The organism is Desulfitispora alkaliphila (genome assembly GCF_050433185.1).
GTDB lineage: Bacteria > Bacillota > Desulfitisporia > Desulfitisporales > Desulfitisporaceae > Desulfitispora > Desulfitispora alkaliphila.
Map to the genome: position 1 here is coordinate 1 of NZ_JBNPXS010000017.1, position 57,671 is coordinate 57,671.

At 38.5% G+C, this 57,671-nt stretch carries 53 protein-coding genes, 1 pseudogene, 1 riboswitch and 1 other annotated feature (1 of these 56 running past the window's edge); of the genes and pseudogenes, 51 read left to right on the forward strand and 3 right to left on the reverse strand.

Annotated elements, in window-relative coordinates:
- Positions 1-83: 83 nt before the first annotated feature.
- The 5 genes from GGQ84_RS07670 (at position 84) to GGQ84_RS07690 (ending at position 5,026) form a co-directional block, all read left to right on the forward strand.
- Positions 84-650: a hypothetical protein gene (locus GGQ84_RS07670; RefSeq protein ID WP_429161368.1), complete on the forward strand. Its 567-nt coding sequence runs from the start codon at positions 84-86 to the stop codon at positions 648-650.
- Between the two features lie 215 nt (positions 651-865).
- On the forward strand, positions 866-1,309 hold the full coding sequence (locus GGQ84_RS07675) for a hypothetical protein (protein WP_429161370.1): 444 nt from the start codon (positions 866-868) through the stop codon (positions 1,307-1,309).
- A gap of 124 nt (positions 1,310-1,433) precedes the next feature.
- Positions 1,434-1,628 carry a hypothetical protein gene (locus GGQ84_RS07680; protein ID WP_429161371.1) on the forward strand — a complete coding sequence of 65 codons (195 nt, stop codon included), beginning with the start codon at positions 1,434-1,436 and terminating at the stop codon, positions 1,626-1,628.
- Between the two features lie 524 nt (positions 1,629-2,152).
- Positions 2,153-3,184, forward strand: a complete 1,032-nt coding sequence (locus tag GGQ84_RS07685; RefSeq protein ID WP_429161374.1) for a sensor domain-containing diguanylate cyclase — start codon at positions 2,153-2,155, stop codon at positions 3,182-3,184.
- Between the two features lie 195 nt (positions 3,185-3,379).
- Positions 3,380-5,026, forward strand: coding sequence for an EAL domain-containing protein (locus GGQ84_RS07690; RefSeq protein ID WP_429161377.1), 1,647 nt, complete (start codon positions 3,380-3,382; stop codon positions 5,024-5,026).
- A gap of 184 nt (positions 5,027-5,210) precedes the next feature.
- On the opposite strand, the pseudogene GGQ84_RS07695 reads toward GGQ84_RS07690, so the two are convergent.
- Positions 5,211-5,529, reverse strand: a pseudogene (locus GGQ84_RS07695) (IS4 family transposase); the annotation flags it as partial.
- A gap of 501 nt (positions 5,530-6,030) precedes the next feature.
- On the opposite strand from GGQ84_RS07695, the gene GGQ84_RS07700 reads away from it, so the two are divergent.
- From GGQ84_RS07700 to holA, 4 genes are all read left to right on the forward strand, one after another.
- Positions 6,031-7,539, forward strand: a complete 1,509-nt coding sequence (locus GGQ84_RS07700) for an aldehyde dehydrogenase family protein (RefSeq protein WP_429161380.1) — start codon at positions 6,031-6,033, stop codon at positions 7,537-7,539.
- Positions 7,540-7,793: 254 nt separating this feature from the next.
- Entirely contained in the window at positions 7,794-10,184 is a 2,391-nt protein-coding gene (locus GGQ84_RS07705) for a DNA internalization-related competence protein ComEC/Rec2 (protein ID WP_429161383.1), read from the forward strand.
- A gap of 37 nt (positions 10,185-10,221) precedes the next feature.
- A complete protein-coding gene (locus GGQ84_RS07710) occupies positions 10,222-10,830 on the forward strand; it encodes a hypothetical protein (RefSeq protein WP_429161386.1) in 609 nt (202 codons plus the stop codon).
- Between the two features lie 14 nt (positions 10,831-10,844).
- Positions 10,845-11,855, forward strand: a complete 1,011-nt coding sequence (holA, locus tag GGQ84_RS07715) for a DNA polymerase III subunit delta (protein WP_429161389.1) — start codon at positions 10,845-10,847, stop codon at positions 11,853-11,855.
- A 43-nt stretch (positions 11,856-11,898) separates the two neighbouring features.
- Here the strand turns inward: holA and rpsT are convergent, their stop codons facing one another.
- Positions 11,899-12,162 carry a 30S ribosomal protein S20 gene (gene rpsT, locus GGQ84_RS07720; protein WP_429161392.1) on the reverse strand — a complete coding sequence of 88 codons (264 nt, stop codon included), beginning with the start codon at positions 12,160-12,162 and terminating at the stop codon, positions 11,899-11,901.
- Between the two features lie 178 nt (positions 12,163-12,340).
- Between rpsT and GGQ84_RS07725 the strand changes: the two genes are divergently transcribed.
- Positions 12,341-12,670 carry a phage holin family protein gene (locus GGQ84_RS07725; protein WP_429161395.1) on the forward strand — a complete coding sequence of 110 codons (330 nt, stop codon included), beginning with the start codon at positions 12,341-12,343 and terminating at the stop codon, positions 12,668-12,670.
- Positions 12,671-12,730: 60 nt separating this feature from the next.
- A complete protein-coding gene (spoIIP, locus tag GGQ84_RS07730; protein WP_429161398.1) occupies positions 12,731-13,822 on the forward strand; it encodes a stage II sporulation protein P in 1,092 nt (363 codons plus the stop codon).
- 42 nt (positions 13,823-13,864) lie between these two features.
- On the opposite strand, the gene GGQ84_RS07735 is transcribed toward spoIIP, so the two are convergent.
- Positions 13,865-14,179, reverse strand: coding sequence for an SCP2 sterol-binding domain-containing protein (locus GGQ84_RS07735; protein WP_429161401.1), 315 nt, complete (start codon positions 14,177-14,179; stop codon positions 13,865-13,867).
- A 187-nt stretch (positions 14,180-14,366) separates the two neighbouring features.
- On the opposite strand from GGQ84_RS07735, the gene murJ reads away from it, so the two are divergent.
- The 40 genes from murJ to dnaG form a co-directional block, all read left to right on the forward strand.
- On the forward strand, positions 14,367-15,935 hold the full coding sequence (gene murJ / locus GGQ84_RS07740) for a murein biosynthesis integral membrane protein MurJ (RefSeq protein WP_429161404.1): 1,569 nt from the start codon (positions 14,367-14,369) through the stop codon (positions 15,933-15,935).
- An 80-nt stretch (positions 15,936-16,015) separates the two neighbouring features.
- The gene (gene lepA, locus GGQ84_RS07745; RefSeq protein ID WP_429161407.1) at positions 16,016-17,824 is read left to right on the forward strand and encodes a translation elongation factor 4; all 1,809 of its coding nucleotides are present in this window, start codon (positions 16,016-16,018) and stop codon (positions 17,822-17,824) included.
- 12 nt (positions 17,825-17,836) lie between these two features.
- Complete coding sequence (hemW, locus tag GGQ84_RS07750; protein WP_429161409.1) at positions 17,837-18,979, forward strand: radical SAM family heme chaperone HemW; 1,143 nt, start codon at positions 17,837-17,839, stop codon at positions 18,977-18,979.
- A 119-nt stretch (positions 18,980-19,098) separates the two neighbouring features.
- Positions 19,099-20,130 carry a heat-inducible transcriptional repressor HrcA gene (gene hrcA / locus GGQ84_RS07755; protein WP_429161411.1) on the forward strand — a complete coding sequence of 344 codons (1,032 nt, stop codon included), beginning with the start codon at positions 19,099-19,101 and terminating at the stop codon, positions 20,128-20,130.
- A gap of 21 nt (positions 20,131-20,151) precedes the next feature.
- Complete coding sequence (locus GGQ84_RS07760; RefSeq protein ID WP_429161413.1) at positions 20,152-21,720, forward strand: TCP-1/cpn60 chaperonin family protein; 1,569 nt, start codon at positions 20,152-20,154, stop codon at positions 21,718-21,720.
- A gap of 15 nt (positions 21,721-21,735) precedes the next feature.
- Entirely contained in the window at positions 21,736-22,260 is a 525-nt protein-coding gene (gene grpE, locus GGQ84_RS07765) for a nucleotide exchange factor GrpE (protein WP_429161415.1), read from the forward strand.
- A gap of 35 nt (positions 22,261-22,295) precedes the next feature.
- Positions 22,296-24,125 (forward strand): molecular chaperone DnaK, encoded by a 1,830-nt coding sequence (gene dnaK, locus GGQ84_RS07770; protein ID WP_429161417.1) that lies wholly within the window; start codon positions 22,296-22,298, stop codon positions 24,123-24,125.
- A 65-nt stretch (positions 24,126-24,190) separates the two neighbouring features.
- Positions 24,191-25,327, forward strand: coding sequence for a molecular chaperone DnaJ (gene dnaJ / locus GGQ84_RS07775; RefSeq protein WP_429161419.1), 1,137 nt, complete (start codon positions 24,191-24,193; stop codon positions 25,325-25,327).
- Between the two features lie 34 nt (positions 25,328-25,361).
- Positions 25,362-26,300 (forward strand): 50S ribosomal protein L11 methyltransferase, encoded by a 939-nt coding sequence (gene prmA / locus GGQ84_RS07780; RefSeq protein WP_429161421.1) that lies wholly within the window; start codon positions 25,362-25,364, stop codon positions 26,298-26,300.
- A gap of 3 nt (positions 26,301-26,303) precedes the next feature.
- Positions 26,304-27,059: a 16S rRNA (uracil(1498)-N(3))-methyltransferase gene (locus GGQ84_RS07785; protein WP_429161423.1), complete on the forward strand. Its 756-nt coding sequence runs from the start codon at positions 26,304-26,306 to the stop codon at positions 27,057-27,059.
- Positions 27,056-28,387: a tRNA (N(6)-L-threonylcarbamoyladenosine(37)-C(2))-methylthiotransferase MtaB gene (mtaB, locus tag GGQ84_RS07790; RefSeq protein ID WP_429161425.1), complete on the forward strand. Its 1,332-nt coding sequence runs from the start codon at positions 27,056-27,058 to the stop codon at positions 28,385-28,387. The genes GGQ84_RS07785 and mtaB overlap by 4 nt, the downstream gene beginning before the upstream one ends.
- Positions 28,388-28,399: 12 nt before the next feature.
- The gene (locus tag GGQ84_RS07795) at positions 28,400-28,744 is read left to right on the forward strand and encodes a histidine triad nucleotide-binding protein (RefSeq protein WP_429161427.1); all 345 of its coding nucleotides are present in this window, start codon (positions 28,400-28,402) and stop codon (positions 28,742-28,744) included.
- Positions 28,745-28,829: 85 nt separating this feature from the next.
- On the forward strand, positions 28,830-29,006 hold the full coding sequence (rpsU, locus tag GGQ84_RS07800; protein WP_429161429.1) for a 30S ribosomal protein S21: 177 nt from the start codon (positions 28,830-28,832) through the stop codon (positions 29,004-29,006).
- 15 nt (positions 29,007-29,021) lie between these two features.
- Positions 29,022-29,471, forward strand: coding sequence for a GatB/YqeY domain-containing protein (locus GGQ84_RS07805; protein WP_429161431.1), 450 nt, complete (start codon positions 29,022-29,024; stop codon positions 29,469-29,471).
- 83 nt (positions 29,472-29,554) lie between these two features.
- Positions 29,555-30,874 carry an NfeD family protein gene (locus tag GGQ84_RS07810; RefSeq protein ID WP_429161433.1) on the forward strand — a complete coding sequence of 440 codons (1,320 nt, stop codon included), beginning with the start codon at positions 29,555-29,557 and terminating at the stop codon, positions 30,872-30,874.
- Positions 30,875-30,909: 35 nt separating this feature from the next.
- Positions 30,910-31,911, forward strand: coding sequence for a flotillin-like protein FloA (floA, locus tag GGQ84_RS07815; protein ID WP_429161435.1), 1,002 nt, complete (start codon positions 30,910-30,912; stop codon positions 31,909-31,911).
- Between the two features lie 10 nt (positions 31,912-31,921).
- Positions 31,922-32,470 carry a hypothetical protein gene (locus GGQ84_RS07820; protein WP_429161438.1) on the forward strand — a complete coding sequence of 183 codons (549 nt, stop codon included), beginning with the start codon at positions 31,922-31,924 and terminating at the stop codon, positions 32,468-32,470.
- Between the two features lie 109 nt (positions 32,471-32,579).
- Positions 32,580-32,864: a sporulation protein YqfC gene (gene yqfC, locus GGQ84_RS07825; RefSeq protein WP_429161440.1), complete on the forward strand. Its 285-nt coding sequence runs from the start codon at positions 32,580-32,582 to the stop codon at positions 32,862-32,864.
- Positions 32,865-32,870: 6 nt separating this feature from the next.
- Positions 32,871-34,115, forward strand: coding sequence for a sporulation protein YqfD (gene yqfD / locus GGQ84_RS07830; protein ID WP_429161476.1), 1,245 nt, complete (start codon positions 32,871-32,873; stop codon positions 34,113-34,115).
- Between the two features lie 106 nt (positions 34,116-34,221).
- The gene (locus tag GGQ84_RS07835) at positions 34,222-35,190 is read left to right on the forward strand and encodes a PhoH family protein (RefSeq protein WP_429161441.1); all 969 of its coding nucleotides are present in this window, start codon (positions 34,222-34,224) and stop codon (positions 35,188-35,190) included.
- A 14-nt stretch (positions 35,191-35,204) separates the two neighbouring features.
- Positions 35,205-37,337, forward strand: coding sequence for an HD family phosphohydrolase (locus GGQ84_RS07840; RefSeq protein ID WP_429161443.1), 2,133 nt, complete (start codon positions 35,205-35,207; stop codon positions 37,335-37,337).
- Complete coding sequence (gene ybeY / locus GGQ84_RS07845) at positions 37,309-37,818, forward strand: rRNA maturation RNase YbeY (protein ID WP_429161445.1); 510 nt, start codon at positions 37,309-37,311, stop codon at positions 37,816-37,818. The genes GGQ84_RS07840 and ybeY overlap by 29 nt, the downstream gene beginning before the upstream one ends.
- Positions 37,819-37,823: 5 nt before the next feature.
- Positions 37,824-38,195, forward strand: coding sequence for a diacylglycerol kinase family protein (locus tag GGQ84_RS07850; protein ID WP_429161447.1), 372 nt, complete (start codon positions 37,824-37,826; stop codon positions 38,193-38,195).
- 23 nt (positions 38,196-38,218) lie between these two features.
- Positions 38,219-38,839: a DUF502 domain-containing protein gene (locus GGQ84_RS07855; RefSeq protein ID WP_429161449.1), complete on the forward strand. Its 621-nt coding sequence runs from the start codon at positions 38,219-38,221 to the stop codon at positions 38,837-38,839.
- Complete coding sequence (locus GGQ84_RS07860) at positions 38,836-39,894, forward strand: DUF3048 domain-containing protein (RefSeq protein ID WP_429161450.1); 1,059 nt, start codon at positions 38,836-38,838, stop codon at positions 39,892-39,894. Before GGQ84_RS07855 ends, GGQ84_RS07860 begins: the two co-directional genes overlap by 4 nt.
- A gap of 26 nt (positions 39,895-39,920) precedes the next feature.
- A complete protein-coding gene (gene era, locus GGQ84_RS07865) occupies positions 39,921-40,829 on the forward strand; it encodes a GTPase Era (protein WP_429161452.1) in 909 nt (302 codons plus the stop codon).
- A gap of 102 nt (positions 40,830-40,931) precedes the next feature.
- On the forward strand, positions 40,932-41,072 hold the full coding sequence (locus tag GGQ84_RS07870) for a YqzL family protein (RefSeq protein ID WP_429161454.1): 141 nt from the start codon (positions 40,932-40,934) through the stop codon (positions 41,070-41,072).
- A gap of 11 nt (positions 41,073-41,083) precedes the next feature.
- A complete protein-coding gene (gene recO, locus GGQ84_RS07875; protein ID WP_429161456.1) occupies positions 41,084-41,836 on the forward strand; it encodes a DNA repair protein RecO in 753 nt (250 codons plus the stop codon).
- A gap of 49 nt (positions 41,837-41,885) precedes the next feature.
- Positions 41,886-42,299, forward strand: coding sequence for a DUF4342 domain-containing protein (locus GGQ84_RS07880; protein WP_429161458.1), 414 nt, complete (start codon positions 41,886-41,888; stop codon positions 42,297-42,299).
- A 21-nt stretch (positions 42,300-42,320) separates the two neighbouring features.
- Positions 42,321-42,543: a binding site (T-box leader), on the forward strand.
- 61 nt (positions 42,544-42,604) lie between these two features.
- Complete coding sequence (glyQ, locus tag GGQ84_RS07885) at positions 42,605-43,525, forward strand: glycine--tRNA ligase subunit alpha (protein WP_429161478.1); 921 nt, start codon at positions 42,605-42,607, stop codon at positions 43,523-43,525.
- Positions 43,518-45,599: a glycine--tRNA ligase subunit beta gene (gene glyS, locus GGQ84_RS07890; RefSeq protein ID WP_429161460.1), complete on the forward strand. Its 2,082-nt coding sequence runs from the start codon at positions 43,518-43,520 to the stop codon at positions 45,597-45,599. Before glyQ ends, glyS begins: the two co-directional genes overlap by 8 nt.
- A 112-nt stretch (positions 45,600-45,711) precedes the next feature.
- The gene (ccpN, locus tag GGQ84_RS07895) at positions 45,712-46,341 is read left to right on the forward strand and encodes a transcriptional regulator CcpN (protein ID WP_429161480.1); all 630 of its coding nucleotides are present in this window, start codon (positions 45,712-45,714) and stop codon (positions 46,339-46,341) included.
- 60 nt (positions 46,342-46,401) lie between these two features.
- Complete coding sequence (locus GGQ84_RS07900) at positions 46,402-47,187, forward strand: pyruvate, water dikinase regulatory protein (RefSeq protein WP_429161462.1); 786 nt, start codon at positions 46,402-46,404, stop codon at positions 47,185-47,187.
- On the forward strand, positions 47,177-49,828 hold the full coding sequence (ppdK, locus tag GGQ84_RS07905) for a pyruvate, phosphate dikinase (protein ID WP_429161464.1): 2,652 nt from the start codon (positions 47,177-47,179) through the stop codon (positions 49,826-49,828). Before GGQ84_RS07900 ends, ppdK begins: the two co-directional genes overlap by 11 nt.
- Before the next feature lie 179 nt (positions 49,829-50,007).
- A riboswitch (ZMP/ZTP riboswitch) is annotated at positions 50,008-50,087 on the forward strand.
- Between the two features lie 71 nt (positions 50,088-50,158).
- Entirely contained in the window at positions 50,159-52,381 is a 2,223-nt protein-coding gene (gene pflB / locus GGQ84_RS07910; RefSeq protein ID WP_429161466.1) for a formate C-acetyltransferase, read from the forward strand.
- Between the two features lie 23 nt (positions 52,382-52,404).
- On the forward strand, positions 52,405-53,106 hold the full coding sequence (gene pflA, locus GGQ84_RS07915) for a pyruvate formate-lyase-activating protein (protein WP_429161482.1): 702 nt from the start codon (positions 52,405-52,407) through the stop codon (positions 53,104-53,106).
- Positions 53,107-53,233: 127 nt separating this feature from the next.
- Positions 53,234-54,235: a deoxyguanosinetriphosphate triphosphohydrolase gene (locus GGQ84_RS07920; protein ID WP_429161468.1), complete on the forward strand. Its 1,002-nt coding sequence runs from the start codon at positions 53,234-53,236 to the stop codon at positions 54,233-54,235.
- Between the two features lie 25 nt (positions 54,236-54,260).
- Positions 54,261-55,616 (forward strand): magnesium transporter, encoded by a 1,356-nt coding sequence (mgtE, locus tag GGQ84_RS07925; RefSeq protein ID WP_429161470.1) that lies wholly within the window; start codon positions 54,261-54,263, stop codon positions 55,614-55,616.
- Positions 55,617-55,813: 197 nt separating this feature from the next.
- Entirely contained in the window at positions 55,814-56,287 is a 474-nt protein-coding gene (locus GGQ84_RS07930) for a YaiI/YqxD family protein (protein WP_429161471.1), read from the forward strand.
- A gap of 36 nt (positions 56,288-56,323) precedes the next feature.
- Positions 56,324-57,671: the 5' portion of a DNA primase gene (gene dnaG, locus GGQ84_RS07935; RefSeq protein WP_429161473.1), read on the forward strand. It continues 470 nt past the right edge of the window; the window shows 1,348 of its 1,818 coding nt (coding positions 1-1,348); it begins with the start codon at positions 56,324-56,326; its stop codon lies beyond the right edge, outside the window.

The window sequence follows — 57,671 nt, forward strand, 5'->3', positions numbered from 1 at the left end:
TTTCTTAAAGCCGAAACTTTAAATTAATATTTTTTTGCATCAAAGTGGGGTACTTTTCAAGTATTATGTGGGGTAATTTTTACTTGACAAAAACATGCAGTGCTCATAATCAAGAAGACACCATTAAGTTAGTTAGCTTAGATGAGAGAGAAGGGATGCTTCTATCCTCAACTGGTGCTTACTGGTATTTTGTTTACGATATATATATGGACGCTAAATATCCAAAAATTGAAAGTTGGGTAGAGTGTTATGAATATGGTGAACTGGTAAAAGTCAGTGATTCAGTAGTTATCCATGAAGGGAGCCCAGTTTCAGCTAAAAAAGGCAACTTGGTATTCACCTTAAATAGAGCGTTTGTGGATGAGGGTGAGCAAATCTATATGTCTAACTTTTCTCATGATGGGGGGAGTAACAGAAGTTGGACATATATTCAAAGGCCTACTGGTGGAGGTTCTTTTCAAATTGGTTTAAATGAAAAGGAAAGAATTATAGCAGATGAGCCTATTATGATAGCAGTAGTTGCAGGAGGAGGTAACAGTATAGTTAATTATGACGAAAAAGTCTTTGAGGGAGACCATGAGGAATTTTATAAAGTGCTAAAGAACGATTATGTCCAAATATTTTATTTAAGGTTTAATAAGGAACTATAATATTCAATCACCTAGAAATAGAAGCAGAAAGGAAAAAGGTGACTTATTAATGTTGGTTAAATTTCACAAACGGAGATTTAATTTGCCATTAATTAACCCTTTAGTAAAAATAAATCCGAATTTAACAAAGCAGGAAAGAGTTTTGCAGGAAAATAGGCAACAACAATAATATTTTCGAGAGACTTCAGGTGTAAAAATATAGGTAGATGATTTAAATGACTAGAAGAAAAATTGCAGTTTTTATGGCGGTAATAATATTGATAATTTCAGTAATAGTATTATCGAATCCCCCATTAAATATTATCAATATAAAGTCTAGGTCTTTTTCGCAATATAATACTGAGAGTACCATATTTCTAATAGGACTTGAGAATAAAGGTAGGTTTCCTATTCGTATTACTAATGTTTATGTAAACGATAGAGAAGTACCTAGGGAAGCCGAGATAGCAATTAGCATGGAGGGGAATCTAAGTGGATATAAGTTTGCAGAAGAACGAGAAGATAATCCATTAATTAAATATAAGCCATTTACAGAACAATTAATATATCCTCAATTAAGTTTTGAGGAAATAAATAAACTACGAAAACAAGATGACACCGAAATAATAAGGTACTTACACTCTAACTATCACATGTGGAGTTTGAAGTATGTTCCCTAAGACTACGGTTTGGGGGACTTTTTTATTCAACTCAGTTAATTTTCCAGTAAATGTAGGAATTTCAATATATGTGTCGAAGAACTTAAATCATAGTCGAATCTGTTCAAAAGGAGGCGTACATAAAGTGACCGATTTAATTCATAGAAAAGGTTTTATCATTGATGGAAACTCCGTCAAATGCTTAATAATCTTAAAGAATGGCACAAATGCCACTGGGACTGCCAATTCAACCTCAACAGAAGCAGAGGAAATAGCATATAGTCAGGCCATGGTAAAGTTGAGAAGCTATATTAAATGTCCATCTCAAATAGAGAATTAACGTAGCGCAGTAGAGGATAAATGTGACATAGCTTTTTCAACAAATGAAAAATGTTATAATTAACAGATAGAAAAAAATACTAATTGTATTGGCTTGGAGGGAGTTAAAAGAAAAAGTAATGGTGCAATTAAGTAAAAATCATCTATAAAATGCACATTAAAATTCTTTTAGCACTGACTCTGAGTACATTATCTTTTTCTGTTCTTTCATAGGACATTTTACTTTTATGGAAGTATTGCCTAACAACTGGCTCATATTTTCAACGGTGATGGATGCCACTAAACAGAATATGCAGGATAAAGAACTTAAGCGTATCGGCGACATTTATGAAAAAAATGGCGGAATATGCCTTGGGTATACTTTCTTCAGGTTGGTGTCAGCTTCTCTGTAGCGCTTCCCGTCGGCTCTGCCAAATCGATAATATGCATGAAAAATGGGATGGCAGCGGCTACCCCAAGGGATTAATGGGAGAGAACATACTATTAACTTGTATTAAGATGTCTTAACAAAAAGGTGGGAGGCTATTGTATTTTGAACGGATAGATAATATATCCAAACAAGAACTAGCAGCAGAATTAAAGCTGGTTATTGCGGAATATAAAGCACTAATAGAAAGTGCCAGGACTATATTAATACAGCAAGAATTTAAGGATGCGGCAAAAGAAATTTTTTCTTTGTGTAAGAAGGTTACAGGTGCTACCTCGGGTTATGTTGCGCTTTTAAGTCCAGATGGATCAGAAAACGAAGTACTGTTCCTGGATTCGGGAGGTCTCAAGTGTACGGTGGATGAAAACCTACCGATGCCTATTAGAGGATTAAGGGAAACAGCTTATCGTTCTCATAAAGGGGTATATGATAATAGCTTTGCAGACAGCCATTGGATGGAGTTTTTACCTGAAGGACATATGCGGCTAGACAATGTAATGTTTGCTCCCCTAATCATTGATCAGCAGACGGAGGGTTTAATTGGACTAGCTAATAAAAAGGGAGGATTCATCCAGAGAGATGTAGATTTTGTTTCAAATCTTGGCGAGATAGCCGCCATAGCACTTAGAAACAGCAGGAACTTAGAATCAGTTCAGTATTTAAGTTTTCACGATCAGCTTACTGGCCTTTACAACAGGCACTATTTTGTAAATGAAATAAAGCGCCTTGAAGGTTCTCGCGAATACCCGATTACCATAGTATCAGCGGATATGGATGGACTAAAAAAGATTAACGATACCTTTGGTCACGGGGCTGGTGATCTATATTTGCAAAACTGTGCTTTAGTGCTTAAAGAGGCACTTCGCGGTTCTGATATTCTGGCTAGAGTCGGTGGCGATGAATTTGTGCTGGTGCTGCCCCGTACTGATCAAGTAGCCGGTGAGGGAATTCTTGAGAGAATTAACCTGAACATTGAAAACTATAATAAAACTCATAAAAAGTTGCCGTTGAGGATTTCTGTGGGTTTGGCTGTCAGTGAAAATAGCACTAAATCTTTAGAGGAAACATATCATGAAGCAGACAGGGTTATGTATAATAATAAATTTCAGCGTAAAAAAAGCAGGATCTAGACCAATAAAGTACATTATCAGGGTAGTTTCTGGAATCCTTGTGACCGAGGTATAAATGCATTGCACGGCTTCTGCTATCATAACAGCAAGGGATTAGCATTAAAATACTGGACCGTTTCTCAATTGATATTATTCTTTTAATGGGCCACCTTTACCATTTCTGAGGATGAATGAGGGAAAGGAGAAAAAACTTTTATGAGATCAATAATCAAAGGAGCAAATGAAAACAAACAGGCTAGTTTACTCAAAATCGTATTTATTATTATTCTTATTGTGGCTGCTGTGTATTTTGTATATTTAACAGGTGGTACAAAAAAGGTCTACGTACACATACTGTATGTCCCTATAATACTATCCGCCCTATTCTGGGGTTCTTTTGGTGGCTTGATTGTAGGCATGGTCTCAGGTTTATTTGTTGGTCCGTTAATGCCACTTGATGTTTCCAGTGGCATTATGCAAGAGCCTGTAAACTGGATTTCCCGCATGCTTGCCTTCTCACTGATTGGTCTTTTTACAGGGTGCATGCTCGACTGGATAAATCAATTAAATAAGGAAGCACAAGACAGGAACTTATCAAGCCCTTTCTATCAACTACCAAATACAACGAAGCTAACTTTTGATATTGAAGACAGCATCAAATCAAAGGAACATTTTAAAATTATGTCGATTAAGTTAACAAATCTGGATGACATTGAAAAGTACGTTGATAATGAATTGGTATTAGATCTAGTCAAGAATTTAGCAAAACAGCTAGAGCATCGCTGTGGTCGAAAATCCGTTTATTCTTATGGGAAAGATGAGTTGATTGTATTAGTATTTGAAGATTGTGAAGAAAACTACGAAGAAAAAATTAAACAAATTTTGGATCATTATTTTGCATTTCCGGTTTCAATTAATGGATATGAGATTAGAGTATCGCTTAAAGTAGGAATTTATGAATATCGAGGTGAAGATAGTTCGCCAACTGAAATATACAATAAAGCTCGGATTGCTTATGAACAAGGAGAGGATAAAGAATTAGGCATTTATTATTACAATGTCAGTTTAGAAAACAGAAGAAGAGAGATGCATCATATCACTGGAGCATTGCTTGAATCTATACGAAGAAATGAATTGTTTTTAATGTACCAGCCAAAAATTGATATTATAAACAATAAGATTTCGGGTGTAGAAGCATTAGTAAGATGGAACAGAAACAGCGATCATTTTATAGGACCTAATATTTTTATCCCTATTGCAGAAGATATTGGGTTTATAAAAGAGATTTCAAAGTTTGTTTTTGACAACGCAACAACACAGATGGAAGTGTGGAAAAGCAAAGGCATTAACATAACATGTGCTGTTAACGTATCCGCAAAGGAATTACTGGATAATGATTTCATTTATTGGGGCAAGGATACAATTAACAGCAAAAATGTCAATAGATCTGACATGGAGATTGAAATAACAGAAAGAGCCATAGCTTACAATGATAAACACTTGATAGAAACAATGAACTATTTGAAAGAAAAAGGATATCAAGTTTCCATTGATGACTTTGGAACGGGTTATAACTCACTTATGAGTATTGGTGAAATACCATTTGATATAATAAAAATTGACAAATATTTTATTGACACAATTGATCGAATCGAAATTAGAGAACTGGTTAAACAATTAATAGGCTACTCACACACCTTTGAAAAAACTGTTATAGCTGAGGGTGTTGAGACTGAGGAACAATTAAACATACTTAAAGAACTGAATTGTGATAATGTTCAAGGATATTATTTTAGCAAACCGTTATTACCAGACGACTTTGAAGAATTTTACTTACAATTCAATCAAGACAGAAATCATTAAAATATATACCAATCGAATACAGTGATGTTGAAATTGAAGTAAAAAGTACCGATAAACCTAGTAAAATAACAGTAGTGGTAAGCATACCATATAAAGCTATAAGAGGTAGGGACTAAATAAAAATTGGCTATATATAAAATTCAATAGAGCTGATTCCCCACTTCCCATAGTTATTACAGGATTAAAATACCATGAGATTCTGTAAGGCAGTCTTTAAATCTATATCTTTGACTTCATCACAGAATAAATAAAATATGCCACCGAAAGTGCGGCTATCACAGTTGTTTCTCCGCTCCCATTCCAGGACTAAGTACCTGGTAAATACTATGGTTGTATGACTAATTTCAAGTAGGATTTAGCAAATTTAAAAAAGTTTCAATACTCCAGCGCATACCATAAATGCGGACTATCTCTCTATCGTCCAAGGCAATGTCTGTGCTTAAGATAGCTAGCCATTCACGCCGGTTATTACGGTTCTGTACGAACACTATCTTTAGTTTTATGGGTGTTTTACAGCTAGTGGTAACTATTATTGGCCAATAAATTCGTAAAATTTAAGCTACCTATTTGAACAGCTTCCAAATGTGGATATAGAAAATCCAGAGGTATTGGACGCTCTTTTGCCGTGGGCAAAATCCTTGCCTGAGGAGATCAGGCATAAAACATAAGAGAATGAGTAAGATATACCGTTTATCCTACGAGGATAGGCGGTATATTTATATTATCAAACTCTGCTGTATTTGAATACGTGTGCTGAAATTGACGCTTACGTTTCTATTAGTTATGATTGCATCAATGCTTTTTTTGTAAACTTTGTTTCTTTGTTGAAAACTGTTAACAGCACCAGAAGGCTTTGTAAAAACTAAAGCCCCTTGCTCACACTCATCTTTTGTAATATAATGGTAGCAAAGACAGAGAAGGGGTGGGGGAAGGTAAGCGTCAACCGTACCACATAGTAATTACCTTCTAGTCATGAAATAATATCCCTTAAAGGAGGTATTATAGTGGAATTTATTAGATTTAAAGACTATATTAATGGGGAGTGGGTAGAAGAAAAGGGAGTAGACCATCTTAGAGTTTATAACCCATCAACAGGTAAAGAAATAGGAGAAGTACCTATTACACCTACGGAGCAAGTAGAAAAAGCTATTTTTGCAGCAGAAGAAGCATTTAAAAGTTGGCGCAAAGTTTCAATGGGAAAAAGAATGGAGTATCTATTTAAGCTACATAGTGAATTAAACTCAAGACATGAAGAATTAGCTCAAGTGATTGCTGAAGACCAGGCAAAACATATTAATGATGCTAGAGGTGAAGTAAGTCGAGCTATTCAACTTACAGAAACTGCTTGTGGAATTCCTTTAATGATGCGTGGAGATAAAATAGCAATTAGTGAAGAAATTGATGGTGAAATTTTGCGTGAACCGCTAGGGGTTGTGGGGGCTTTAGCGCCTTTTAATTTCCCAGCTTTAGTTTTCGGGTGGTTTGTACCTTTTGCAATAGGAACAGGTAATACTATGGTATTTAAAGCTTCTGAACTGTCTCCTGTATTTATGCAGAAGATAGTAGAAATACTTGAAACAATTGAACTTCCAAGAGGTGTATTTAACCTTGTAAATGGAAACAAATCTGTAGCTGAAACCATGCTTAAAAGTCCTTTAATTAGCGCAATGGCTTTTGTGGGTTCAACTCCAGTGGGAAAAATTGTTGCTGAGGAAAGTGCTAAAACTGGCAAGAGAAGTATGGTTTTAGCAGGAGCTAAAAACACACTTCTTGTAGCAGAAGATGCTAATATAGATGGATTTATTGAAAACTTTATTAATTCTTGCTATGGCGCGGCAGGTCAGAGATGTATGGCAGGAGCTAATGTTGCAATAGTAGAAGAAGTATATGATAAAGTAAAAGAAAGAATAATTGAAGCATCTAAAAATATAAAATATGGAGATGCAAAAGATGAGAAAGTATTTATGGGTCCTGTAATTTCAAAAGAAGCTGTAGAAAGAATACACCAATATATTGACTTAGGTGTTAAAGAAGGAGCTAATTTGGTGTTGGATGGACGTGAACCGGAACTTTCAGAGGCAAATAGAAATGGTTACTTTGTAGCTCCAACTATTCTCTCAGAAGTTACTTCTGAGATGACAGTAGCCAAGGAAGAGATTTTTGGACCAGTAGTAACTGTGATTAAGGTTAGTTGTATTAACGAAGGAATAGAATTTATGAATAGTTCTGAATATGGTAATGGAGGAAGTATTTTTACAGAAAGTGGTCTATACGCACAGAAGTTCCTTCGTGAAGCTGAATCTGGTATGCTTGGTGTAAACGTTGGTGTGCCAGCATCCATGCCATATCTACCATTTGGGGGAGCAAAAGCATCTTTGCTAGGTAGCCAGATTAAAGCTCAAGGACAAGATGCAGTTGACTTTTTTACAAAACGTAAAGCAGCAACAATTCGATATTATGGAAAAGAACATGATGGTAATGGAGTAACAAGTAGCTGTACTACTTTGAAGTAAGAAAAATTGTGTGCTTACTGGACTATAAGTTAGATAGTTCCAGTTTGAAATTATGCCTCAGCTTCCATTAATAATTATCTCCTTGGCAGATAGAGGTTCAAGTTACATAGAAATAGTAAAAAACCTGTGATACTGTTGCATGATGAATAGCTATCGCAGGTTCTTTTTTGGTACTGTGAGTATACAAAATCTCTTGATCACAACCATCTTTTGTCATATAATGGTATAAAAGACAGAAAAGGGGCGGGGGGTAAGTGATATACTTTATCACATTGGGGTGGCTTATTGGGTTAGTAGTTGGATATTTGCAGTTTGGCATTATGCCCCAGTTGCTCCTTTTCTTTGGTACGGCAATAATATTATCTGTATTCATAATTGCTTCCTCTATAGATAGAGGGGAAATGAAGAACAATAATAGGAAACTTGTGATACTGCTGACCTTAGTAGCAGCTATTGCAGGTTCTTTTTGGTTTAGCTTGAATTGGAATCTGAGCAAGACAGAGCTCAGTCAGTTCTTTGATAAAGATGTAACGGCAACTGGCGTAGTAGCTGGTAAGGTGGAAGTGTACTCAAATCGAATTGCCTTTCCTTTAGACCTAGAAGGATTAAAAGCAGGTGAAGCTGTAGTATCTGGGGCTGAAAAAACAGCCGTTAGTCTCTACAGCGAAAACCCAGAGCAGCTAGGGGAGTCGATTAAGTATGGCTACCAGCTGATGCTACAGGGGACTTTGCGCCAGCCATCAGAGGCTTCAAATCCCAATGCCTTTGATTATAGGCACTACCTGCTTACTCGAGGGATCTTCTCCCAGCTTCTAGTGGGGGAAGATAGCTATACAGTTTTGAATGAGGGCAAAGGCAATCCAGTTGTTTTTTATGCCCATGAGTTTAATAGGAGCACCACTGATTTAATAGACAGCTTTTTGCCCACTACTCAAGGGGCAGTAATGAAGGCTATGGTATTTGGGGACAAGGGTGGACTGACTGAGGAGCAGTCCCAGCTGTTTATGCAAACAGGTCTCATGCATCTATTTGCTGTATCGGGCCTCCATGTGGGCTTTGTCCTAGCCTTTGGTTTAGGCTTGGGTAGAATAATGAGATTGGGAAAGTGGCAGCAATTCCTGCTATCATTAGTTCTAATTTGGTTTTATGCCTGTGCTACAGGCTTTTCTGTTTCTGTTACTAGAGCAGCACTAATGAGTACGGTGGGACTGTATGTATATACAATCCAGAGGAATAAGGGTGTATTTTCTGCTCTAGCATTGGCACTATTAGTAGTGACAATTTCTAATCCCTTATTAATAACTGACCCAGGGTTTCAGTTATCCTTTACAGCTACATGGGGGATTTTGTACTTAACCCCACTGTTAAATTATATTTTAAGGTTTTTGCCATCGTGGCGAATAGCTCTAACAGTACCCTTGGCAGCCCAAATATCTTTGATTCCACTACTCGTATATCACTTTAATCTTCTATCCCCTGTTACTATTCTCGCCAATGTGTTTGTGGCTCCCATTGTGGGACTTGTGGTTATTGCAGGATTGATTTCCCTTCCTCTGTCATTCATCAGCAATGTAGCAGTAGAAATTATCTTTACAGCAAGCGGTGGGGCTTTATTTTACCTATGGCTTTTATTAGAAGAAATAGCTACACTTCCTGGAAGCACGTTTTATTTTCCAGTTCCTCAGTTATATTGGATTGTCCTATATTACTTGGCGCTTATCTACCTGAGAGAGTGGTATGCGGGCAACTTGAACTTTTACTTAATCAGAATATTCAAGTGGAGGTTAGAGACAGGGGGCAAGGCAATAGCTTTTACTTTGTTGGTCCTGTTAATAGTAACTCCTGCACAGCCAGCACAAAATTATCTACAGGTAACAGTGCTTGATGTGGGGCAGGGTGACGCAATTCATGTGAGGACACCTGAAGGTAAGAATATGCTAGTGGACGGTGGCGGAGTCCGGGGAAGTAGCTTTGACGTGGGAGAAAGGGTTCTAATTCCTTATCTTAGGAGTGAGGGAGTAAACAAAATAGATTTACTGGTAAATACCCATGGGCACTATGATCATACTGCAGGATTAATAGCAGTTTTAGAAAGCTTTGAAGTAAAGGAGGCCCTTATTTCTCCTGTACCAGCATCTACTGAAACCTATGAGCGATTTCTTGATTTGCTTCTAGAGGCACAGGTTCCCACAACAATGGCTGTGAGGGGCCAAAAGATTTACTTGGATTCAGAAATTGATATAGAAGTAATTCACCCAGGTGAAAACCCCAGTTATTCTAATGCAGAGCTAAACAATAGCTCTGTAGTCTTGCGAATTGTATACGGTGAGCAAGCAGTTTTATTAACTGGTGATATTGAACTAGAAGCTATGGGTGAAATTGCTAGGCTTCCTATGGATATTGGCAGTAATATATACAAAGTAAGTCATCACGGAAGTAGAACTGGTTTGGAAGAGAGTTTTCTCGATGCAATCGATACCCAAGTGGGCATAATCTCAACTGGACCTAATCCCTTTGGTCATCCTCATCCTGAGCTCATAAATGAGTTAGAGCAGAGGGACATAAAGGTTTATAGAACGGATCAGGAAGGTGCAATTACGGTTAAGATTACTCCCAGTTCTTATGTAATAGAGACAGCTAATTAATTTTATGTTAATATACTAGAAAGAAGGGGGTGGTGGGGTGAAAAAACAAGTATCAGTTAATATTGAGTTTATAAATAAGGGTTTGAGAAGTAGTATAAAATGCAGTCTTTGTGCCAATTGCCCAAAAGGAGACAATATCGGTTGTTGTACATATAGCCCCACATTTACGCCTGTAGATTTGGGATATTATTTGGAAAACGGGAAAGAAGATTTTTTAAAAAGGATGATTGTAAACTCCCAGGTAACTGTATTAACTGGTGAGATAACATTTAATGCTTTTATAGAGGGTGTCAGGTACTGTTTTTTTCACAGTGATAAGGGTTGTGATTTGAGCATTGAGGACAGGGATTCCATTTGTAGGCAGTTTTTATGTCCGGAAGTGAAACTGTGGCATCATAGTGAAGCTAAGCAGTGGGCTGAGTTTTGGGAGGTTATGGCAGAGTGGGAAACCCGGTTTAATCATCAATTTATTGAGAGGCTAGAGCACTTGGGTATATCATTAGAAAAAAACTGCGATGCAGTATTTGAGCTTTTGCGAGAAGAATACCCCAAGTGGAAAGAAAGCTATGCAGAAGTCGCATCTAGATACCCTGAGAGGCACTTGTTGAAACTAAATAGAATGGTCACTTACAAAAAACACATCTAAGGAGCTGTAAGACGGTGGAGGCAACAGAACAATTAGACAAGAGTTTGAAAAGGGGTGTAACATCAAGTGTCTATTTACTATGTGGGGAAGAGTCATACCTAAGAAATGAAGCTGTTGACAAGATTAAGGGTTATGTTTTAACTGAAGACAGTGAGGCTTTTAATTTTGAAGTGATAGATGGAGAGAAAAACAGTGGGGCTAATGTGGTCAGCGCCTGTGAAACTCTTCCGGTTTTTGCTGAAAAACGCTTAGTAATTGTAAATAACCCTGTTTATTTAAAAGGGGGAAAGGGCGCAGAAGTTGATCAAGATTTATTAGATTACATGGAGAACCCCAATCCTAGTACTTGTTTAGTTTTTAACGTGGATGGTAAGGTAGATAAGCGGAAAAAAATAGTTAAGTTAATCTATGAAAAAGGACAAGTTTTATGGTTTCAGTCATTAAGGGGATATTATTTAACAAAGTGGATTAATGAACAGGTAAAAAGAAGGAAGAAATTAATTGATACTGAAGGCGCAGAGTTTTTAGCTACGGCAGTGGGGGAAAACCTCCTGCTGTTGGAGCAAGAAATAGAAAAAGCTACTACGTTTATTACAGAAAAGCAAATTACTAAAGGAGATCTTGAGAAGATCGTAAGCCCAACTAGTCATATGAATGTATTTAATCTGATTGACTTGGTATCGGAACAAAAGCCAGTTGCTGCATCTCATCTTCTTGAAACAATGCTCCATCAAGGTGAGGCGCCTATAAAACTTATATTCTTATTGGCAAGGCAGTATCGACTTTTGCTAAAGACCAAGCTGTTGAAGGAAAGAGGCGTTATGGGAAAGGAGTTAGCCTCTCGTTTGGGAGTAATGGGATTTGTAGCTAGAAAACTAGAGGGCCAGTGTGGTAACTATGGTCCTGAGGAGTTAATTCAGCTTATGAGCCATATAACTGAAGTAGAAGTAGCTATGAAGACTGGCAAAGGGCACCATGATCTATTACTAAAAAACTTGATATTAAAGCTTGCAGAAAAAAAGTAAAAAAAACCTGCTTCCCATTATATTGGGGTCAGGTTTTCTTTATTTAGCCTAACGCGTTTAGTCGTTTAGTCATTCTAGACTTTTTACGAGCTACAGCGTTTTTATGGAATAAGCCCCTTCTTGTTGCCTTGTCCATTTTCTTAACTGCTTGCTTTAGTGTGCTTTCAGCTTTTTCTTTGTCTGCAGCAGCAACAGCTTCTTCGAAACGACGAATGGCAGTTCTAAGAGCTGATTTTTCAGCAGCATTTTTAAGATTTTGTGCTTTTGCCAATTGTGCCCGTTTCATGGCAGATTTAATGTTGGCCATTACGGTCACCTCCTTTTTATTTCTAAATTACTATGTTTATTTTTGTAAGCAAACCTTTTTAATTCAGCAATATATAGTTTATCACGAACACTAAATAATTGCAACAATTGATAGGTGTCTGAATAACAAATTTGTTGTTAGGATAAATTAATAGCAAAATGGAAAGGAGTGATATTTGATGATTGGAATGGTTGTCCGATTTATAGTGTCAGCTATTGTTTTAATGGCAGTAAGTTTTGTTATGCCCGGTATATCTGTTACTGGGTTTGGTGGTGCTCTGGCAGCTGCTGTAGTCATTGCACTTTTAGGTTATTTAGTAGAGAGTGTTATGGGTGACAAAATATCACCTAAAAACAGAGGTGTTGTAGGGTTTCTTGTGTCAGCTATAGTTATCTATGGAACCCAGTTTATTATTCCTCAGTTTATTCAAGTGGGGATTATAGGTGCTATGTTAGCTGCTTTAGCTATAGGTATTATCGATGCATTTGTTCCTACAGAACTTCGTTAATTAGTTCTATTTCCTCTCCTCTTACATAAAATTATTATGTACAGGAGAGGGGGACAAAGTGTGTACACTTCAACGGTCATTGGAAGAAGAAATAAGATAGTAACTATTGTTAAACTGGCTTTTCTATTGTCGGTACTAGCAGGGAGTGCTTTCTTAGCTTTTGCCTTGCCTAGCTATTTGTTTGGAGAAAAGTTAGAAACGCAAAATCTTCTTACTAATATAAATGTGGAGAATATTGTTGACAGCGCATTTGAGAATGTAATTCCAGGCATGTATTACTACAATGCATCTTTAGGAGATGCTGATCTCAAAGTGCAGAAAGCTATGAGTAGTTTAATGGCAGGTGATTATCCTAAAGCCGTTTTAGATTCTCAGATTTCTTATATTGCCTTTGGCAGTGAAAAATCTCCTGAAGGAGTCGGTTCTGAAGAAGATGTACTTATTTTAAAGGATGAATTTGAAGAAAGTGATCAGGTGTCTGAAGAACCAAAGGAACCTGTAGAAGAGGCTGTAAAAGAGAGAAGTACTAAGGACCCTTTAGTAGCCATATATAACTCTCACAATGGAGAAACCTATACTCCTACTCATGGGACTCCGCGTGTAGATGGAAAGCAGGGAGGGGTTGTAGATGTGGCTAGAGAGTTAGAAGATGCTTTAGAGCAAAAGTATGGCATTAAATCTATACGCTCTGAAGAAATGCACGACTACCCCAGTTATGCTATGTCCTATGCAAACTCGCAAAAAACTTTGGAGAGAATGTTAGAGGAACATCCATCAATAGAGATTGTCCTTGATATACACAGGGATTATCAGCCTAGTAGGGCCCAATCAGTGGCAAAAATAAATGGGGAAAATATAGCTCGTATTTTGTTAGTGGTAGGAAATGATTCTCGTCAACCTCACCCAAATTGGAGGCAAAACTTGGCTTTTGCCACCAGGCTTGAGTCAAAGCTTGAGGATAAATACCCGGGAATTTCTCGAGGAGTTAGACAACAGAGTGGTCGTTATAACCAGCATTTACACCCTAGAGCATTGTTAGTTGAAATGGGAACTGCTGAAAATAGCATTGAAGAGGCAAAAAAATCAGCGCAGCTGTTAGCAGAAGCACTAGCAGAATTATTAGATGAAATTCAAAATCCACAGATGAATTAAAAGAAAGTCGGCTAATTAAAAAAGCCGACTTTCTTTAATTTACTATAAAATATTTTGTAGCTTCATTGCCAAAGACATATCACCTTTAATTTTAAGCTTTCCTGTCATAGCAGCCATAGTTGGATTAAGCTTTCCCTTTAAGAGTGAATCTAGATGTTTTTCAGAAATACGCAAAGTAAGATCTGGTGAAGCCGTTTCCCCGAATGCTATATTGCCATTGCCTTCTGCAAAAACAATGTAGAAGTGATCATCTCCATCTGCAAGCTTAAACTGATAAGTGGCATTAACCCCGTCCATCCCCTTAGCGTTTTTTAATTTCGGTTTAAATTCTTCAAGCAAACCTTTCACATTGGACACTGTAGCTTCCCTCCTGTTTTTTAACATTTTAATGTTTTCAATGTAAGTTCGCTGAATTCTTTGCAGTTCCTGCTAAAAAAAAATAATTATTCTGAATTATATGGCAAGAAAAATGTGTGTTAAACTTTTGATTTTAGGCAAAAAGTGATATATTATTAAAGATAGTCTTAAATTAGGGGAGGATGAAATGAACGGACGAGCGGTTGCGAAAGCAGCAGGGGTTATAATGATTGCCATGATTTTATCTAGAATACTAGGTTACGCTAGAGATGTGGTAATCTACACTCAATTTGGTCAAAATAGAATGACTGATGCCTATAATGCTGCTTTTGCCATACCTGACTTCTTATCACTACTCTTGATGGGAGGAGCTTTTAGCTCTGCATTTATACCCGTTTTCACCAGTTACATAGCAAAGGGGCAAGAGGAAGAGGGCTGGCAGGTTGTCAGTATAGTATTCAATATAGTATTTATATTGTTAATTATAGGTATAACATTGGGTTTTATTTTTACTCCGGCTTTGATACCTTTAGTAGCTATTGGTTTTCACAATGAGCCTGAAACTACTGCCCTGACTGTAAAGATGACTCGGATTATGTTTGGACAGGCTTTCTTTATAAGTATAGCGGGAATAGCCATAGGTATATTAAACTCATATAAGAAGTTTACGGCTCCTGCAATCGGTGGCGTGGCATATAATCTAGGGATTATTGTATTCGGGGTGCTGTTGGCTCAAAAATACGGAATAGTTGGTTTTGCTATTGGGGTTGTAATAGGAGCTCTACTAAACCTAGCTATTCAAATACCGCCATTAATTAAGCTAGGCATGAAATACACATTTAGTTTTGATTGGAGGCATCCTGGGGTTAAGAAAATAGGTCTTCTCATGTTCCCCATGATGATTAGTTTAGCGGTAGCTCAGGTCAACTTGATTGTAAACCAGAATTTAGCTTCGCTACTCCCGGAAGGTATTGTCTCAGCATTAAAGGCAGCTCAGCGAATTATGCAATTACCTATTGGTATTTTCGCAATTGCAATTGCTGTAGCAGTTTTCCCTACGTTGACAGAGCTTATAGCTAAGGGTAAAACTGATGATTTCAAACGAACAATGAGCATGGGAGTACGGACTATTGTATTTATTACACTTCCTGTAGCAGTGCTTTTACTGGTGCTTAGAATTCCAGTTGTAAGGCTGTTATTTGAACAGGGACAATTTACGCCAGAGGCTACAGAAGCCACAGCATATGCGTTGTTTTTTTATTCCTTTGGAATTTTTGCCTACTCAGCAATACAAGTATTAAATCGGAGCTTTTACTCATTACAGGATACTAAAACCCCTGTGATGATAGCTATAAGCACTATATTTTTAAATTTAATCTTGAATCTTATCTTAATAAGACCACTAGGTCATGGAGGTTTAGCCCTGGCATACTCCATAGCAGGTGTCTACAGTATGGGAATGCTCCTGTGGTTTTTGCGACGAAAACTGGGAGGAATAGATGGCAAAAATATGATAATGTCTTTTGTGAAAACTGGAATAGCCAGTGTAGCACTAGGTATAACGGCATATGGCTCGGCGGGAGTCCTGGCGGGAACTGTAGATGTGGGTTCTAAGTTGGGACAGTTTATTCAGGTAGCAGGAGCGTCTACTGTAGCCGGATTGACTTTTTTAATAATAGCCAAACTATTGAAGATGGAAGAGTTGAATTCAGTCCTAGATGTACTAATGCGGCGCTTTAAAAGAAGAAGGGGTTAATGTTGATACAAATAGGGGTAAATGCTATAATGAACAAAGCATATTTTGACGGAATTTTATAGTCTAAGGGAGGAAACGGAATGAGTAACTGGCAGGAAAAAATACGCAATTTCTGTATTATTGCTCATATAGATCATGGTAAGTCCACACTTGCAGACCGGCTTTTAGAAAAGACGGGAGCTATAACAGAGAGGGATATGGAAGAGCAGCTATTGGATCAAATGGATCTAGAGAGAGAGAGGGGCATCACAATCAAGCTACAGGCTGTAAAAATTGAGTATAAGGCTCAGGATGGAGAAACCTATAAGCTAAACTTGATAGATACTCCGGGACACGTAGATTTTACTTATGAAGTATCAAGGAGTTTAGCTGCTTGTGAGGGTGCTCTTTTAGTAGTAGACGCAGCCCAAGGCATAGAAGCTCAGACGCTTGCTAATGTATATTTAGCCTTAGAACACGATTTAGAAATTATACCTGTAATAAACAAAGTAGACTTACCTAGTGCGGAACCAGAAAAAGTAAAACAGGAAATTGAAGATGTTATTGGGATAGATGCCAGTGATGCCTTGATGGTTTCTGCAAAAACCGGATTGGGTATTGAAGGAGTACTAGAGAGAATTGTGCAGCAAATTCCCCCACCGGTTGGTGAAACTAATAAACCAACTAAAGCACTTATTTTTGATAGTCATTATGATGCCTACAAAGGAGCCATTTCCTATATCCGAGTTGTGGAGGGGAAGATTTCCAAAGGAATGCAAATTAAGATGATGGCTACGGGCAAGAGCTTTGAGGTTACAGAAGTGGGTATTTTTGCCCCTGCTATGAAAATGGTAGATGCTCTTTATCCTGGTGAAGTTGGTTTCATGGTAGCTAGCATTAAGAATGTAAAGGATACTCAAGTGGGGGACACCATTACTTCTGCAACGAACCCAGCTACTGAACCGCTGCCGGGATACCGAAAGGCAACACCTATGGTTTTCTGTGGGCTCTACCCAGTTGATGGCGGGGACTACGAAGATTTGCGAGATGCTTTAGAGAAGTTAAAGTTAAATGACGCTTCTCTAATATATGAACCAGAAACATCTGTAGCCTTGGGATTTGGATTTCGCTGTGGTTTCCTAGGCTTGTTACACATGGAAATTATCCAAGAAAGACTAGAGCGGGAGTACAATCTCAACCTGCTCACTACTGCGCCTAGTGTAATCTACAAGGTGAATAAGACCGATGGAACAGTTATTAATGTGGATAATCCCACTAATTTGCCAACGGTGCAGGAGATAGAATCTATTGAAGAACCATATGTTAAGGCAACCGTGATGGTTCCATCAGAATTTGTTGGTGCTGTAATGGAACTAGCCCAAGAGAAACGCGGCATTTTCAAAAACATGGAGTATATAACTGAAACTAGAGTAATGCTGACTTATGAAATTCCATTAAGTGAAATTGTATTTGACTTCTTTGATTTATTAAAGTCTAACACCAGAGGTTATGCTTCCTTCGATTATGACGTAATAGGTTATAAAGAAGCCAAGTTAGTAAAGCTAGATATTTTAGTAGCAGCAGAAGCTGTGGATGCCTTATCCTTTATCGTGCATAAGGATAAAGCCTATTATAGAGGCAAGGCTTTAGCTGAAAAGCTCAAGGATCTAATACCCCGTCAAATGTTTGAGATCCCCATCCAAGCAGCAATAGGCAACAAAATTGTAGCCAGAGAGACAATCAAGGCCATGCGCAAGAATGTAACTGACAAGTGTTACGGCGGCGATATTACGAGAAAGAGAAAACTTTTAGAGAAGCAAAAAGAGGGTAAAAAGCGAATGAAACAAGTGGGTAATGTGGAAATTCCTCAAGAAGCCTTTATGGCAGTACTTAGTTTAGATAAGGACTAGGCGGGTGATATCTTGACTATTGGACTTTATCTTCATGTGCCTTTTTGTCAAAGTAAATGCCATTACTGTAGTTTTTACTCTATTCCAAACCCTTCTAGGGGATTAGTTGCCAAATACCTAGAGGGGATAGATAAGGAAATAAAGTTATTTTCAGAAATGCTTCAACCAGAGGAAATGAAATTGGAAACACTTTATGTGGGTGGAGGCACGCCCACATTTTTAAATTCAAATGAGTTAAAGCAAATGTTTAAGAGTATACAAGCTAATTTCTCCTTTGAGAAACTAACAGAAGCTACTATAGAAATAAACCCTAATACATGTACGGAAGACGAGTTGGGGGCTCTTAAAGATTTGGGGATAAATAGAGTCTCCCTGGGTGCTCAGTCTTTTGACCTTAAGAGGTTAAAGGCAATGGGGAGGGAGCATACGCCACAACAAGTGGAACGTTTTTTAGAATGGTGTGAAAAGATAGGGTTGGACAACGTAGGCATTGACTTAATTTATGGCTTGCCAAACCAAAGAGCATCAGATTGGCGCTGGGAATTAGAACAGGCAATCTCACTAAAAGCTACCCACATCTCCCTATATGGCCTAAAACTTGAACAGGGGACTAAGTGGCAGCAAATGAATGAAGATGGTCAACTCATTGTACCTGAAAATGATGTTCAAGCGGCCATGTATACAGAGGCAGTAAATCTGTTGACTGAAAGTGGATATGACCAGTATGAAATTTCAAACTTTGCGCTATCTGGAAAACAATCTAAGCATAATGTGAACTATTGGCGGATGAAGCCATATTTAGGGATTGGGCCAGGGGCTAGCTCTAACTTAAAAGGAAAGCGTTGGTCTAACCTATGTGACTTGGAGCGATACTGTGAGAAAGTTCAGAATGATATTATGCCCATAGAAGAGGGTGAGGTGGTGACAAGGGATATTGCAATGTGGGAGAAAGTTGCACTTTCATTGCGCTTGTCTACGGGCCTTAAGCTAAGTGAATTTAATGAAACGTTTGGAGTAGATTTTAATGAAGTGTATGGGGAAAAAACTGAAGGGCTAATTAAACAAGGTTTAATCGAGAACAATAGTCATGTGATAACCTTAACGCATAAGGGAAGACTTTTAGGAAACGAAGTCTTTGCTAGTTTTTTGCTGTAAATTTCTATTAAAAAAGCGGCACTACCTTGACAAACGCAGGGCATAGTGGTATTTTTTAAGTAAACATTTTAGCACTCATTCGATAAGAGTGCTAACAAAAAAGGGTGATTGCTGTGCAGATGAATGAGAGAAAAAAGAAAATCTTACAGGCTATCATTCACGACTACACTAAAACTGCAGAGCCAGTAGGTTCTAGGACTATTGCTCGAAAGTATAGTTTAGGGGTAAGTCCTGCTACTGTTAGGAACGAAATGGCTGATCTAGAGGATATGGGTTTAATTGAACAGCCCTATACTTCTGCAGGAAGGGTGCCATCAAATGTAGGTTATAGGTATTATGTGGATTGCATAATGGAAAAGACGGAGTTAACGGAAATAGAGGAAGCCCAAATATCCAATCAGTATAAAACTAAAGTAAAAGAAATAGAAAATGTCATCCACAACACAGGAAAATTGCTAAGTGAGATAACTCATTATACGGCTATGGTTACTACTCCTGAAATGGGGAAAAAGGCAGTTAAACGGATTCAATTAATTTATTTAGGGCCTACCCAGGCTTTAGCTGTGATAGTATTGCAGAGTGGCTTGGTGAGCAATCGCTTAATGACTATTCCTCAGTCGGTGAGCGAAGAAGATTTGAATTTAATTTCAAGGGTACTAAATAAAAATATTCAAGGGGAAACCTTAGACAATATTAAGCGAACAGTTCTTCAGGAAATATATGCAGATCTAATAAAACAAAAGAAAACTCTAAATATGGTTATGGATATTTTAGACGAGAGTTTAGGTGCTGATGAGAGTAGAGATAATAAGGTGTACTTAGATGGCACATTAAATATATTAAACCAACCTGAGTTTAAAGATGTGGAAAAGATTCGGTCAATTTTGGGCATTCTTAATGAAGAAGATACAATCAGAGGACTACTGGGTAGTAATGAGGACACTGGTATTACAATTAAAATTGGCTCAGAAAACAAGCTGGAAGGATTTTCTGACTGCAGTATCATTACAGCTACCTACCATATTGACGGGCAAGTTCTAGGGAGCGTTGGATTATTAGGTCCTACAAGGATGGAGTACTCAAAGGTTGTAGCTTTTATGGAGGCAATCACAGCTAATTTATCCGAAATAATGAAGAAGCATTACGGCTAATTGTATACGGAGGGAATAGATTTGAGTCTAAAGCAGTCTAATAACAAAAGCTCTGAAGTAGACGAAAAAATGGCAGCTCTCATGACTAATGCCAATGCCATTAGGGCAATTTCTTCAGCTGTTGAGGGCACTATTGGTCCAAAAGGCTTGGATACGATGCTAGTAGATAAGTTTGGTGATGTAGTAATAACTAATGATGGAGTTACTATATTGAACATGATGGAAGCCAATCACCCTGCTGCTAGAATGTTAATAAACACAGCGAAGGCACAACAGGGGGAAATAGGTGATGGTACAACTACAGCAACGATTATGGCCAGTTCTTTAATCAATGAGGGAGTGTCTCAGGTTGCAAAAGGGGTTCCGGTAGCTAGAGTTATTGAGGGAATCCGCTTGGGTTCCCAAGTAGCTTTAGGTTATATAACAGAGCAAGCTCGAATAGTAGACGATTTAAGTCATCCTCTTTTGATGCAAGTTGCAATGATAGCTGGTAGAGATCACGCTGATATCGCTAAACTAGTAACTGAAGCTGCTCAAATGATAGGTCATGGAAAGCTACAGCAGAAAGGTTTTAAGCTATCAGATACAGTAACTGCTCAAGAAGGGGCTGAGAACCAGGTATTTACAGGTGCAACTGTAAATAAGCAAAGAATATCAAGGGAAATGCCTCGAGAGGTCATAGATCCCAAAATATTGATAATTGATGATGCTCTAGAACCCGAAAAGGTTGAGGACGAGGCATTGAGTACAGAGAGTGGTTTCAATCAATACATAGAATATCAACGCCAATTTTCAGATAATCTTAAAAAAATTGGTAATTTAGGAGTTAAGTTAGTGTTAGTAGATCGGGGGATAAGTGATTTAGCAGAAGAAATTTTAATAGATCAAGAGATAATGGTGTTACAGCGTGTTTCTGCTAAGGAACTTAGGAAGGTGGCTGAACATACAGGTGCTAGGCCCATAAAGCGAACAGGGTTAAAGAGGTCACAGGCCGAGCTGGAGAAGCACCTGGGAACTGCCAAAAGAGCTGTTGAAGATGAGAAGTTGGAGCAAGTCTTTGTTCATGGAGGTTTAGGAAAACCCATGGCCACTATCTTAGTAGGTGCTACTACTAAAGAAGTAGTGGGTGAGCGTGAGAGGATAGCTAAAGACGCCGCTGCATCTGTTCAAGCAGCAATAAAAGGAGGAATTGTTCCTGGAGGAGGTGCTATAGAATTAGCTGCAGCCTTGCGGGTGGAAGAGGTAAGAAAGGACACAAGAGGTATGGCTGCCTATGGTGTGGATTGTGTGGCTAATGCACTGAAGCAACCTTTTAATCATATAGTGGCTAATGCGGGCTACAATGCTCTAGAGAAACTAGGGGATGCATTAGCTGCTCAAAGTGAGAAAAAGAGTGACTGTATAGCCATAGATTGTGACACAGGTGTGTTAGCAGATATGTGGCAATTACGGGTTGTAGATCCAGTTTTAGTTAAGATATATGCAATTAAAGCTGCAGCAGAAGTGGCTCAGGCCATTTTGCGAATAGATACAATAATAAAAATGAAAGAAGAATTGCACGAAGATGATGGTGTAATGACTACTACATAAGGGGAAGGTGAGGACGTGGTTGAAGAAAAAATTGAAGAGCATCTTCAGGAAGAAGAGGTTGCAGAAGAAAACGAGGTTGACTTAGATTTAGAAGAACAGCTAAACGCAAAGGATAAAGAAATAGAGGAATTATATACTCGACTGCAACGACTACAGGCTGACTTTGAGAACTTTAGAAGGCGGACCAAAAAGGAAAAAGAAGAATTTGCGAAGTATGCAAATAAAAGTTTGATCGAAGAAATGCTGCCGATTTTAGACAATTTTGAGAGAGCTTTGCAGGCTGAAAAAGACGAAAACAATTCCTTCAAAAAAGGAGTGGAGATGATTTTTAATCAACTTATTGAAACTCTTAAAAAAGAAGGATTAGATATGATTGTTTCTGTTGGGAAAGAATTTGACCCTAACTACCATGAAGCTGTTATGCGAGTGGAAACAGATGAATTTGACGAAAATATTATTGTTGAGGAAATGCAAAAAGGCTATATATTTAAAGAAAAAGTAGTTAGGCCTTCTATGGTAAAAGTAGCAAAAAATGACTAAATAAATTTTATATAGAACTTAGGAGGATGATATTAATGAGTAAAGTTATAGGGATTGACTTAGGAACAACTAATTCTTGTGTAGCAGTTATGGAAGGGGGAGAGCCTACTGTAATTTCAAATGCAGAGGGAAATAGAACGACACCTTCTATTGTGGGCTTTTCTAAATCAGGTGAGCGCCTAGTAGGTCAAGTTGCTAAGCGCCAGGCTATTACCAATCCAGATAAGACTGTTATGTCAATTAAAAGACATATGGGAACAAACTATAAGGTTAAAATAGACCAAGATGAATATACGCCTCAGCAAATCTCTGCAATGGTTTTACAAAAGCTAAAAGCAGATGCAGAAGCTTACTTAGGAGAAGAAGTCAAACAGGCAGTAATAACAGTACCAGCATACTTCTCGGATAGCCAGAGACAGGCGACAAAAGACGCTGGTAAAATTTCAGGACTAGAGGTTTTGAGAATTATCAATGAGCCTACTGCAGCAGCATTAGCATATGGTCTAGATAAGGGCGAAGATCAGACTATACTAGTTTACGACTTAGGTGGAGGGACCTTTGACGTGAGTATTCTAGAGCTTGGCGATGGCGTTTTCGAAGTAAAGGCTACTAGTGGAAATAATAAACTTGGTGGGGACGATTTTGATGATAGAATCATAGACTATCTAGTGGAAGAATTCAAAAAATCTAATGGTGTTGACTTGAAGAAGGATAAAATGGCTACGCAGCGTTTAAAAGAAGCTGCAGAAAAGGCAAAGCATGAGTTATCTGGTGTAATGTCAACTAATATTAACTTGCCGTTTATCACGGCTACAGACGAAGGACCTCAGCATTTAGATATTAATTTGAGTAGAGCTAAATTTGATGAATTGACAGCTGATCTAGTAGAGAAAACTATGGGACCAACTCGTCAAGCACTTAGCGATGCAGGGTTTAAGCCAGGTGATATTGATAAAGTTATCCTAGTAGGTGGTTCAACAAGAATGCCAGCAATCCAAAAGGCAGTTCAGGAGACTACTGGTAAAGAACCTCATAAGGGTGTTAACCCTGACGAATGTGTTGCCATTGGAGCTGCTATTCAGGCAGGTGTTCTAGCTGGTGAGGTAAAAGACGTGTTGCTACTAGATGTGACACCCCTTTCTCTAGGTATTGAAACTTTAGGAGGCGTATTTACAAAGTTAATTGAGAGAAATACCACAATTCCTACTTCAAAAAGCCAGGTATTCTCTACAGCTGCGGATAACCAAACTTCCGTTGATATTCACGTGCTACAAGGGGAGAGAGAGATGGCTTCTGGAAACAAGACATTAGGGCGGTTCCAGTTGACTGATATCCCACCAGCACCAAGGGGAGTACCACAAATTGAGGTTAAATTTGATATAGATGCCAATGGTATTGTTAATGTATCTGCTAAAGATATGGGTACAGGAAAGAGTCAGGACATAACAATTACTGCATCTAGCGGAATCTCAGATGAAGATATTGAACAAATGGTACAAGACGCTGAGAAATATGCAGAAGAGGATAAAAAGCGCAAAGAACAGGTGGAAGTTAGAAACCAAGCTGATTCTTTAGTATATCAGGTAGACAAAACTTTAAAAGAAGCAGAAGGCAAGATTGAGCAAGAGCAAGTAGATAAAATTACCCAGGCAAAGACTGATTTGGAAGAAGCTCTAAAAGGTGATGATACTGAAGATATCAAAGCTAAGACTGAGAGTCTTACTACAGTACTCCATGAGTTAACTACTAAGATGTATGAGCAAGCTAACCCTGAGGGTGGGGAAGGTCAAGCTCAAGAAGATGACAATGTAGTAGATGCAGATTATGAGGAAGTTAAGGAAGATAAGGAAGAAGATAATAAATAGATTTAAATGGTTAAAAACAGGGGGAGCAATCCCCCTGTCTTAGCATGGGAAGGGTGAAGCAATCCATGAGTAAAAGAGATTATTACGAAATATTAGGAGTTAGCAAAGGTGCTACTGATGCGGAATTAAAAAAAGCATATAGAAGTTTAGCTAGAAAATATCATCCCGATGTAAATCCAGGAAATGAAGAAGCGGAAGCCAAATTTAAAGAAGTCCAAGAAGCATATGATGTGTTAAGTGATGCTCAAAAAAGGCAACGGTATGATCAGTTTGGGCATGCGGGTATGGACGGTCAAGGCTTTGGTGGAGGCCAAGGTTTTGGAGGTCAGGGATTTGACGGTTTTGAAGATATATTTGATATGTTCTTTGGCGGTGGAGGTGGCGGTAGACGCAGCCAAGGTCCGAGAAGAGGATCCGATTTGCAGATGAACATGGAGATTACTTTTGAGGAAGCCGCCTTTGGTGTTGAAAAGGAAGTAGAGGTATCTAGAAACGAACACTGTGACCGCTGTGACGGAAGTGGTGCTGAACCTGGAACAGAGCCGGAAACATGTTCTGAGTGTAATGGAACAGGTAAGCAAAATGTAATTCAAAACACTCCTTTTGGGAGATTTCAATCCACTAGAACCTGTCAGCAGTGTCAGGGCAGAGGGAAAACAATTAAAAGCCGCTGTGGTGATTGTGCAGGTACTGGCAAAGTTCGCAAAAAGAAAAAGATGAATATTAAGGTTCCTGCAGGAGTAGATACAGGCTCTAACCTTCATATTGCAGGTCAAGGCGAAGCAGGTGCTTTAGGTGGACCCCCGGGGGACTTATATGTAGTAATTCATGTGAGGCCCCATGAAAAGTTTAAGCGAGAAGGAAATGATGTTATTTGTGAAATACCTATTTCCTTTGTGGAAGCAGCATTGGGAGCAGAAATACAGGTGCCTACATTAGATGGCAAGGTAAAATTAAAAATCAAAGAGGGAGTTCAAACTGGAACATATTTTAGGATAAAGGGTAAGGGGATACCCAGATTGCAAGGTTATGGTCGGGGAGATCAACATGTAAAGGTAGTAGTGGTAACTCCAACAAACCTAAACGAAAAGCAAAAAGAAATTTTACGCCAGTTTGGGGAATCCTGTGGTAAAAAGAATATGGAGTACAAAGATAAAGAAAAAGGTTTTTTTGAGAAAATGCGCGATGCATTTATGGGTTAATAACAATTAATTTTTTAAAAGGGGAGCTGTGTCCATGAAGTGGCAAGAGGTTACGGTGACAACAGAGCATGAAGCGGTAGAAGCGGTATCAAATATATTCCATGAATTAGGTGCCGGAGGAGTAGTGGTTGAGGATCCTAATGTTGTAGAGCAATACATAAACTCTGGGATATGGGATTATTACGAGTTGCCTTCGGAAATGCTAGAAGTAGAGCATGTACTAATTAAGGGCTACTTGCCAGTAGACACGGAACTTCCCGAACGATTGGAGCAACTTAAAACTTCCCTAACAGTACTTAAAAATCAAATACCTCAGATTGATATTCAAGTCAATACCGCCGAAGTAGCTGAGGAAGATTGGGCAAATTCATGGAAGGCGTATTATAAACCGGAGAAAATTACAGAGAGAATAGTTGTAGTACCTAGCTGGGAAGAGTATCAGTCCCATCAAGGAGAGTTGACTATTGAACTAGATCCTGGAATGGCTTTTGGAACTGGTACTCATAGCACTACGAAAATGAGTATTCAATTGCTTGAGACAGTTGTAAACGGAGACGAAACCGTTTTTGATGTGGGAACAGGAACTGGAGTGATTTCTATAGCAGCAGCAAAACTAGGCTGCAAATCGGTATTTGCTGCTGACTTAGATTTAACTGCTGTAAATATAGCTAAACAAAACGTAGAAATCAATGGTGTTAAGTCCTCTGTAGAGGTTGTTCAAGGTAATCTACTTGAGCCATTAATGGGTAAAGAAACTCCGCAGATAATTGTGGCCAATATAATAGCAGATGTGATTATGTTAATGGCAGAAGATGCGTATAACACTTTAGAAATAGGCGGGTATTTTATTACTTCAGGTATTATAGATTCTAGGGGAAAAGAAGTGAAAGATAAGCTCAGCCAAATGGGTTTTACAATAGAGCGCATTATAGAAGAGAAGGATTGGGTTGCAATCCTAGCCAAAAAGGAGTAGAATATGCGTCGCTTTAGAGTGCTTACGGAGCAAATACAGGATGGAAAAGTGCTAATTATAGATACTGATGCTCGACACATTGCAAAAGTTCTCAGGTTAGAGCCAGGAAGTCAAATAAGCGTTTTTGACGGAACAGGTAATGAATATCAGGTGGAGTTAACTGAAGTAAGTAACAATTCAGTAGAAGGTATCGTTGTAACAGAGGTGGCTCAAAACAGAGAAGCACCGATTAAGATTACCCTATTACAGGGCCTGCCGAAACAGGCGAAAATGGAGGTAATAGTACAGAAATGTACTGAATTGGGAGTTGCCAAAATTGCTCCTATTATCACAGAAAGAACAGTGGTCAACTGGGACGTAGAAAAAGGTGCTAAAAAGACAACTCGCTGGCAAAAAGTGGCGCAAGAAGCCTGTAAGCAATGCGGAAGGCAAGTTGTTCCCACCATAGAGGAACCCAAAAAACTCCAAGAAGTTTTAAATAATATTAGTGCCAACGCATTATTCCTGATACCCTGGGAAAGTGAAGAGGCGACGGGGATAAAGGAAGTGCTTAAAAAGGTATCAGAGGATACCTTTAATGAAGTATATATAGCTATCGGTCCAGAAGGTGGGTTTTCCCGTAGAGAGATAGACGCTGCTATTGCCAAGGGTGCCATACCTGTCACTTTGGGTAAGAGGATTTTGCGCACGGAGACTGCAGGGATGGCAGCGGTTACTATAGTGCTCTACGAGCTAGGCGATTTAGGAGGCAAATTATGAAAAGAGTTGCTTTCAATACTCTGGGGTGTAAAGTAAATCAGAATGAAACTGAGGCTATAAAAGCTCTCTTTAAGAAAGCAGAGTATACTGTAGTGCCCTTTAAGGAAGAGGCAGATGTATACGTTATTAATACATGCACAGTAACTCACTTGGGAGATAGGAAGTCTAGACAAGTTATTAGGAAAGCGATAAAAAATAACCCCCAAGCCAAGGTGTTGGTAACAGGATGCTATGCTCAGACATCACCAGGGGAGATATTAGAGATTTCGGGGGTAGACTTGGTCATAGGCACCAGTGAGCGTCATAAAATTGTGGAGTTAGTAGAGCAGATAGAAAAAGGGACAGAACCTTTAAATGCTGTTTCAGATATTATGGAGGCAAGAGAATTTGAAAATTTACCCTTACCTGAGAATAGTAGAACTAGAGCTTTTCTCAAAGTTCAAGAAGGGTGCAATCAATATTGCACCTATTGTATTGTTCCCTATGCCAGAGGTCCCCTGCGAAGTCGCATGCCTAACTTGGTTGTAGAACAGGTAAAGGAGTTAGTAGATAAAGGGTTTTATGAAATAGTATTAAGTGGTACTCATACAGGAGCATACGGAAAAGATTTGGAAGGTGGCTACAATTTAGCCAAATTAATTGAGGAAATAACTAAACTCCAAGGGTTAAAGAGGCTACGTATTAGTTCTGTAGATCCTCATGATTTTACTCCAGAACTAACAGAAATACTGGTCTCTTCTGATATAGTTTGTCCACATTTTCATATACCACTTCAGAGTGGTGATGATACAATTCTAAAACGCATGAAAAGGCCTTACAATACTGACTGGTTTAGAAATCTAATAGAAAAATTGAAGGAAAAGGATTCACATGTAGCGTTTACAACGGATGTTATGGTTGGCTTCCCGGGAGAAACTCCAGAACAATTTGAAAACACTATGAGGTTTATAAGGGAAGTTGGTTTTGCTGATATGCACGTATTTAAATATTCTCCTAGAAAGGGAACTCCTGCTGCTGAATATCCAGATCAGATACAGGAGCCAGAAAAAGATAGTAGGAGCAAGGCATTATTGCAAGTTGCCACAGAGTTGCGAAATAATTTTGCTACTGATTTTTTAAATGCTAAAAAAGAAGTTTTAGTAGAAAGAGCTTGGCAAAAAGATGAAGGAAATGACTATGCTGATAGCGAAATGTATTGGGAAGGACTAACTGATAATTATATTAGAGTTGTATTTCCAAAAGGAGAAGAACCTACAGGATTAGTCCCTGTAAAGCTGCAAAAGTGGCAAGGGCAGTTCATGTGGGGAGAGCCTGTAAGTGGTCGATAGGAGGTGAAAAGTATGTCAGATTGTATATTCTGTAAAATTGTGGCAGGGGATATTCCTAGTCAAAAAATTTATGAAGACGACTTGGTTTTTGCATTTAAAGATATTAACCCAGCTGCACCCACCCATCTTCTCATTATACCAAAGAAGCATATAAGCTCATTAAATGAGCTAGCTGACGGAGATAAAGAATTGGCTGGTCATATCTTGGTGATAGCAAGAAAGATAGCTCAAGACCAGGGATTTGCCAAGAGTGGATACAGAGTAGTAAACAACTGTGGTAAAAATGGGGGACAAACTGTGGATCACCTTCACTTTCATTTACTGGCTGAACGAGAGCTGGGTTGGCCTCCAGGCTAAAATTGACACATGTCATCTACTGTAGTATAATTCAAAATGTGTGTATTTTTGTTTTAGTGCAGTAAGTGGAGGGAGGGAAATAAGAGTGAGTGAGATAAAGGTAGGAAAAAATGAAACGCTAGATAGCGCATTGCGTCGCTTTAAAAAATCCTGTCAAAAAACTGGGGTTTTATCTGAGGTACGCAAAAGAGAGCACTACGAAAAACCCAGTGTAAAGAGGAAGAAGAAATCAGAAGCTGCTCGCAAGCGTAAGTTCAACTAAGGGAGGGATATCCCAATGTCGTTGAAAGATAGATTGATGAATGACATGAAGGCATCAATGAAACTCAAACAAGAAGGAAAAGAAAAATTGGCTGTCATTCGCATGGTTCGAGCTGCTGTAAAAAACAAAGAAATAGACTTAAAGAGAGATTTAAATGAAGATGAAGTAACCCAAGTCATTTCTAAAGAAGTTAAACAGCGCAAAGACGCTATAGACGAATATGAAAAGGCGGGCAGAGAGGACATTGTTGCCAAGCTTAGAGTAGAAATCGACATATTAAACGAGTACCTTCCTCAACAATTGACTGCGGAAGAAGTAGAAGCTATAGCCCAAGGAGCAATTGCAGAGACTGGTGCCACAAGCGCCAAAGATATGGGTAAAGTAATGAAAGCAATTATGCCTAAAGTATCTGGTAGAGCAGATGGGAAAATAGTGAATAAAATTGTGCAGCAATTGTTAAATTAATATAGTCTGGTAGAGCAAATCTACCAGACTTTTAGTTTATAATAATGGTCTGGATTTAACAGGCAATAATGGAGGAAGATGCCATGTTAAAAAGAATAACAACACTGATATTAATACTATTGCTCATGCTCTCACTTGTGGGAGTTAATAGCTGGGCTCAAAATGAGCAGGTTTACATAATCCCTGTAGAGGGGACAATTGATGGCGGTGAAGCGGCTTTTTTTGAACGGGCTTTTAATGAAGCAGAAGCTGCAGGTGCCCAATTAGTATTAGTTGAAATAAATACACCTGGTGGCAGGCTCGATTCTGTAATGGATATGGAACAAACTATGAGAAGGTCTGATATTCCCATAGCGGCCTTTGTTACAGGAGGAGCCATATCTGCAGGGGCGTTAATAGCTTTTTCTGCTCCAGATCTGTATATGGCGCCGGGTACTACTATTGGAGCAGCCGAAGCCAGAATGGGTGAGGAGAGAGCTGATGAGAAAACCCTCAGCTACTGGCGTGAATCCTTAGGAGGTGCTGCGGAGAGACATGGTCGTGACAAATTAATTGCTGAAGCCATGGTAGATGTTGATATAGAAATTCCAGGATTGATTGATGCTGGTAAACTCCTGACCATGACTGCTAATACAGCTTTAGAGTGGGAAATGATTGACGGCATTTTTGACACTAGAGAGCAAGTCCTTGCTGAATTAGGTTTTGAAGGGGCCGGGGTAGCAGAAGTGGAAAAGGGACCGGCGGAGCATTTGGCAAGTTTAGTTACCAATCCCTTCATAAGTCCTATATTGCTCACATTGGGTTTTTATGGATTGCTATTAGAACTATATAGTGCAGGATGGGGTATTTCGGGCACTATAGGACTGATCTCATTAGGCTTGTTCTTTGGTGGACACTTAATAGCTGGTTTTGCAGGGATAGAGTCACTCATACTCTTTTTAGCGGGCATAATTTTAGTATTAGTAGAAGTGTTTGTAACACCAGGTTTCGGTGTAGCCGGTATTGGAGGTGTAATTGCGTTGATAGCCAGTATTGTAACAGCTTCCATATCTTTTAATCAAGCTATAATATCTCTTGCAGCTATGTCCTTTGGAACAGTACTGTTATTTTTGTTAAGCTTTAGGTTTTTCAAAACAAGAAACTTTTGGAAGAGAGTTGTGCTTGGCGATAAGATGGAAACTGATAAAGGCTACGTTTCTGCAGACAGCTCTTTAGTGGAGTTGCTTGGAAAAGAAGGAGTAACGCTTACTCCTTTAAGGCCTGCTGGAACCATAGAGATTGAAGATGGTCGGCGAGTTGACGTGGTGACTGAAGGGAGTTTTATAGGTAACAATACAGATGTAAAGATTGTTAAGGTTGAAGGTACCCGAGTGATTGTTAGAAAAGTTAATAAAGAGCAATAATATAAAAAAATATAAAATTAAAGAGGAGTGAAATTATGGTAGAAGTTACATCGTTGTTTATTTTTGCCCTATTTTTAATTTTCTTAGCAGTATTTGCATACCTGATTCCAGTAGGACTATGGATATCAGCACTTGCTGCGGGGGTTAGAGTAGGTATTATGACTCTAGTGGGAATGCGATTTAGAAGAGTTCCACCTAGTAAAATTGTATCTCCATTGATTAAGGCGGACAAAGCAGGGTTAAAGATAACAGTAAACCAACTTGAGGCCCACTACTTAGCTGGAGGTAATGTGGACCGAGTTGTAAATGCATTGATTGCAGCAGAAAGAGCAAATATAAGCTTGCCATTTGAAAGGGCTGCAGCCATTGATCTTGCAGGTAGAGACGTATTACAAGCTGTACAGATGAGTGTTAACCCAAAAGTAATTGAAACACCTGTAGTAGCCGCAGTGGCAACTGACGGAATTGAAGTAAAGGTTAGAGCGAGAGTTACTGTGCGAGCAAACATCGACAGGCTTGTTGGTGGTGCCGGTGAGGAAACGATTATTGCTCGAGTGGGAGAGGGTATTGTAAGTACAGTGGGATCTAGTAAAAGCCATAAAGCTGTACTAGAAAACCCCGATTACATTTCTAAAACTGTATTGGATAAGGGATTAGATTCAGGTACTGCTTTTGAGATTTTGTCTATTGATATTGCAGACGTAGATGTGGGTAGAAATATTGGTGCTAGCTTGCAAACAGATCAGGCCGACGCTGACAAGCGTATCGCTCAAGCGAAAGCGGAGGAGCGGAGAGCTATGGCTGTGGCAAGAGAGCAGGAAATGGTTGCTCAGGTACAAGAAATGCGCGCAAAAGTTGTGGAAGCAGAGGCAGAAGTGCCAAAAGCTATGGCAGAAGCACTGCGTGAGGGGAAATTAGGCGTTATGGATTACTACAACATGCAAAACATTAACGCAGATACTCAGATGAGAGATATGATTGCTAAATCAGGTGAAGCTCAGTCAGATGGACACGAAGACAATAAGGGCCATAAGTAGGTGCTAAACAGTGGGAGATTTTTTAGGGTTAATTATCTTTATAGTCTTTATAATTGCTAGACTGTTAAGTCAGCAAAAACAGGATAATAGGCCAAAGCGGGGTCAACAACCTAGAACAGCTCCAAAACCTGTGGAAACGCCACAGGGTTCATCAATGGAGCAGAAGAAAGAGACTCAGAAAGAAGAGGATTGGTTTCCTATACCTGATGATATAAAAGATTTATTTGATTTTCCAGTTAAAGAAGAGAAGCCTAAACCGAAACCTGAGCCCAAGCCAAGGACCACAGGAACTGCTCCGGTTGAAAAGAGGTATGAGCACCAAGGGTTGAATAAACCAGATTTGAGTGAAGGTGGTTTAGTTCATGCAGAAGAAATAGGAGCTGCTGATTTGACCCAAAGCAACAAATCAATAGTTGTGCCAAGAAAGCGAAGACATCAGCAAACAGCTATTGGCGGAGGAATTCAAGTAAGCGCGTCAGCTGTTACTCAGGGGATAATTTGGTCAGAAGTTTTACAACCTCCTAAAAGTCGCAGGCGACAGATAAATATGAGAAGATAAATAAAGTCACCTATTGAAAGCAACTTATAGATGCTATCAATAGGTGACTTTTTTGTAATTATTACCCTCTTCCGTGCATAGATTATTATGAGACTAGGGGGGATGTCCAGTGGATTTAAAAAATAAGCGACACAAAGCTAAAGAGACATTTGCCAAGCTCTTTGAGATGCCTAATGATGTAATCTTAGACCTGCCTAAGATTACAATGATCGGTGGAATTCAACTCTATATCGAAAATCACCGGGGTGTAATTGAATTCAGTGGAGAAAAAATACGAGTTGCAGTTGCAATAGGTGAGTTGGAGATACTGGGTAGGAATTTGGAAATCAGGGGCATCTTTACCGAGGAAATAATTATCGAAGGAAATTTAGATTCAATAAAATTGGTAAAGTAGGTGGGAATGTTGTTATTATCTAGATGGTGGTCGTTTATACTGGGATATGTGGTAATAATAATTGAAGGCAATTTTACAGAACGTTTTATCAATATGGCTTCAAGTAGAGGAATAATAATGTGGGATGTGGCCTTTTTAGATAAGGATAGAATTAAAGCCAAAGTTAGAATTCATCAATTTGGAGCACTAAGGCATATTGCACGAAGGCAGCAATGTCGAGTTAGGATTAAACACAAGCGAGGACTTCCTTTCTTAATTGCCAAGCTGCAAAAAAGAAAAATGCTAGTAGTGGGTGCAGTTATATTCTCTATGCTATTATACACAATGTCTTCCTTTGTGTGGTTTATTGAAGTTCAAGGAACTGATAAGGTTAGACCAGAGCAAATTTTAACCGTTGCTGAAAGTCATGGTCTTAAAGTGGGGGCAATGAAACGAGATTATGATGAAGAGGAAGTAGAGAGGGCTCTAGGAAACCTACCTCAAATAGCTTGGGTAGGCATACAGGAAAAGGGGACAAAGGTGACAATAGAAATTGCAGAAAAGGTTTTAGTGGATATTGAGGAAGACCAAAAGCAACCAGCTCATCAAGTAGCTAAAAGGGACGGAGTTATTGAAGAGCTTTTGGTACTTGTGGGGATTCCAGCTGTACAAGAAGGTGATACTGTACAAAAAGGTCAAGTATTGATTTCTGGTCGTATTTTCCCTGAAAGTGAAGATGAGTTGACTGCAACAAGTGAAAATGGCGACGACTCTATTATTAATATGGAGCCTAAAAAAGTAAGGGCGAAAGGAATTGCCAAAGCGCGTACTTGGTACCAAGAGCAGCTTACAATAAATCTAGCAGAGCGTGGTTACAATAAGACAGGAGAAAAAGTAACTACAACATCTGTAAGAATAAAAGATAAAGAAATAGTGATTCAAGGTCCTAGAAAGATTCCATATGAACATTACGACAAAGATGAAGAAATTAAAAGGCCATCTAAGTGGAGGAATATGGCAGTTGCCATAGAAGTAATATCCAGAACATACTATGAAAAGGAACCTTATACTATAAACTACAATGTTAAGGAAGCTATTGAGAAAGCTACTAAAGAGGCAAAAGGTAGAGTAGAATTGAGAATACCTCAAGAAGCAGTAGTTAAAGACACATATGTAGAGCATTTAAATGAAGAAGAAAGAGCAAAAAATGTGGAAGTTAAGGTTACTGTAGAGATTTTAGAAGATATCGCAGAACCAAGGGCTATTCACTAAAAGTAATAAATAGGGTATAATAGAATTTAATTTAGAACTAACTTTTACATCCGCCAGTGCCAAAAGGATTGGCGCAAACTAAGTTTTCTTTATAGGAGGTACTCATTTGGAAAAAGGTCGAAACACTATCACATTAAAAGATAACTATGAAGCTAGTAATATATTTGGAAAGTACGATGAAAACCTTAAAATCATAGAACAAAATGTGAATGCTAAAATAATAGCAAGAGGACTAGAGTTAATTGTTTCAGGGACTGAACAAGATGTAGAGAAAGTGAAATCAATTATAGATCATTTGCGCAAGCTAAGTAACAAGGGAATTCAACTTACTCCCGCTGAAGTTAATTATGCTGTAAAAGAGGTTGCGGGGACGGAAAATGAGAGAAATGAAGTGACATCAGAGTTGAGCAAAGTGATTATCTTAACGCACCAAGGTAAACAGATTATGCCTAAAACATTAGGGCAAGCAAATTACCTTAAAGCAATACAAAACTACGATGTTGTTTTTGGAATTGGTCCTGCTGGTACAGGAAAAACGTATTTAGCTGTAGTGAAAGCTGTGGCTGCTTTAAAGGAAAAACGAGTAAATAGAATAATTTTAGCCAGGCCAGCGGTAGAAGCGGGAGAAAAATTGGGTTTTTTGCCAGGTGACCTTCAGGAAAAAGTTAATCCTTACTTGCGACCTCTGTATGATGGGCTTTATGATATATTAGGTGCGGAAACAGCTCAAAAATATATGGAAAAGAATATTATTGAAGTAGCGCCTCTCGCCTACATGAGAGGGAGAACATTGAATGATTCCTTTATAATATTGGACGAAGCCCAAAATACTACTCCAGAGCAGATGAAGATGCTATTAACAAGAATTGGATTTGGGTCAAAAGCTGTTATTACTGGAGATATAACACAAGTTGATTTGCCCAAGGGTCAGTATTCTGGGTTGATTGAAGTACAAAAGGTTTTGAAAAATGTAGAGGGTATATCCTTTTGCTACTTGACTGCTGCAGATGTAGTTAGACATCCTTTGGTGCAAAAAATTGTTACTGCTTACGATGATTTTGACAGTAGTAAGTAAACGGGGGTTTTCTGATGGTTAAAAATAATTTTAAAAGAAAAGTTCAAGTGCCCGTTTTAAGGGCCTTTAAAAACATAACCTTCCGCAAAGTGTTGTGGGGGTTAATTTTCTTCATTGTCACAACAGGAGTTGTGGCAATGAATTATGTTCCAAACGCGGTAACTCTTGAAGAGGGACAAGTTAGCCCAACAACTATTAAATCTCCTCGAGCGCTCACTTTTGAAAGTGAAGTGAAAACTAGTCGTGCAAGGGAAGAGGCAATTAAAGAGGTTGAGCCTGTTTTTAAAGTGGACAAGACTGTATTGCAGGAACTGAATGAGGATATTAGTGAACAATTTAATATGTTTGTAGAAATAATTGATAATGAAGAACTAACACAACAGGAGAAAATAGAGGCTGCCCAAGAAGAACTAACATTAGAGATTCCAGCTAACGACTTGTCACAACTTTTATCTATAGAGGTAGAAGAAGTAAAGGCAATGGAAACTGCTGTACTTGCCATTGTTGAAAACAACATGGCTAATGGCATTCAAAAGGAGGCACTGCCCACTACGGTTAATACTATTACCAATGATATTTCCACACTACCCCGGCATCAGGGATTGATACAGTTATCATTGAGAATTGTGGATAATGTTGAGTTTAAGCCTAACTTAGTATATGACCCGCAGGCAACCCAAGCAAAGATTGAAATAATTAGAAGTGAAGTTGCACCTGTTCAGGTTACAATTAGACAAGGTGAAAAAATTGTTGGAGAGGGAGAAGTAGTAACAGCTGTAGATATAGAAGTATTAGAGCGGTTAGGCTTACAGCAGAGCACTCGTTCGCCTGCAGGCACATTCATGGGGATAGCCCTGTTAGTTTTGATAACTTATACTGTTGTAATGATATATTTGTGGCAATACAAACCGGAAATATATAAAAGCGAGTCTAGTTTAGTATTGACGGGACTATTGATTGTCCTTACGTTGCTATTTGCCAAAGTAGTAACTTTAATTAATTTTGGTGGAAATCCTGAAATGTCAATGCAGGTAGGGTACATGATCCCTCTTGCTGCCGGATCGATGCTAATAGCAATCTTATTAGATAATAAATTAGCCGTATTTCTCACAGGAATTATGTCAATTTTGATTGGGATTCTAACAGGAGGACAACTCTCCTTTGCTATAGCTTCAGGATTGGGAGGACTTGTGGGAGTTTACAGTGTATCAAAACTAAGTGGGCGCTCGGATCTGGTTAAAGCTGGGCTTTATGTGGCAGGAATAACAATGATTACTGTTCTTGCTATTGGGTTAATGAATAATAGCTCGCCAACGCTTATTACTCTAGGAATGTTAATGGGCCTTGTTAACGGCCTGTTGTCATCTGTTTTGACAATTGGGCTATTACCCTTCTTAGAGACTGCATTTGGTATAACTACATCAGTAAGATTGCTAGAACTATCAAATCCAAATCACCCATTGCTTAAGCGTCTGTTAATTGAAGCGCCAGGAACCTACCATCACAGTATTTTAGCAGGGAACCTGGCCGAGGCGGCGGCAGATGCTGTTAATGCGGATTCACTGCTAGTAAGAGTTGGAGCATATTATCACGATATTGGAAAACTCAAGCGGCCATACTTTTTTATAGAAAATCAATTAGCCGGTGATAATCCCCATAATAAATTAGCTCCTACTCTCAGTACACTGATCATAACTTCTCATGTGAAAGATGGTGTTGAGCTTGCTAAGGAGCATCAGTTACCCAAGGTAATTGTGGACCTTATTCATCAGCACCATGGCAAAAGCATATTGGGGTTCTTTTACCATAAAGCTACTGAAGAAAATAAGGGTGATACTGTTCAGGAAAAAGATTTTCGTTACGAAGCACCTAGACCTGAAACTAAAGAAGCTGCGCTTGTTATGTTAGCTGACAGTGTAGAAGCTGCTGTTAGATCTATGCAAAATCCTACACCAGGAAGAGTAGAAGGGTTAGTGCGAAAGATAATTAAAGATAAGCTAAATGATGGGCAGTTAGATAAATGTAATCTCACATTAAAGGATCTAGATGTAATATCGGCAGAGTTTGTTAAAGTTCTGGGTGGAATTTTCCATTCCAGGATAGAATATCCTGAAACTATTGCCAAAGAAATGGAGGGCAATCAGTAAAAAAATGGAACTGACAATAATTAATCAACAAGAAAAGGTTAATTTTGGATATAATATGGAGAGAATACTAAAAGAAGCAGTGCAGGTAACACTAGCAGAGCATGGGAATGACTCCATTCAAGTGGAAGTAAGTGCACTATTAGTGGACGATCAAGAAATTTCTAGTTTGAATAGGGATTATAGGGATATAGATAGTGCTACTGATGTACTATCTTTTCCCCAGTATGAAAAAATAGAGCAAATAATGCATGAGAGCGAAGCAAGTCCGCACCCAATACTGCTTGGGGATATTGTCATATCATTGGAAACCTGTGTTAGACAAGCTGAAGAATACGGGCATTCTGCTGAAAGAGAGCTTGGTTTTTTAGTGGTTCACGGAATGCTTCATTTGCTTGGTTATGATCATTTAGATGACGAAGAGAAAATAAAAATGCGGTCTAAGGAGGAGCAGGTTCTGACTAAAATGGGTTTGGGCAGGTGAAATAAATGAGAGTTGCTAAAAGCTTTAGAGACAGTTTTAGCTATGCAATAGCTGGCATATTTCACTCTGTTAAGACTGAAAGGAACATGAAGATACATCTGGTGAGTGCAGTTCTAGCACTAGCAACGGGTTGGATATTGCGTCTTAATCATCAGGAAATGGCTACCTTAATTTTGGCGATCTCATTTGTCATAGTAACAGAACTCATTAATACTGCAGTAGAAAGAACAGTAGATTTATGTGTAGGCACTGAATTTCATCCACTGGCCAAGCAGGCTAAAAATGTAGCAGCAGGAGCTGTGCTAGTTGCCAGTGTGTGTGCTGTCTTTGTAGGTATATTTCTCTTCCTGCCAAATCTGATTGCATTGCTCGTTTAATCATGTGAGAGGAGAATTTTAAAATGAAAAGGTTTCAAGCATATTTTTTGTCGGGTTTATTTATTTTATTGCCCGTTATGATTACTTTATCCATCATATTTTGGGTTTTTAATTATGTAGACAGCATTTTTATAACTCATATTCTTTACAGTACTACTGGAATTAAAATTCCAGGTTTAGGTGTTTTATTGACTCTAGCCTTAATTATGTTAGTAGGATTTTTAGGTACAAATTACCTTGGCAAAAAGCTAATCGGTTACGGTGAATACATAATGGAAAAAGTACCCGTAGTGAGCTCTGTCTACAAGACTATAAAACAAATAATAGATACAATAGGTGCAAAAGATAAAAATGCCTTTCAAAGAGTGGTGCTAATAGAGTATCCTCGAAAAGGTTTATGGGCCTTAGCATTTGTAACTGGGGAAACTGAAGGGGAAGTACAGCATAAGACCTCAGAGGAGTTGATAAACCTATTCCTACCAACCACTCCAAACCCTACATCGGGATTTTTACTGATGGTTCCTAGAGAAGATACTATTCCCATGGATATGACTGTTGAAGAGGGGATAAAGACAATCATATCTGCTGGGGTGATAACTCCACCCTATACAAAAGGGACGGATAATATTGGAGGAGCGTCATGAAAAATAAAAAGGTTCTAGTAATTGCACTTATTGCCCTAGCAGTGTTCGTAGGTGTTTACACAAGTACAACAAATATGCTTTCAGGTAATGGGGGAATTGTGGAAGTTGATAGTGAGAAAGATGGAGATGAAAATAAAGAAGTAGAGCCTTTAGAATTACCTTACAAGGCTCCTTTGACAGGGGAACCTTTAGAAAATGAAATGTTGTTGAGACCACTGGCGGTAGTAGTGGAAAACTCACCTAATGCTCGGCCTCAGTCGGGTCTCAAACAAGCTGACGTTGTATATGAAGTTCTGGCAGAGGGAGGCATTACTAGATTTCTAGTTATATACCAGCAGGGAACTGCAGAATTAATTGGGCCTGTTAGAAGTGCAAGACACTATATGGCTTATATGGCTCATGACTTTGATGGAGTATTTGTCCATGTAGGCGGAAGTCCTCAGGGACTTACCTATGTAGGACAAAACACTGTGGCCAATTTAAATGCTTACTACATTGCATCGGGAGAATTTTGGCGAACTAGTGACAGAAGAGCACCCCACAATCTATATAGTAGTACAGAGAAAATGAGGTCATTAATGAAAAAGAGAAACCTAGAGCGAGATACAGAGATTAACGCATGGCCTTTTTTAGCTAAAGGCGAGGTGTCCTCAGGGGGATCAGTTGCTGAAGAGATAACAATTAAATATCCTGTGCAAATATCCCATGTTCGCTATTTATATGATGAAAATAAAAACAATTATAAGCGTTATATGGGAGGAGTGCCTCATCTAGATAGAGAAAGTGAAAGTCAATTGACAGCCGATAATATTATCGTACAGTATGCTAATACTAGAGCTATACCTGGAGATAATCAAGGGCGTCTTGATATTGATGTTGTGGGAGCTGGTGAAGCAGTGATTTTTACTAATGGACGCGCATATGAAGCTAACTGGAAAAAAAGCGACAAACGCAGCAGAACTATTTACACTGACAAGCAAGGTGAAGAGATCCCGCTTACCCCAGGAAGCACATGGGTACAAATTGTAAGAACTAATACAGAAGTAGTATATTAAATTGATTTGGAGGAAGATAAATTAACATGACTACAGAAGCAAGAAATAAGTTTAAATCTGGATTTATAACTATAATAGGTCGCCCAAATGTGGGTAAATCAACATTGCTAAATAGAATAGTAGGTCAAAAAATCGCTATTATGTCTAACAAACCCCAAACGACTAGAAATAAAATTTTTGGAGTGTATACCACTGAACAAGAGCAAATAGTTTTTATTGATACTCCAGGTATCCACAAGCCAAAGCACAAGCTAGGGCAGTTTATGGTTGACGTAGCTCAGAAATCCTTGAAGCAGGTGGACGCTATCCTGTACCTAGTAGATGTTAGCGAAAAGATTGGTCCTGGAGAACAGTACATAATAGAAAATCTAAAAGGGGTGACAACCCCTGTATATTTAGCATTAAATAAAATTGACTTAATTGATCAGCAAGAATTGCTGCCTCAAATAGAGAAATTGAAGTCAATGTATAGCTTTAAAGAAATAGTGCCCATATCGGCCAAAGAAAACGACAATGTGGAATTATTACTTAAGCTATTAGCAAAAGAGCTTCCAGTAGGACCTCAATATTACCCTCAGGATATGATTACAGATCAACCGGAAAGACTAGTTGTAGCTGAATTGATTAGGGAAAAAGTACTTCACCTAACTAAAGAAGAGGTGCCCCATTCAATTGCCGTTATAGTTGAAATGATGGAGCCCAGGCCAAATGGAAAGATTTTTATCAGTTCAAATATTTATGTGGAACGGGATTCTCAAAAGGGAATCTTGATTGGTAAGGGTGGAAAAATGATGAAGGATATAGGGGCAAGGGCACGGCGAGATATTGAAAATCTATTAGGCAACAAAGTTTACTTAGATTTGTGGATAAAGGTCAAGAAAGATTGGCGCAATCAAGAGGCGGCAATAAGAAATATGGGATTTAGAGATGATTAAAAAAGTTGTTGGCATTAGTTCCAAAGATTCACACGGTTAACTTATCACTTTTTAGGTCAATCTAATAAGGCACTACTAAACCGGAAAGGTAAGGTGATTTTTTTGGATAGTAATGCAATGTGGAAGGTATTTGAACAAACAGGTCACTTGGGAGCTTATGTGCTCTATCGCGATTGGAGATCCTATGAAGAAGAAACATCTACAACTAATCAAATCACAAGAAAAGTGCAAGCAAATTCTTAGGGGGAACTAAAATGACAAAGCTGTACAAAACTGATGCTCTTGTGCTGTACAGCGTTAAGTACGGAGAAACCGATGCTATTCTCACCATACTTTCACCTGACAAAGGAAAGATACAGGCTATTGCCAAAGGAGCTCGGAAAATTAAAAGTAGGATGAGGGGACCAACCCAACCTTTTGTGTACGGGAGTTTTATGCTCTATCTTGGCAAGTCGCTACACACAGTAACTCAGTGCGAGTACAAAGAGCCCTTTGCTGGTTTGCGAGAAGACTACCATAAATACGCTATGGCTAGCTATGTGTCAGAGCTAGCAAAATCAGCTTTGCTGGAAGGGGACTCTCAGGTTCAGGGGATTTTCACCTTGACCTTAAAGGCCTTGTACGCCTTAGAAGCGGAAGCCAATGAAATATATTTGCGATATTACGAACTAAATTTATTAAGGGAGCTGGGTTATGAGCTAGCGTTAGAAGAATGTGGTAACTGTGGTAAAGAGTTAGGTAAAATTACCGGAGGTTTTTCTGTAGAAGCTGGGGGAATGATCTGTAGTGATTGCAAGGACAAGGGAGAATTAAATGTATCGCCGCCTACGTTGGCTATAATGCGTCAGTTGATGTTAATGGACATACTAAAGGTTAAGCGGCTCAAATTTACAAAGGCTGTGGCTAGTGAGTTGGATAAAATTTGTCACAAAGCTATTATGTATTATCTAGACCCAAGACTAAACAGCAGGAGATTTCTAGCTGATATAAGCACTGATTCTGTATAATCAGAGCTTATTTTGGGTTTAATAATAGATAAAAGGAGGGCGGCTAACTGTGGATCAAGAGGAAACATTAGATAAAATAGACTTATTGCGACAGCGAATGGGTGTGGGTTACACAGAAGCTAAGAAAATTTTAGATAAAAAAGATGGAGATGTAATTGCAGCCTTAGTGGAGTTGGAGCGAGATCAGAAGGTTAAGAAGACACTTAACAATAAGGTGCATACAATTTTTAAAAAGGGTAGTGCCACAAGGCTGAAAATTAAAAAAGATGGTAGGCAAGTAGCTGAAATCCCAGTTGCTGTTGGAATAGCGGGGATCTTAGGTTCTGTAGTTTACAAGCCTTTAGCTATTGCTGGGGCTATAGGTACACTATCAGCTATAGCTAACAGATATACATTAGAAGTGGAAAAACCATCTAGTGAAGATGAGCCAAAGTCTAGATTAGATATTGACAGCTGTAAATAAATTTGTTAAATTATAAAAAAATAGTAGGCTGTGATAGAGAGAGTAACTAATGTTATCAGTTTACAGAGAGTCGGCGGTAGGTGGAATGCCGGTAACTGAGCATAGGTGAAAGGCGCTCTTGAGCTGCAAGAGGAAAGCCAGTTAAGTAGTTGGTGAGTAAAGCTTGCGTACAAAGGGGTCTGCAAAAGAATTTGCTGCAGGCAACCGGGGTGGAACCGCGGGAGTAAAACCTCTCGTCCCTGATTTGGGGACTAGGGGTTTTTTTGTGTGCTAAAACATATAAAAGGAGGAGTATTATTATGAGTTTGACTTTTCAAGAAATCATTCAGAAATTGACAAATTATTGGAGTGACCAAAAATGTATTATTCAGCAACCTTATGATATGGAAAAAGGCGCAGGGACAATGAACCCAGCAACGTTTTTAAGGGCATTGGGTCCAGAGCCCTGGAATGTAGCCCATGTGGAACCTTCCCGTAGACCTACCGATGGTCGATATGGAGAAAACCCAAATAGGCTGCAACACTATTATCAATATCAAGTTATCTTAAAACCGTCACCATTAAATGTACAAGAGCTATACTTGAACAGCTTGATTGAGCTAGGTATAGATCCACTGAAGCACGATATTCGCTTTGTTGAAGACAATTGGGAATCTCCAAACCTAGGTGCATGGGGCTTAGGCTGGGAAGTATGGCTCGATGGGATGGAAGTTACTCAGTTTACATACTTTCAACAGTGCGGAGGCTTTGACTGTAAACCTGTATCAGCAGAATTGACATACGGCACTGAGAGACTAGCAATGTTTATTCAAGGTGTTGATAATGTCTATGATATCGAATGGGCAAAGGGCATAACTTATGGAGACGTTCATCATCAAGGAGAGGTAGAGCATTCCATCTACAACTTTGAAGAAGCGGACGTAGAGGCTTTAAAGACCATGTTTGATATATACGAAAAAGAAGCATTAACCTTAGCAAAAAAGGAATTGGCCTTCCCCTGCTATGATTATGTGCTCAAATGTTCTCACACATTCAACCTTTTAGATTCTCGAGGGGCGATTAGTGTTACTGAACGTACTGGATATTTAGCACGAATACGTAGCCTATCAAGAACTTGTGCTAAGGTATATATAGAAACTAGAGAGAAGAAGGGATACCCTTTGATTAAGGACCCTAAAAAACGAGCAGGACTGAAACTTGATCAGGAGGTCGAAAAGAATGACTAAAGACTTACTTTTTGAAATTGGTACAGAAGAGATACCAGCAGGTTTTATGAAGAGAGCTTTGTCTGATTTGGGTAAAATAGCTCAAGAAAAGCTACAAGAAGCTAGAGTTGATTTTGAACAGATTAAAACTTATGGAACTCCCAGGAGACTTACTTTAATAGTTGAGAATTTGGCTGAAAAGCAGTTAGATATGGAAGAGGAGGTTAAAGGACCAAGTGTTAAGGTTGCCTTTGACCAAACTGAAGAACCCACAAAGGCATGCTTAGGTTTCGCAAAAGGACAGGGGGTTTCTCCAGGGGACCTTATCAAGAAGGAAGTTAAGGGTGTGGAGTATGTCTATGCTATTAAACGAGAAGCGGGTAAAGATACTGCAACCATATTACCTGAACTTTTACCAGACATAATTAAAAGCATGAGTTTTCCAAAGACAATGCGTTGGGGAGATAGTGAGTTTCGTTTTGTGAGACCGATTCATTGGATTGTGAGTCTTTACGGAACAGAATTTGTTCCCTTTGAAATCGCAGGTATCAAAAGCGACAGGCTAACAAGGGGGCATAGATTCTTATCCAAAGGTGAAATAGAAATTTCAGAACCCTCTTTATATTTTAAGGCTTTAGAAGATGCTTGGGTTATTGTGGACCAAGAGCGACGCCGTTCAATAATAGAGGAACAAATAAATCAGTTGGCAAAGCAACAAGGGGGTAAAGTTTCAAAGGATTCCCAATTACTTGAGGAAATTACTCATTTAGTAGAGTATCCTACAGCATTATGTGGAAACTTTGAAGAATCATACTTGGAATTACCCAAAGAGGCCTTGATTACTTCTATGAAAGAACATCAGCGCTATTATCCAGTTGTTGATGAGACTGGAAACCTATTAAACAAATTTATTACAGTCAGAAATGGAGATAGCAACTACCTAGAAGTAGTTCAGAGGGGGAATGAGAAAGTACTAGAAGCAAGACTAGCAGATGCTAGATTTTTCTATACAGAAGATTTAAAGACGCCATTAGAGCAACAAGTGAAAAAATTAGAAAACATAGTTTTTCATGAGGAAATAGGAACTGTGGCAGAAAAGGTGAAACGTATGATTGATATGACAGATTACTTAGCTAAACATATCAAGGCAACAGATCAGACGAAAGAAGAAGCTAATCGTGTGGCTACAATTGCTAAGGGAGACTTAGTTTCTCATATGGTTTACGAGTTTCCCGAACTTCAGGGTGTAATGGGTGCATACTATGCTAAGGCCCATGGTGAAAGTGGTGAAGTGAGCAGGGGTATTAGAGAACATTATCTTCCCAGATATGCTGGTGATGACCTGCCTCAAACTGAAAGTGGTTGGATAGTCAGCTTTGCGGACAAGCTGGATACAATTGTAGATTGCTTTGGGATTGGAATTCAACCAACAGGCTCTCAGGATCCATATGCTTTAAGAAGACAAGCTTTGGCTATCATAAGCTTGGTGCTTAATAAAAGAGTCAAGCTTTCTTTAGAACAACTGCTGGCTGATGCTTATGACAGATTAGCGCAAGATATAGAGCCTAAAGTGGCAAAAGATCAGTTGGTTAAGACGGTAGTAGAATTTTTCAAACAAAGGATGAAAGGTTATCTGAACGAAGCTGGGCACAGATATGATGTGGTTGAAGCAGTATTAGGTACTGACAGTAGCGATTTTGTTCAAATCGACAGCTGGGCAAAAGCACTATCAGAATTTAGAGTGAATGAACAGTTTCAGGCGCTTCTTACTGGTTTTAACAGAGTTGCGAACCTTGCCAAAAAAGGTGATAGTGTGAAAGTTTCACCTGATCTTTTAGAAGAAAGTGCTGAGAAAGAGCTTTATGATAAGTTTAGCCATGCTAAAAACAAGATAGACCAATTGATAAAGCAGGAACAATTGGTAGATGCGCTAGTAGAAATAGCTAAACTACAGCCAGCAATAGACAAATTCTTTGAAGAAATCATGGTTATGGTAGATGATGAAGCATTGAAGAATAACAGATTGGCATTGCTTAAGTCTATAGAGAGTTATGTGTACAAATATGTTGATTTAACAAAAGTTGTGGCGAAATAAAAATATTTTCAGCAAGCAGGAAATTACTTTCGAATATAGTATATAATATTTATGAAGCATTCAAATATAGTATGTCACATTACGGCGATAAAGAGAAAGGCGGTGTGACACAATTCAGCTTTCAGAGCGACAACAAAAAATTGTAGACATAGTTAAAGAGCGAGGACCAATAACAGGGGAACAAATTGCCAAGAAATTGTCGCTGACTAGGGCTACGCTTAGACCTGATTTAGCAATTTTAACTATGTCAGGTATATTAGAAGCTAGACCCAGAGTAGGATATTACTACAATGGTGAGGAAACGGGTAAGCTTGGAGAAGAATTTCGTGAATTAGAAGTATCGAACTTCAAGTCAGTGCCCATAGTGGTTAAAGACACAACAACCTTGTACGACGCAGTAGTATCTATGTTTATGGAAGATGTGGATATATTATTTGTGGTAAATAGCGACAATTACCTTGAAGGGGTTCTATCCAGAAAAGATTTACTTAAAATAACCTTAGGGCAAATGGATATTCACAAGGTCCCTGTTAGTGTAATGATGACGCGAGTGCCAAATGTAATAACTATTACACCAGAGGCTTCAATCTATCAGGCTGCAAAAAAACTTTTGGATTATGAAGTAAATGCTTTGCCAGTAATTAGGAATCATGAAAGTGATGGTGAAGCAAAAATGGAACTTATAGGTAGTATCAGCAAGACTACAATAACTAAGATAATGGTAGAATTAGCTGAAAGATAAAAGGAGGGGATTCAAATTTCAGAGAACAAAAACCCTGTTATATACATAATCTCTGATTCCTTGGGAGAGACGGCTGAATTTGTGGCAAGAGCGGCTAGTAGTCAATTCAACTCAGGAAAAATTGAAATAAAGCGAGTTCCTTATGTAAAAGATGAAGAACACATATTAGACATCATTGAGGAGGCTTCTACAATTCCCAATTGCATAATTGCATATACCTTGGTTATAGAGAGTATGAAGCAACTACTTATAGATAAATGTCATGAAAAAAACTTAGAAGCAATTGATGTATTAGGGCCCATGATTAAAGGATTAGGGAAAGTTACAAATACTGAACCCAAGATGCAACCAGGACTTTTACATCAGTTAGATGACCAATACTTTAGAAAAGTTGAAGCAATAGAATTTGCTGTGAAGTACGATGATGGAAAAGATCCTCGTGGTATGATTTATGCTGATATAGTCTTTATAGGGATTTCAAGGACATCTAAAACGCCACTATGTATGTATTTAGCTCATAAACGCATAAAGGCAGCTAATGTTCCTTTAGTTCCAGAGGTATCACCGCCTGAAGAACTCTTTAAGCTTCCGCCAAAAAAAGTAGTTGGCTTAACTATTAGTCCTGAACTATTATATGGTATAAGGCTAGAAAGATTGAAAACCTTAGGTTTAGCAGCTAGTGCTGATTATGCAAATATGCAAAGAATTTTAGATGAACTAGAGTATGCAGAGCGGATAATGAAAAAAGTTGGGTGTCCTATTATTGATGTGACTAATAGGGCGGTCGAAGAGACTGCCAGTAAAGTATTAGAACTATATTTCAAGGGGGATCGTCATGGAGAGTAGAAAGTATGCTTACCTGTTTGCTGAAGGAAATTCTAAAATGAGAGAACTCTTAGGGGGAAAAGGTGCTAATTTAGCAGAGATGACAGATATTGGTTTGCCTGTTCCGCCAGGGCTTACTATAACTACAAAAGCCTGCAATAGTTACTATGAGGAAGGAAGGAACTTTCCTCAAGGAATGGAAGAGCAACTAAAGGAAGCTATAAAGGATGTAGAGCAAAAGACAGGTAAAGAATTTGGTTCTCAAAACAACCCACTATTGCTGTCAGTGCGATCCGGATCTGTTGTCTCTATGCCGGGAATGATGGACACAATTCTAAACCTAGGTCTAACTGATGAGACAATCAAAGGGTTAGCACAGTCTACTAATGATCAAAGGTTTGCCTATGATTGTTACAGACGTTTTATTCAGATGTTTAGCGATGTAGTTATGGGTGTTGAGCATTATCAATTTGAAAGCATCTTAGAAGAATACAAGATGAAACGTGAGGTTAAGTTTGACTATGAACTAACAGCTGACGATCTAAAAGAGTTAGTTGAAGACTATAAAGTGCTAGTAAAGAGAAATACTGGTAGAACATTCCCGCAAAAACCAATAGAGCAGTTGGAAATGGCCATCAAAGCTGTCTTTGATTCTTGGAATAATCACAGGGCCAGAGTGTACCGAAAGATAAATAATATTCCTGACCACTTAGGAACAGCAGTGAACGTTCAATCAATGGTATTTGGAAATATGGGCAATGACTGTGGTACAGGGGTGGCATTTACTAGAAACCCCTCTACTGGAGAGAACTTATTGTATGGAGAATACTTGATAAATGCGCAAGGGGAAGATGTAGTTGCTGGAATTAGAACGCCAGAGCCCATTGCTAGTTTAGAACAGGATATGCCCCATGTGTATCAACAATTTGTGGATATCTGCAATAAATTAGAGAGCCATTATCGGGATATGCAGGATATTGAATTTACCATAGAAGGCGGAAAACTCTACATGCTCCAGACTAGATCTGGCAAGAGAACAGCTGCTGCTGCAGTGAAGATTGCCTATGACATGGTAGACGAGGGTGTTATAACAAAGGAAGAAGCAATTATGCGAATCGATCCTTTACAAATTGATCAGTTACTGCATAGACGTATAGACCCTGAAGCGAAACTAACAGTGATAGCAAAAGGTTTACCCGCATCACCAGGTGCTGCTAGTGGAAAGGTAATTTTCGATGCTAACAAGGCAGAAGAATTGGGCAAAGCTGGTGAAAAGGTGCTGTTAGTTAGAACAGAAACTACACCGGATGATATTCATGGGATCGTCATAGCTCAAGGAATTTTGACTAGTAGAGGTGGTATGACTAGCCATGCGGCAGTAGTAGCGCGGGGAATGGGTAAACCTTGCGTTTGTGGCTGCGAGGCTGTCAAAATAGACTACAAGGAAAAAGTACTTACAATTGGTGATAAAGTAATTAAAGAAGGAGAAATGCTTTCAATTGATGGTAGTGCCGGTAATGTAGTAGATGGGAATGTACCAATGATTGACCCAGAGTTGAGTTCTGAGTTCCTGCAAATCCTGCAATGGGCTGATGAAAAGAGAGAGCTAAACATAAGGGCAAATGCGGATACACCAAATGATGCTACTAAGGCTAGGGAGTTTGGAGCAGAAGGTATAGGATTATGTAGAACGGAACACATGTTTATGGCTCAAGAGAGATTGCCTATTGTTCAAGATATGATTTTAGCAGAAAATCAAACAGAAAGACAAGAAGCGTTAGATAAATTATTGCCCATGCAGCAAGATGACTTTTATGGCATCTTAAAATCTATGGCAGGGTTACCTGTTACAATTAGACTTTTAGATCCTCCATTACATGAATTTTTACCTAGTAGCGAAGACTTAATTACGGAAATTACAAAGCTTAAAATAACAGAAAGCGACTTAGAGCTATTAGCGGAAAAAGAAAAATTACTCAAACAAGTTCGGGTAATCTCTGAGTTTAATCCAATGTTAGGGCACAGGGGATGTAGACTAGGAGTTACTTTCCCAGAAGTCTATGCAATGCAAGCAAGGGCTATTTTACAAGCAGTTGCTGACTTGCGGGCTGAAGGCGTAGAAGTATATCCAGAGATAATGATTCCACTAGTAATTCACAGGGAAGAGTTAAAACGTTTGAAGCAGTTGGTGCTAGATGTAGCTGCGCAGGTGGAACAGGAGCGAGGAATTACATTGACCTTTACTGTGGGCACAATGATTGAGATGCCGCGAGCGTGCGTAACTGCAGATGAAATAGCTCAAGAAGCTCAATTCTTCTCCTTCGGAACAAATGACTTAACTCAAACTACCTTTGGATTCAGTCGAGATGATGCAGAAGGTAAGTTTTTACATCACTATGTAGACCAGGGAATTATAGAAAACAATCCATTTGCAGTACTGGATAGAGATGGTGTAGGTAAATTAATGAAGACAGCAGTGAAGTTAGGGCGAGAAGCTAAACCAGATCTAAAGATGGGAATTTGCGGTGAACACGGTGGAGATCCAAGTTCAATAGAATTTTGTCAGCAACTAGGTCTAAATTATGTAAGTTGCTCTCCCTTCCGAATACCCATTGCTAGACTTGCTGCTGCACAGGCGGCGATTAACAACAAGGACCAATAAAATAGAGCTTAGAATTATATAATTAAGGGTATTGTCTCTTGATATTTAAGAGACAGTACCCATTTAATTTTCTGTATTTTAGAACAATATGTAGAGGTAACAGGGATATATGACTATTCTGTTGACAAAAAGTTAGTATAATACTATAATAATGCTACAAAAACTAAATTTTTATAAGCAAAGAATCACATGACTGGCGGAAGTGGAATAGACCACATGGAGTGTGATTTCAAAAATGCCGACCGCCTGGGCCCAAAGAAGCTCAGGTGGTCTGTATTTTTTTTATTCAGCCCCTGGGCCTGACAATTAAATGCCGAGGAGGGTATCATAATGAGAAAAGAGTGGACAGGATTTAGTGAAGGAAATTGGACAAAGCGTATTGATGTAAGGGATTTTATTCAAAAGAACTATAGTCTCTATAATGGAGATGATAGTTTTTTGGCAGAGTCAACCGATAGAACTCAAGCGCTATGGAACCATTGCAGAGATTTAATTTTAGAGGAGCAGGAAAAGGGAGTGCTAGGGATCGATACAGGAAACATCTCTGGTATAGATAGTTTCAAACCAGGATACATCGATAGAGATAAAGAGACGATCGTTGGTCTACAGACAGATAAACCTTTAAAAAGAATAGTGAATCCATTTGGCGGAATTGGAATGGTAAAGAATGCTCTTAATGCCTATGGATATGAATACAACCACAAAATTGAATTATTTGAAAAATATCATAAAACCCATAATCAGGGCGTTTTTGATGCATATACAAAAGAAATGAGAAAAGCTAGAAGTGTAGGATTGTTGACTGGTCTTCCTGATGCATATGGAAGGGGAAGAATCATTGGGGACTATCGACGGATACCTTTATATGGTGTGGATTTCCTTATAGAGGAAAAGAAAAAGGATCTAGAGTACTTAAAGGGCATAATGGATGAGGCGCAGATTAGGCAGAGAGAAGAAGTGGCTCAACAGATTAAGGCACTTCATCAAATGAAGGAAATGGCGAAAACCTACGAATTTGATATAGCTGTACCTGCAAAAAATGCAACAGAAGCAGTACAATTTTTATACTTTGGATATTTGGCAGGGGTTAAGGAAAATAATGGTGCGGCTATGTCACTGGGAAGAGTAAGTACTTTTATAGATATATATATACAAAGAGATCTAGATAGAGGAATATTGACTGAAGAGGAAGCCCAGGAAATCATTGATCAGTTTGTCATCAAGCTTAGGATGGTAAGACATTTACGGACACCAGAGTATAATGAATTGTTTGCTGGAGATCCTAATTGGATTACAGAAGCAATAGGAGGGATAGGGAGTAATGGAAAATCCTTAGTAACAAAGACATCCTATCGCTTTATTCATACCCTCAATAACTTAGGAGCAGCCCCTGAACCCAATATAACTATTTTATGGTCAGAAAAGCTTCCGAAAAACTTTAAAAGGTATTGTGCTAAAATGTCTATCACTACCGATTCTATTCAATATGAGAATGACAATATAATGAGGCCTATTTATGGAGATGACTATGGAATTGCATGTTGCGTATCTGCTATGGAGTTGGGTAAGCAAATGCAGTTTTTTGGAGCACGATGCAATCTGGCAAAGACATTGCTATATGCAATTAATGGTGGAATTGATGAGAAAAAGGGGATAGAGATTGTACCTGGCCTTCAGCCAATGCTGGATGAGGAATTAGACTATGACAGAGTAATGGAAAACCTACAAAAAGCACTGGTATATGTGGCAGAATTGTATGTAAATACTATGAACATCATACATTATATGCATGACAAATATGCCTATGAAGCGGGCCTAATGGCACTACATGATACTGTGGTGGGTAGAACTATGGCATTTGGGGTGGCAGGTTTATCAGTAATTGCGGACTCTTTAAGTGCTATTAAATATGCAAAAGTTAAGCCTGTAAGGGAAAATGGAATTGCGGTAGATTTTAAGATAGAAGGGGATTTTCCCAAGTATGGTAACGACGATGATCGAGTAGATAATATTGCAATTGATATTTTACAAAGATTTATCAAGGAGTTAAGGAAACATACAACCTATAGAAATGCGGAACATACTTTATCTGTTCTTACCATTACTTCTAATATTGTTTATGGAAAAAAGACAGGAGCAACACCTGATGGGAGGAAGGATGGAGAAGCCTTTGCACCTGGAGCCAATCCAATGCACAGTAGAGATACTAATGGTGGGTTAGCATCTTTAAATACTGTAGCAAAGATGCCTTATCGTTCTACTTGTCAGGATGGTATTTCAAATACATTTTCTATTGTACCTGAGGCATTGGGTAGAGACGAAGAAGAGCGGATAACTCTGTTGACATCCATTCTTGATGGTTATTTTATGCAAGGAGGCCATCACTTGAATGTGAATGTAATGAATAGAGAGATTCTTTTGGATGCTGTGGAACATCCAGAAAAATATCCAACTTTAACAATAAGAGTTTCAGGCTATGCAGTTCATTTTAATAGATTAACAAGAGAACAACAGCTTGAAGTTATTAAAAGAACTTTTCATCAATGGATGTAGGCAAAAAGGGAAGTGGTCATATGATGGGAAAAGTCCATTCTATAGAAACTATGGGTCTAACAGACGGCCCTGGAATAAGGTTTGTAGTATTTTTTCAAGGCTGTGAACTAAGATGTAAATACTGTCATAATCCAGATACATGGAAAGCCTCAGGAGGAGAGAAAATGGCTGCTCAGGAGCTTGTACAAAGGGCAAAGAGGTATCAGCAATATTTCAATAGTTCAGGTGGAGGAATCACTTGTTCTGGGGGAGAACCACTTTTGCAACCAAAATTTTTGATAGAATTTTTAAAGGGCTGCAAGGATCAAGGCTTGCATACAGCCATTGACACTTCTGGATACGGTATAGCCAGCTATGAAGAGATTTTAAAGTATACAGACTTAGTGATATTAGACATTAAACATATTCACCAAAAAGGGTTTAATGAACTTACTGGAGGAAATATGGAGGTCTTTTGGGATTTTGTGAATGTGTTGAATCAATCGAGCACTGATCTATGGATCCGACATGTGGTGGTTCCCGGGGTTACAGATAGCAAAGAACATATATATAAGCTGAAGGAAATGCTTGGACATTTTAAACCAATAGAAAAAATTCAATTACTTCCATATCATAGCCTAGGTGTACACAAATATGAAGCCATGGGGATTCCTTATCCATATCATCATATAAGTCCCATGTGTCCGGAGGAACTGAGGAGGATAAAGACAGATACAGAGCTCTAGCTTTTGCTAGGGCTCTGTTATTCTTAATGCAGGATTTATTTGAGTTCTTGTCGAAATAATTTTAGAACAAAAATTTAAGGTGGTAGGATGATTTAATGAGCTCATATTTGTGTGAGGTGATGTTACCATGGTCACTGTAAGGGAAGACTTGGAAAAGCTGGAGCGACAGGTGCTGTCTCCCTATGCAGCCTTAAGTGCTAAGGCTGCAAGAGATAGGATGGAAGAAAAGTGCCCTTTTAGAACTGATATCCAAAGAGATAGGGATAGAATCATTCACAGCAAGGCTTTTCGCAGACTTAAGCATAAGACTCAAGTATTTGTGGCACCTACTGGTGACCATTATCGCACCAGATTAACGCATACTCTGGAAGTTGCTCAAATATCTAGAACGATTGCTAAAGCGCTAAAGCTAAATGAGGATTTGGTGGAGGCTATTGCCCTTGGACATGATGTGGGACATACACCTTTTGGGCATGCAGGTGAGTTTGCACTTAGGAAAATTTTAGGTCACTACAATCACAATGAACAAAGTGTACACACTGTAGAGAATCTGGAGAGACTAAATCTTACAGAATGGGTTAGAGACGGTATCTTATGTCATACAGGAAAAAAAATACCCTCAACCCAAGAGGGACAAATTGTTCGTATTGGTGATAGGATCGCCTATTTATGCCATGATTTTGACGATAGCTTGCGAGCAGGACTTATAAAAAAGGAACAATTGCCAGCATTAGTAGTCGAGGTATTAGGTGCAAGGCCCAGTATAATGATTACTACTATGGTCTCGGACGTAATAATGAACTCTATGAATAAAAGTAAAATTTCTATGAGTAATCAGGTAGAGGAAGCCATGAATGTTTTTAGAGAGTTCATGTTTGATAAGATTTATTTATCTTCTGCACTAGAAAAAGAGCGGGGGGAAGCCGAAGACTTAATATTTCAGCTGTTTGATCATTTTTATAAAAATCCGGAAGTTATGCCAGAAGAGTTTTTTAACAGAATACATTATTGGAGTTTAAATCAGGTAGTTACTGACTATATTGCTGGTTTAACTGACCAATATGCTATAAACTTGGCAAAAGAGATTTTTGGACCTAAAGCTATTCCTAATAAAATTGGGCTTTTTTAAACAAACTATCCTAGAGGTGAACTTTATGAACTATATGGATAGTTTGACGGAAATCAAAAAGCTTTTAAAACAAGACAAATTAAATCAATTAGAAAAAATAGTAGAAAGAATTCAACCCTTTGACTTAGCATTAATAACTAATCAACTAAAAGAAAAGGAAAGGAAGCTGTTCTTTTCCGCATTAGATGATCAAACTTTAGCAGAAATATTTCAAATGATTGATGAAGAAAAGCAGGTTAAATACATTAGGGAAATGGGAGTAGATAGAGCTGCATCAATACTCAACTGGATGCCAAATGATGAGGTTGCAGATTTAATTATTCTACTAGAGGACGATCAGAAAAAAAAGTTATTCTCCTTGATGAGCAACGAAGATGAGGACAGAGTAAAGAAACTATTACAATACCCTGAAACTAGTGCCGGTGGATTGATGACCACAGAGTTTGCAGCACTTACAAAAGAAATATCTGCTAAAGAAGCTTTAGAGCAGTTGAAAAAGCAGGCCAAAAAAGCAGAAACTATATATTACATTTATATTGTGGACGATAAAGGCATCTTGTTGGGAGTAATGTCGTTAAGGGACTTGATATTAGCTTACCCAGATCATAAATTAGCAGATGTGATGAATAGTAATGTTTTAGCAATACCACCGGAGTTAGATCAAGAAGGAGTAGCTGATTTAATAGAAAAGTATGATTTAATAGCTATTCCTGTAGTAGATATTCACAAAAAATTATTAGGTATTGTAACTGTGGATGACATTATAGATGTACTGCAAGATGAGGCAACAGAAGATATTTCTAAATTATCAGGTTTATCAGGTGAGGCTAATGAAATTGATACTGTAGATATTAGTTCTGGCAGGGCAGCACGAAAGCGACTCCCTTGGTTAATGATACTTCTAGTAGTAGGAATTTTATCTGGAACAATAATTAGCCATTTCGAAGAGACACTAGAGGCAGTAGTAATTTTAGCAATATTTATACCCCTAATAGCGGATATGGCTGGTAATACAGGAACACAATCTCTAGCTGTGGTTGTTAGAGGACTGGCATTAGGACAGTTTGGAAAAGGAACAATATTTAAGCTCATAAAGAGAGAAGCCGGTGTTGGGCTGATAATTGGTACAGTAAACGGAATATCTATTGCGCTAATTGCATACCTGTGGCAAGGGAATCCATACTTAGGATTAGTGATTGGCTTATCTTTGTGGATTACGCTAATTGTGGCTACCTTAACTGGAGCTGTAGTACCTCTAATACTTAATAGATTAAGAGTTGACCCTGCGGTAGCATCCGGCCCGTTTATTACAACTGTAAATGACATTATTGGACTTACAGTTTACTTTTCGATTGCAACCAGTTTTATGGAATATTTATAAAACTGAAAAACCACTGCAGGAATCTAAACTGATTTTGCGAATAAGTAATAATGGCAGAGAATATTTTCCCATATAATGGTTAAAATAAAATGATAGCACCCTTTTTAAATTTTTTTAAATTAAATAAAAGGAAGGATTATGACGAATGATAGCGAATATGTGTATTCGTACTATATGGGCAGAAAAGGAGTTGGCCAATGAAGCTGCTAATAGATGCTGATTCTTGCCCAGTAAAGGACGAAATACAAGAGGTTGCAGCTAAATACTCAGTCAATGTATTTTTCGTTATGAGTACGGCTCACTTTTCTTCTGCTAGTTTAAATTGTGGGCAAGTAATCTTAGTAGATTCATCCTCGCAGGCAGTAGATATGGAAATAGTTAATAGAGCTAGTAGAGGGGATATAGTAGTGACTCAAGATTATGGGCTGGCAGCTCTTTGTTTAGCAAAAAAATGTAAAGCAATAACGCCTAGAGGTAAAATAATATCTGATAAAGATATTGAAATGCTATTAGAGGCAAGACACGCTAGCGAAGTAATCAGGAAAAGTGGTGGAAGAGTAAAAGGACCAAAGTCTTTTCACAAAGAGTGTAGCCTTCAATTCAAACGAAATTTAAAGCTTCTTTTAACAGAATGCTTTTTTTCAAAAAAGGAGGAAAATGAAAGATTTTGACGAAATTAGTGCTATAAACCTTGTAAAGGTGATTAAATGGTGCAACAGCGTATACCTGAAGAGATAATTGAAGAAATTAAGGCAAGACTTGATATTGTACAAGTCATTGGAGAAGCATTGCCATTGCAGAAAAAGGGGAAAAACTATCATGGTTTATGCCCTTTTCATAGTGAAAAAACACCTTCTTTTTCTGTAAATCAAGAAAAACAGTTTTATTATTGTTTTGGTTGTGGTGCCGCAGGTAATATCATCAACTTTATGATGAATTATCATGGACAAACCTTTTTAGAGGTAATTTCTGGTTTAGCAGACAGAGCAGGAGTAGTTCTACCTCAGAGAGAAGAGACAGAAGAGGAGAAGGCCAAACGAAAGCACCGCGAGCGATTGAGAGAGGTTAATGAGCTAGCTGGAAAGTACTTTCATTACCTGCTGAAAGAATCAGATGTTGGGCGCCTAGCCTTAGAGTACTTAAACAAGCGAGGGCTTACTGTAGAAACAATTAACAAATTTAACCTTGGGTATGCTCCTAATAATTGGGATAGTCTGATAAAGGTGGCCACTAAGCGTGGGTTTAGTGAGAAAGAATTACTACAGGCTGGATTAGTAATATCCAGGGAGCGAGGCAGTGGCTACTATGACCGATTTAGAAATCGAGTAATGTTTCCCATATATAACCCATCAGGGAGGGTAATTGGATTTGGTGGTAGAGTACTAGATGATTCTCATCCAAAATATTTAAATACACCCGAAACCCCGATATTTAATAAAAAAAATAATCTTTATGCACTAAACTGGTCAGGGCAGGAGATGAAGTCAAAGGATCAAGGAATAGTTGTGGAAGGTTATATGGATGTAATAGTAGCTCAACAATATGGGATTGAGAATATTGTTGCTACACTAGGAACTGCTTTTACTAGAGAACAAGCGCAGTTAATAGCACGATATACATCTAATGTAGTAATAGCCTACGATTCAGATGTTGCAGGTCAGGCAGCTACTTTAAGAGGGATGGAAATACTTAGAGATGCTGGCTGTAGGGTAAACGTGATGCAGCTGCCGCATGGATGTGATCCTGATGATTATTTAAGAAAGTATGGAAAACAAAAATTTATTTCGTATTTTAATAACGAAGCAGTATCTTTGGTGGAGTACAAATTAAAACATGCTATTGATAAGTATGGGCTAAGTAGTATATCGGGAAAAGCAAAGATAGTTCAGGCACTAATAGGTGATTTAGAAAGAGTGGAAAGTGCAGTAGAAAAAGAGCACTATATAGGCGTAATTGCCAGTAGGTTGGAAATCTCAGAAACAGCTGTCAAGCAAGAACTTGAGCGCATTAGTGTAACAAGAAGCAATAATAAAATTGAGGATAAAAATGTTAAAA

Bases quoted from the DNA above. Each gene is read 5' to 3' on its own strand.
- GGQ84_RS07785 (WP_429161423.1), top strand. From the start codon at position 26,304: ATGCGTCGCTTTAGAGTGCTTACGGAGCAAATACAGGATGGAAAAGTG.
- GGQ84_RS07840 (WP_429161443.1), top strand. From the start codon at position 35,205: ATGGTTAAAAATAATTTTAAAAGAAAAGTTCAAGTGCCCGTTTTAAGG.
- lepA (WP_429161407.1), top strand. From the start codon at position 16,016: ATGAGTAACTGGCAGGAAAAAATACGCAATTTCTGTATTATTGCTCAT.
- yqfD (WP_429161476.1), top strand. From the start codon at position 32,871: ATGTTGTTATTATCTAGATGGTGGTCGTTTATACTGGGATATGTGGTA.
- GGQ84_RS07725 (WP_429161395.1), top strand. From the start codon at position 12,341: ATGATTGGAATGGTTGTCCGATTTATAGTGTCAGCTATTGTTTTAATG.
- GGQ84_RS07920 (WP_429161468.1), top strand. From the start codon at position 53,234: ATGGTCACTGTAAGGGAAGACTTGGAAAAGCTGGAGCGACAGGTGCTG.
- glyS (WP_429161460.1), top strand. From the start codon at position 43,518: ATGACTAAAGACTTACTTTTTGAAATTGGTACAGAAGAGATACCAGCA.
- era (WP_429161452.1), top strand. From the start codon at position 39,921: ATGACTACAGAAGCAAGAAATAAGTTTAAATCTGGATTTATAACTATA.
- GGQ84_RS07855 (WP_429161449.1), top strand. From the start codon at position 38,219: ATGAAAAGGTTTCAAGCATATTTTTTGTCGGGTTTATTTATTTTATTG.
- murJ (WP_429161404.1), top strand. From the start codon at position 14,367: ATGAACGGACGAGCGGTTGCGAAAGCAGCAGGGGTTATAATGATTGCC.
- GGQ84_RS07810 (WP_429161433.1), top strand. From the start codon at position 29,555: ATGTTAAAAAGAATAACAACACTGATATTAATACTATTGCTCATGCTC.
- prmA (WP_429161421.1), top strand. From the start codon at position 25,362: ATGAAGTGGCAAGAGGTTACGGTGACAACAGAGCATGAAGCGGTAGAA.
- mgtE (WP_429161470.1), top strand. From the start codon at position 54,261: ATGAACTATATGGATAGTTTGACGGAAATCAAAAAGCTTTTAAAACAA.
- hrcA (WP_429161411.1), top strand. From the start codon at position 19,099: ATGAATGAGAGAAAAAAGAAAATCTTACAGGCTATCATTCACGACTAC.
- GGQ84_RS07860 (WP_429161450.1), top strand. From the start codon at position 38,836: ATGAAAAATAAAAAGGTTCTAGTAATTGCACTTATTGCCCTAGCAGTG.
- pflA (WP_429161482.1), top strand. From the start codon at position 52,405: ATGGGAAAAGTCCATTCTATAGAAACTATGGGTCTAACAGACGGCCCT.
- GGQ84_RS07850 (WP_429161447.1), top strand. From the start codon at position 37,824: ATGAGAGTTGCTAAAAGCTTTAGAGACAGTTTTAGCTATGCAATAGCT.
- mtaB (WP_429161425.1), top strand. From the start codon at position 27,056: ATGAAAAGAGTTGCTTTCAATACTCTGGGGTGTAAAGTAAATCAGAAT.
- GGQ84_RS07930 (WP_429161471.1), top strand. From the start codon at position 55,814: ATGAAGCTGCTAATAGATGCTGATTCTTGCCCAGTAAAGGACGAAATA.
- rpsT (WP_429161392.1), bottom strand. From the start codon at position 12,162: ATGGCCAACATTAAATCTGCCATGAAACGGGCACAATTGGCAAAAGCA.
- recO (WP_429161456.1), top strand. From the start codon at position 41,084: ATGACAAAGCTGTACAAAACTGATGCTCTTGTGCTGTACAGCGTTAAG.
- floA (WP_429161435.1), top strand. From the start codon at position 30,910: ATGGTAGAAGTTACATCGTTGTTTATTTTTGCCCTATTTTTAATTTTC.
- GGQ84_RS07690 (WP_429161377.1), top strand. From the start codon at position 3,380: ATGAGATCAATAATCAAAGGAGCAAATGAAAACAAACAGGCTAGTTTA.
- dnaK (WP_429161417.1), top strand. From the start codon at position 22,296: ATGAGTAAAGTTATAGGGATTGACTTAGGAACAACTAATTCTTGTGTA.
- ppdK (WP_429161464.1), top strand. From the start codon at position 47,177: ATGGAGAGTAGAAAGTATGCTTACCTGTTTGCTGAAGGAAATTCTAAA.
- GGQ84_RS07805 (WP_429161431.1), top strand. From the start codon at position 29,022: ATGTCGTTGAAAGATAGATTGATGAATGACATGAAGGCATCAATGAAA.
- GGQ84_RS07675 (WP_429161370.1), top strand. From the start codon at position 866: ATGACTAGAAGAAAAATTGCAGTTTTTATGGCGGTAATAATATTGATA.
- dnaJ (WP_429161419.1), top strand. From the start codon at position 24,191: ATGAGTAAAAGAGATTATTACGAAATATTAGGAGTTAGCAAAGGTGCT.
- pflB (WP_429161466.1), top strand. From the start codon at position 50,159: ATGAGAAAAGAGTGGACAGGATTTAGTGAAGGAAATTGGACAAAGCGT.
- GGQ84_RS07795 (WP_429161427.1), top strand. From the start codon at position 28,400: ATGTCAGATTGTATATTCTGTAAAATTGTGGCAGGGGATATTCCTAGT.